Below are 57,671 nucleotides of genomic sequence, written 5' to 3'. Positions count from 1 at the left end.
ATCGTCGTGCAAATCCCTGTAAAGCCAATAATTACACTAATAACTTCAACCCGAGTTACGGCTGTTTTTAAAACGAAAACGCTTAAAATAATACCAATAATAGGACCTGATGCATTCAGTACTGCACTGATCGTCGTATCAAGATATTGCAAGCTAAAACTCATAAAAACCCACGGAATCCCTGCGCTGATTAATGTTGTGATAAGAAGAATGGGTATTTTTTTAAAATCACCCTTTGACTTCTTCCACAAGAAAATGGGGAGTAATGCGAGAGCACCAAACAAGCACCTATAAAAAACAATCGAAACAGGGTGAAAATCGGACAGCAGCAATTTTGTAAAAAAGAATGTTGAGCCCCAAAGAATACTCAATACAAGCAATGCTACAACCGGCATTTTTTCACCCCCTATTCTCGAATAAATTTTTTATTTTACAGTTGTAAGAAAGCCGCTACCGGATTTTACATAAAAAGATCCGGGGCACCGGATCTTTTCTTGTTATACATATTCTGCAGCGATTCGGGCGGTTAAGGTGCGCGGCAGTAGAACAGGCAGCTCACTTCCCTTAATGGCATCCTTTTTGTGATCTTCATTGTATCCCATACAATCCAGAACAATTAACGCGGCACCTTGCTCTTTTAGATTACGGGCTGCACCTTCTACATCACTCTCATGATAAGGTGATGCCACTTCAATACAAAGCTCAAGCCCGCTAGCATCCCATTTTTTCGTTAAGCTATTTCGCTGTTCTTCCAGCGGAACGATTAGTCCAAGCTTTCCTTTATCTAAAATAGCTTGTACAGTTTGGCTCAGTATTTTATCAGGATAAAACAATGGTTTTTTATGTTCAATCGCGGGAAAATCTCCTGTACAAAGCATAATCACTGTAGAAACTTGTTCCTCCAGCTTATTTAGCTCCTCCTGCAATAGCGGCAGAAGCTTTGATTTTCCGATTTTAACTGATTGTCCATTTCTTAACTTTGAAATATACGTACTATCTTGACCTTCTGGCTGTATGGAATGCATTTCATCATCACGGAGCCGGTCAAGTGCTCCAGCTTCCACGATTATCACAGAATCACCGAGAATATGTTGAATAGAAGGCGTGAGATCAGTACGAGGTGATTGTCCAATGGTCAACACACCAATCGATTTTACAGTCATGACTTTGCACTTCCTAAGGTTTGAAGCTGTTTCATCGACCCGTATAGATTCACAAGATGATTGAATTCTGGTTTATCATAAAATTCAAATTGGCCCTGAGTGAATTCTTTCGCCGCTTCAATACAAAAACGAACAGCTTGTGCAACATCCACCTCATGACTAGCGCCGGTCCCGCAGCCAGGAACTGCCGTTTTAGCCGTAATAGCCAATCCTACAACTGGAGCATCTGTTGCAACTGCAGGCTGTAAAATACTATTGATATGATAAACATCATTGCCGTATGGCGTGATATCCTGTGTCGTAACCGCAAACGTGACTGGTAAATCACCTGTTGTCATCTCCATTATACGAAGCAAGTCATCATTGAACTTCAATACGTATCCTTCTTTTACAGTTGGAGAAAGTGCAATTCCACGATGATTTATTACTTTATTTCCTTTAGTTGTATCAATCGAGATAACCGCTTCCATTTCTGGTAATACCTCGTATTGATTCATGGTTAAAATATCAACAGGAGATCCCATGAAATCAACTGGCTCATGAGGCTCTGTTGGTGCGTTAGGACATATATGTGTTGTAATATACACATCTCCAGGTAAACGATCGCCTTTTTCCGTCATATTTGCCAGCTTTAAAGCAATTGTTACTGCAGCCGCGGCACCATCGCCGTCTGACACAAAGCCAATGCGCGAAGGACGAGCACCGAGTCCACCTAAACGACCTACAATACCCAAGGAAGGAGCGCTCCCTCCTGCCAATTTCCCTTCTGATCCTTTAACAATGATTTTTACGAAATCCGTTGATCCACGATCTCCTGATACAGTCTCATAAGAAGCTTCACACTGTGTAAAATCCTTAAATAACGCCGTCACCATTTCTCCATTTGCTGAAGCATCATCTAGCAGTTCCATCACTTCCATCGTATATTTCAATGACATTATTGAAACATCTCCTTAAACAATCTTTTTATTAATAATCGGTTCCACTGACCTTAACAATTTTTCATTAAACATTGTTGAGCTTAATTTAAGGTTTTCCTTCGGTACAGAAATTACAGCAATACTCTGCCCCTCTTGAATTTCTGCACTTACTAAAGGCTGTCCTGTTTTTGCATCGAACGTCATAATGAGATCAGGAAATGTACCCTTGCGCTCTCCATTCATTTCAGCTGTCATATACTCATTCCAAAACGTAAGCTCCAAATCATCAATAATGACCAAACCAACATCAAATCCACCAGTTTGCTTCATTTCAAAAGAGCTTACGATCCCTGAATGAATAACTCGCCCCTCTAAAAACGATGCTACTGCTTCAATTCTTTCAGGTCCTTCTGGTACAGAAAGGAATTCATGCCCCAGTTCAATTGCTTGAGTAATGCCTCCGACTGCGGCATGCTGCTTCACGTACCCCACTGTCACTGGATTCCGGCAAACAGCTACCATTCCGCCAGCTCCAACTGAGATAAAACGAACAGCATCTGATGAGATATCAAGGGAAGCAGATACAATCCCTTCTACTTTTTTAGTTCCTTTTCCACCTGCATATGCCTGCACGGATTGATATCCCTCTACTTCAGATAAATTTAATGCTCCCATGGATCCAGTTGGATGTGCTCTTCCATTACAAGGTGCATCAAGAACCGGTAAGCCTGTAGCTGCTGCTTGCAGCCAGCCATTTATCGTTGTAGAAGCTCCATTTTCATTTGTCATAATCGCTTTAATTTCATGAGGAAACTCTTTTTGCATACGTTGAACTGTTTCAATAAGCTGCTGAGAATCGACATAAAGCTCCTTTGCAGAAGGCGCCCCTACCAAGGATACACAAACAACATAGTCATCATCATTTAATTCATCAATCGAAATGAGAGCAGGAGAATCCCCATTAAATGCTGAATCCGCTTTTTGGAGACCATCGGGAATCCAGCCTCCGCCTCCTCCGCCCAAAATACAACCACCATAAACTGCCTTCTGTCCATCTTCTTTTGTTAACATTTTTTTTGTCATTTAGCTCACCTCGTTATCTTGCTTTCCAAATAGATGTAAAGAAGCTATAAAGAGCATCCCCTGCTATAAATCCTGCCGCAGTTGTCTGCATAGTACCTTCAGCTTCCGGTCCTTTAACCTTTAAGATCGTAATACGAATTAAAATCCCTGCCATTACTGCCCATCCAGCAATTGGATTAATAATTAATAAGCCAGTCGCAAACAAAATTCCCATTTGTCTTTTTGGACCGCCAATTAACTGAATAATGGCACCCGGAATGGACCACAGCAAAAGCATCATTGCTACATTCCCGGATAAGCCTGTTTCAATCGTAGCCGCATACACGTGATTCACCGGTGGCACCAGGTCTTGTGCGAAAAAAGATTCTGCAAAAATAGCTACCATCGCTACGGCCACTCCAAAACCAATTAGACCACTTTTAAATTGCTGACGACGGCCAAATAGTTCTTGAGCACTCGGAGAGCCGCGTCGAATAAGAACACCAGCTTTGAAGTCAAATCCCATGTCGGCAAAAGCAGGACCTGTTGCAGCTGTATATCCTGTTAATAACGCCAGAGCAATAGGAGGGAACCCCATCATGATACCGATCAAAAGGAAAATCAATGTTACCGCAAATGCCGGGAACCAGCCTGAATGCATCGCCGCAATTCCTACAATTACTTCACTTATAAGGGCCGCAGAAGCTGCAAATACAACAAACAACACGATCTGCCATAGTGGCATTTCCGTGATCATTCCACCTAATCCTGCGAGAAGAGCTGCCCCGCCTAAATAAAGAAGGAAACCAAGCCCAAATCCTCTTTTAACTTCGCTTTCTGTTCGGGTATATTCATGGTCCGTCTCAGCAGCATTCTTTTTAGGGCGTGAATTCATAAGAGTAAAAATAAACTGGAATAATGCTACAACCCCTGCCCCGATCATCATTCCATGCGGAATATAGTATGTATTCAGATCTACTCCAAATAACGGAATCGAATATCCTCTTAATAGCAACCCAATTCCAAACATACTTAACGCCCAAATATTACCGATAAAGGCTACGCCGAAAGCCGACATGGAAATTCCAAAATGAGAACCCATCATACCGCCCAAAATACCTAAGCCCAGATATTTAGCCTTTGTACCACCTTGATCTCCTGCTTTTAACGCCTCTGCAGTAGCAATACCGGATGGCCATGTTTCTGTTGAGCTAAACAGTTTAGAATCAAATACTTTATATAATATAAATGCATCAATAAAAAGAGCGATTGCCGCCCCGATTAACATTGGAATGATTAGTTCCGGCATTCCCAATACGAAAGGGAGTCCAATCGGTATAAGCAGACTATTTGCAGCACCAAAAGTCGCAGCAGAAATCGTCGTTTGAACCAAGTTTTGATTGTCTAATGATTTATATCTATAAAACATTTGCATCGGAATGCGTGCAATCAGCATAGCAACTAAAGCACCAATGATTGACGTATTAGGTGTTATGCCAAGCGTGGTAATCAGCTGCATCCCGATAATGGCACCAAAAACCGCAATAAGGATAGAGAATACAATGAATTGAAAATCGAAATTTTTTTGATTCATTGTTTATGCCTTCTTCCTAATCAATTGAGAAGCAATGGCCTGTGCCTCAACTAAATCAACAACAGGTACTGATAACTGCTGCTCAAAATACTCTTTTAATCGGATGGTTGAAAAGCCTGTGCAAGCGAATAAAATCACGTCCGCTCCAGAATCAATTAAACTATTTGCAACATTTAATAATTCTTCCTTTGCACCCTCCTGAAAAAGATCCGTAGCCTTTCTCAGCTTTTCGGAGTAAGCACTTGAATGATAGTAATCTCCTAATTCCTTCACCATCCGTCCTGGAGGCTCATTCGTAATACCGAGGACACCGACATTACTTCCAGCCATACAGGCAAGATGAGCACCGCATACACCTGCCCCAAGTACAGGAATATTGACCGCTGCCCTGCTTTCATCCAATGCAGGGTCTGCAGCACAGCTAATCGTAATGAAGTCCACCTTCAATTCCTCTTCCATCTTTTTTGCAAGTTCTACAATTTTAGGAATCGCTTTTTGTTCAGATTCGTCATCATAAATCCCATTCGGTTGATCTGCTATACAATGCGTGACAGAATCCACTTTTGCATACTCATTCATTTTCTTCCCATGTTCATGCAAAACATTTTCGTCATCTGTTGTTAAAACACGAATAATACCTAGCATAATACCCCTCCTTTTTAAAAATTATAAAAATTTTAATTATTATAATAAATGCATAAAGTGGGAAATGTTTTGTACTACCTTTTTCTCATTTATTACACTTTTCCTCTGCCATGCGATTTTGAGGCATTAAAATAAAAGAAAATAAAAAAAGACGGATCAATTCCGCCTCATACATTTATAACAGCTCTTTCATTTTTAAACAGAAACGTAAAATAAATAGATTCTCTGCATCATCCAGCTCCATATTTAGCAGCTCTTTGATTTTTTGGAGCCGGTACGTCATAGTTCTTCGATGAACAAATAATTTTTCTGACGCACGTGAAACATTACCGTTTTCATTTAAAAATATAACAAGTGTTTCCAAAAGCTGCCCCTCATCGTTCAAAATTGGCGACAGAACCTCTTTAGCATAACTTTCAGCAAATGGATCAGAGCTGATGTTGAAAATAATTTCATAAATACCAAGATGATTATACGCATATAGCCTATTATCAGGACGAACTTTAAAGCCCACCTCCATTATTTTGGTGACCGATTTTATTTTGTCATCAAAGTTAATTAAATCCTTGAAAGGGCTGCTAACAGAAATATGCATATTCCCTAAAAATGAATTCTTTTCTGATTTATTCAAAGCCAGCTCCAGTTGAGATAGCATAAGTTGATTGTTTTTTTCTAAATTTTGTATTAAGACAAAAAAATGCTGATGCTTTTCAAATATCATACTTTGTTCAAAAGGAAGCGGCGAGATAAAATCTTTGATCTTTTTTCGAACTAGATAATTGGTGTCCAATAACGTCGTTGCTCGGATGGTGGTTTCTTGATTATTTTTTACCGTAAAAAATAATAGAGTAAACATCCTGTCATCATGTACGTAATTGGGATATTCTAAAAGTGACTCCAATACTTCCATATCCTCTATTCTTTCCTTTTGAAGATCCAGCTGCTCACTCATTATGGCTTCGGACAGCTTGCGGCTAATAATCTCAACATTTCGAGATTCAATTTTCTGGAATTTAGATTCGTTTTTATATGGCAAATGGATAAATGCAGAAATCAATTTCTTTGAAAAAATCGGTACAATCAGACGATGTCGCTGATCAGAAAATTTCACTCGCTTATAGGGAGTATGCTGCAATTCAGTTCTCCATTTTTTCACAAGCAATTTATAATCAGGATGAACAGGCTTTGACAGTAATAAATCAGAATTTCTCCAGCCATCTGACGAAAATGTATCCGAACAATAAAGCAAGCTTCCTTCACTGCCTTCAATATAGACCTGAGACCCTACTACCTTTGATAAACTTTCAATTGCTTCCGCAACGTTAGCATGCTCTTCATCTATAAACTCATGGAAGGGATTTAAATCGTTCTGTGTTATCTTTTTCTTTTCTTCATAAAGCTGTTCATACAGAGGACTTAACACATTAATGTAAGAAACATTTTTAGAAATTGAGATGATTGGGAAAGAACCTTGTTCTGCAAGTTCAATCATTTCTTTAGGAAGCTGTTCTATAAACCGTCCTAGCTTTATCACCATTCCTGCAGCTTTTTTCTCAATTAATGTTTTTAATATTTCGTATTGCTTATTGAAATCATCCTTAACTGAATAGAAGGTGGTCATCATTAGAATTCCTTCTGTCGCCCAGCTTCCCACCTCCGGAACCTCCATTACTTCGATTGATTTTATTTCCCGTTCAAGTCCATTTATGCCTGCGATGACTGTCGCCGTTGATAGCACTCCAATATTTAAAGCGTCTGCAACCTTCATCCCATAACCCCTCTTCGAAATATTTAGACTATTTTATCATAGAGATAGTACATTTTCATATTGAGTATTAAAATTTTCAATTAGCCTATCTCCCTTTTTACGATCAAAAAGGTTACTATTTTCTGCTGACAAGCAAAAAATAGTAACCTTGCATAAAGGAAAATGAACATATCTAATTTTCGTTTCTCAATAGGTGAATTTATGACAATAAATTCTTTATTGTCAGAATGGTTAGTACCCTTTTCTCAAAAAAGACGGCTCATAATGCCACTCTTTCTTTTCCTCCATCCAATCCACAAAAGCTCTCACACTTTTTTTATCAAAACGGCGCGGCTTTTGGACCATTTTGAAAAAACGTTCCACGTGAAAGCCTTCTAGCTTAACACGTTTAAGAGAACCGAGGTGACATTCCTTTGCGACTGCAAGAGCAGGCAAAATACTGACACCAAGCCCTTCTTCTACAGCATTTTTAATAGCCTGCGTTGTGCCCATCTCAAGGATGCTTTGCTCTTTCAAGCCTCCAACTCGCTCCAGCTCACGCTCCACTTGAAATCGGGTACCAGAGTTAGCCTCCCGGCAGATCAGCACCTCTTTTGCCACATCATCCAGCGTGACGGACTCTCTTTTCACAAAGGGATGGCGAGGGTGCGTTACAAGTGTAAGCTCATCCTTTGCAAACTCATAGATACGATAATCCCCATCTGGCACCTGTCCTTCTACGAGGGCTAGATCAATTTCACGCTGGTTAAGCTGTTCCAGTATGGCTGGTGTATTAAGAATTGAAACGTGTATGGTGATGTCAGGTTCTTTTTTCTTATAGGAACCTAATATCGTTGGCATCAAGTATTCACCAATCGTCAAGGAAGCACCAATAACGAGTGCGCTGGATTCCTTGCCTATTAATTCTTGAACCGCTTCTTGAGACAAATCATATTCATCTACGATATTGCGGGCAAAATCATAGACTGTTTTTCCGGCAGCTGTTAATTCAAGCTTGCCATCCTTTCGCTCAAACAGAAGCGCACCGTACTCATCCTCCATTTGCTTCACCTGCCTCGTGACAGCTGGCTGTGAAATAAAACTCAACCGGGCAGCCTGGCTGACACTGCCGTTTTCCACTACTAAACAAAAGCTTCTCATGTTTTCAATATTCATGGACTCATCCCTTCGTTCCTAGGGTACTTGTTTTCAGCATAGTTAAAAGGCTTTGCACCGTCAATAAAGTTTAATCCAACCTATTTTCTTGGTATAACAAATGGTTATACCCTATGTGATCCTTGCACGCTTTTTGTGCTGCATCTTTTGATATGATTAGAACGAAGGTACCATATCGGAGGAATGACAAATGGAATGGACAATGATTCTCCTTATCATAGTATTAGGAATAGCGGCTGGCGGTATTGGGGTCTTGGTTGGCGCAGGTGGAGGATTTATTTTTGTACCGGCCATTTTATTGCTATTGGATACACCGCCGCACGTTGCAGCAGCAACAGGTATCGTCATTGTTTTTTTCAATGCACTATTTGGGATGTTCGGCTATATGAAACAATCACGTATTGACTATAAAGCAGGCCTTTGGCTATCAATAGGCGCCATACCTGGAAGTATAATCGGCATCAGTATACACAGTATTTTTCAATCAGATTCTTTTTACACTGTATTTGCTACCCTGCTTGTTGGGATCGGCCTCTTCCTTTTTTATAAAAATAGTCCCTTTTCAAAAAAAAGCAGTTCCACAGACTCTCGTGTTAGTGAATTTATCTCGTTATCTACTAAAGGAAAAAAAGGCATCGTCGTATTGCTTGGATTCGGACTAGGTGTAATATCAAGCTTTTTCGGTATTGGCGGCGGCTGGATGCTCGTTCCGATTTTGGTTTATGGATTTCATCTGCGGACTCACCGCGCCACGGCAACCTCCATTTTTGCTCTTGCGATCTATTCTTCTGTAGCCGCCGTGATTCAAACGGCATCAGGAGATGTGGACTGGATGCTAGTGGGAATTGGCGGAGCTGGGGTGCTCGTTGGCTCTCAAATCGGGACGATACTTTCTGCTCGTTTGAATAGCCAAGTCATTGTTCAGGTACTTTCATTAATTTTGATTATCACTGGCGGAAGAATGTTTTGGAACTAAAGGTTATAGATGGATTTGGAGCCTGTCCCAGTTATGTAATGGGAACAGGCTCTTCTATTTTCCCCACTCAACACCTAATTAGAATATCCTCCCAAAATTGTACTATAAAACTAAATTCACTAATCCCTCCGAGTCAATATATTTTGAGACATCAACAATCCTTGGTAACATATAGTTATGCTTTTAGAGGGAATGGGAAAAAGAAAATCCCCGACTATAATTGCCCTTTATTCATATACATTTATATAGAAAGAAGATGAACATATGTCTGCAGACCATGTAAAGCAGTTAAGTGACACGAAATTTTCAGTGCTCGATCTTTCACCTATTATTGTCGGTGCCACTCCTTCCGACGCTTTTAAAAATACGCTTGATTTGGCACAGCATGTTGAAAAAATGGGATATCATCGTTTTTGGCTGGCTGAGCATCATAATATGCCGTTTATTGCAAGCTCGGCTACGTCCGTTGTCATTGGTCATGTTGCTGGCGGCACTTCAACAATCCGTGTAGGATCAGGTGGAATTATGCTGCCTAACCACGCACCTTTAGTTATTGCCGAGCAGTTTGGTACGCTTGAATCACTATACCCTGAACGTATTGATCTTGGCCTCGGCCGTGCTCCTGGAACAGATCAGCGTACTGCGCATGCGCTAAGACGCAACAATAGAAGCGATGGTCAAGATTTCCCTGAGCAATTGGCAGAGCTTCGCGCTTATTTTGATCCTTCATTAGCACCGGGAAGAAACCCTGTACGCGCCGTTCCGGGTGAAGGCTTGAATATTCCTGTTTGGCTTTTAGGTTCAAGCGGCTTCAGCGCCCAGCTTGCAGGACAGCTTGGCTTGCCGTTTTCTTTTGCGAGTCACTTCTCTCCTGATAACACGCTCGGAGCTTTAGATTTATATCGCCGCTCATTCAAGCCATCAAATACGCTCGATAAGCCTTATGCAATGGTTGGGGTCAACATCGTTGCAGCAGAAACGGATGAAGAAGCGGAACGTTTAGCAACGACTTTACAGCAGCAATTCCTTAATTTGGTCCGTAATAATGAAGTGCCATTGCAGCCTCCTGTAGAAAGCATGGACAATTTATGGACCGAGTATGAAAAAGCTGCACTTCGCCAACAATTGGGCTCTTCCATTATTGGAAGCCCTGCAACAGTGAAAGAAAAGCTGCAAAAATTTATAAATGAAACGCAAGCGGATGAAATTATGGTCGTGGGCCAAATTTATGATCATGCGGCACGTCTTCGTTCATTTGAAATTGTAGCGGATATTATGAAAACCAACTAAGGATAAACGAACCGGCATATGCTATCACATGCCGGTTCGTTTTTTTTATAGCTGCACATAAAGAGCATAAAGTCCTTTATATATCCCATTACATAATAGTTATATGCATTCGTTTTAAATCCCTCAAAAAGGGAACTTGTTTAGTAACACCCTAGAAAACAGCTTCTTACGTCTATCCTGTTTGTCAGCCCTTTGAATTCTATGTCTCCTGAGGAGGAAAACATATGAAAAAAATGCGTTTGATTCCCTATCAAGTTGAAGAGATTCAAAATAAGGCCACCCAAAATATCCCGAGAGGCGTCGAAATGATTCAGGCACCAGAAGTCTGGGAGGAATCGAAAAAAGGAACAGGCCACGTCGTCGCAGTAATTGATACCGGCTGCCAGGTTGATCATCCAGACCTGCAGGACCGAATTATTGACGGGAAAAATTTCACGTCAGACTTTGACAATGATGAAAAAAACTACGATGACAATAATGGACACGGCACACATGTGGCCGGTACCATTGCTGCATCAGGCATGCAAAGCAACGGGATAGCCGGAGTAGCACCTGAAGCCGGTTTGTTAATTTTAAAAGTACTGGGCGGGGAAGGCAGTGGTGACTATCAATGGATTACGGATGCGATACATTACGCGATTGACTGGGAAGGTCCAAATGGAGAAAAAGTATGTGCCATTTCCATGTCACTTGGCGGACCTGAAGATGTTCCAGCGCTTCACGAAGCCGTTAAACGAGCAGTAGATGAAGGCATCCCTGTTGTTTGCGCAGCAGGTAATGAGGGAGACGACAGAGCGGATACCGAAGAGCTTGCTTACCCTGGAGCGTATAGCGAGGTTATTCAAGTGGGAGCAATTAATTTTAATCGGAAAATCGCCTCTTTCAGCAACACAAATGATGAGATTGATTTAGTGGCCCCAGGTGTAGATATTTTGTCGTCCTACACAGAAGGCAGATATGCCAGACTTTCCGGCACATCAATGGCCACCCCGCATATTTCAGGGGCCATAGCTTTAATTAAAAATATCGCTGAGTCACAATTCGAACGAGAATTAACCGAAGCGGAAATATATGCACAGCTTGTTAGACGAACGGTACCGCTAGGGTATCCAAAATCTGCGGAAGGAAATGGCCTTCTCGCACTTGGTATGTTGAACCTATACGAACAGCTGTTTAAAATGTTTAATACTTCCCTAGGATCCAATGTTGAGGAAAGCTCTTCTGTAGGCACAAGTAATAACAGATAGTCAGGTTCCGCAGCAAATTCAAGTAAGCCGATGAGCACTGCTTATGCTCATCGGCTTATTTTTTTATTCATTATCAATTAATTCTATTCTCCAGAATCAATTATCCTCCCGAGACATTTTGTTTTCCTTGGCTCATTTTATTTATAGAATCATGATCTCCACGCTGGAAATACTTCTGATAAATAAAAATGGCAGCCATTAATACTGCACCTATTATGGATGATGTGAGTTCCGGAATGACCAGCAAAACACCCGCTACGACCAGGATGCCTCTTAATAGAAAATGAAGCGGCTTCACCCAATAGCCGATCATCCCTGCCCCTACGCCAATCATTCCAATCGTCGAGCCAATCATAATAATTGCTGCTCCAGTCCAATCCGTATCAATCAAAAGCATTTGCGGAGAGAAAACAAAAACATATGGAATGATAAATGCTGCAATTGCCAGGCGTGTAGCTTCAAAGCCTGTTTTTAATGGATCACTTTTTCCAATCCCAGCAGCAGCAAAAGCAGCCAACGCTACCGGAGGCGTAATATCAGCTAATATGCCAAAATAAAATACAAACATATGCGCCGCCAGTAATGGAAATCCTAATTCAACCAATACTGGAGCAGCTATTGTAGAAGTAATAACATAGTTGGCAGTCGTTGGAACACCCATTCCAAGTATTAAACTGGCAACCATCGTCATCAGTAATGTTATAAAAATATCGCCCCCAGCAAGATCGATAAGTCCATTTGCAAACTTCAATCCGATTCCTGTCAGTACGATAACTCCAACAATCATCCCCGCAGCCGCACATGCAATTGCAACACCCAAGGCAGCACGCGCTCCGGTTTCAAGTGCTTCAATAAGCCCTTTTATCGTTAAACGCTTTTCTCCCGGCTGAAGAAAGCCGACTAAAATTGCAATGAAAAGTCCGTATAACGCAGCTCGCATTGGGCTTAACCCGCTGCTTAGAAAATAGATGATAGCAACGATGGGAACGAGCAAGTACAGCCTGGCAACCACATTTTTAATTGATGGAAGCTCTTCTTTCGTTAAACCGCGAAGCCCCAGCCTTTTCGCTTCATAGTGAGTCATAATCCACACACCGACGAAGTATAATATGGCTGGAATGGCTGCCGCCTTTACAATCTCCCAATAGGGAATGCCAGTAAATTCAGCCATAAGAAAGGCTGCCGCTCCCATGACAGGAGGCATAATCTGACCACCAGTTGAAGACGTAGCCTCGACTGCTCCTGCAAACTCCTTTCGATAGCCTAAACGCTTCATTAGAGGGATCGTGAATGCACCCGATGTTACAACATTGGCAACAGAGCTGCCGCTTATCGTTCCTTGCAAAGCACTAGAGAAAATCGTTACCTTTGCAGGTCCGCCGCTTGCGCGCCCGGCAATAACCAGGGCAAGGTCATTGAAATATTCACCAACCCCTGTTCGATCAAGGATTGCCCCAAAAAGGACAAATAAGAAGATAAAGGTTGCAGAAACAGCAAGCGGAGTACCAAAAATTCCTTCGGTTGTAAAATACATATGTGAAAATAGCCGTTCATAGCTTATACCGCCATGTCTTAAGAAAGAGGGAAAATAAGGGCCCAGTATCGCATAAATGAGAAAAACACCAACAATAATGGTAATAGGCTTACCTACAACTCGCCGAGAGCCTTCTAAAACCAATAGAATCGCAAGCGCCCCAACAGTTAAATCGAGAGTAGTAGGATTACCGATTCGCCTTACAAGCTCGTCGAAAAACAACAGCCAATACAATCCGACAAATATTCCGGTTAGCGCAAGGGCTATATCCAGGATTGGTATCTTTGTTTCACCGATTTTCTTTTTTGTATAGGGGAACAAAAGAAAAATCAAGCCCAGCACGAACGCTAAATGGATCGATCGTTGAAGCTGTGAACTTAGTCCCCCTATCATTCCGGTATAAATATGAAATAATGAAAAGGAGACAGCAATAAGTATAATAATTTTATTTGCTATTCCGCTTAAATTTCTCGTGCCTGCTTCCGGATCATACTCAGCAAGTAAATCCTTAAGTTCTTGATGTGTTAGTGTATTTTCTTCTTGCAACTTCTCCTTAGACACTATGTAATAACCTCCTTAAAAAATGCCATGATTTGATTTTCCCTTGTAACAGAAAATCGCAAAGAGGTACCCGGTTTACTTAAGTCCTTTAAAGGAATCATTTTCCCCTTAAATAAAAGAGTATGATTGGCAATAACTTGTCCAATAAACACATCGATAGACGGCACATGCCGATCAATGTTTTCAATGATTACTTTACCGTTTTCCGTTCTCATTGTTTGATCCTGTTGAACATCAAAAGGAAGACCTGCCCCAAATGATTCAAAAATCGTTGAATCAATGACCAGATCGTCTTTGCCAATTCGGATTATTTCATCTACTTCTGTTTTTTCAACAGAATGAATAAATCGAATGGTGAATAAATCCCCCTCTGTTACAGAACGGCTCCATAAGATTTTATTCGTTTCATTTGATGTAATGGTTAGCACCTGAGTTTGCTTTAAATTTGTCAGCAGTAAAACAATTATGACAAATAAAGAAAATAAAAGAAGTTTCCTCATTAGATATATACAAGGGAGCTAAAAAGCTCCCTTGTAAAGGCCCCCTTACTGACTAATTCCTTCTTCATCAAAATACTTTTGTGCACCTGGATGAAGTGGAATAGTCAATCCATCAAGTGCTTTTTCCAATGTGATTTCCTTCGCCTTCTCATGCTTAGAGCCAAGGGTGTCTAAATTATCGTAAATTGCTTTTGTTATGTCATAAACATCATCTTCACTTAAATCGCTGTTAACCGTTAAAGCCGCCAAAACAGCAACCGTTTTTGCATCCTCATCCTGTCCATCGTAAGATCCTGCAGGAACTACTTCATCAATAAAGAATGGATATTTTTCTTTTAGCGCTGCAATGACTTCATCATCTATACTTATAACGCGAACCCCTTTTGTTACAGCAATATCTGATACAGAAGCATTCGGGACTCCAGATGTGACAAACATAGCGTCGATAAGTCCATCTTTAAAACTATCTGCAGAATCGGCATATGATTTTAATTCTTCTTCAATGTCATCATAAGTTAAGCCTGCAGCCTCCAAAATTTGAACACTGTTAGCCTCATTACCACTTCCTGGAGCTCCAACAGAAACCTTCTTGCCCTTTAAATCCTCAACTGATTGAATATCACTATCCGCAGCTACTACAAGCTGGATAATTTCAGGATATAATGTTGAAATACCACTGATTCCCTCTAACTTTTCATCAAAAACCTCTATACCATTTACTGCATAATCTGCAATATCATTCTGTGTAAAAGCAATTTGCACATCACCTTTTGATAAGAGCTGCATATTTTCTACTGACGCCCCTGTTACCTGAGCAGTAGCAGTAATACCCAATTCCTCCTCTAAAATCTGTGCGATTCCACCGCCTATTGGATAATAAACACCACCCGTACCTCCTGTTGCAATCGTGGCAAGATCAAGCCCTGCCTCTGCCTCTGTTTCTGATCCCGATCCTGAACCAGAGTCAGAAGGAGATGAACAGCCCGCAATGACAAGCACAAATAAAGACATTAAAGTAATTAATCCTTTTTTCATATGTACAAAGCCCCCCGTTTACCTATTTTTTATAATTTTCAATCTATTATAATAAAACACGTAAAAGGTTGGTTGTCAATTCAAAAAAATATTTCATTGACTGTGAGGTAGGACTCAAGAGATCTCATTTAGTTCCAAAACAACAATTATTTTAGATGTTATTTTACGTAGGTTAATAGTCCTAAATAATTGATTTTTCTCCTGTGTAGCAGTGAGTAGAACTATCATATTCACCTATGGAAAAAACATGAAATATCGAAGAAAAGTGGTATTATAACACAACTCCTTTAAATTACGCTTCATACTTATAAAGGTTAGTTTTAATTTTTCAAACACTATGATCATAACAATCTCTGTAAAATCCCCTTATATCTCCTCTTATTAGAATATTTGCTGCTAAAACGTAAATTTGCGCAATAAAAAAGCATGCAGAAATTTCTCTGCATACTCTCTCTTTTAAAATACAATTGTCTTATTACCGTCCACGATAATACGGTCCTCAAGATGCCATTTAACGGCACGGGCAAGGACGCTTCGCTCGATAGAGCGGCCGATTTTTTTCAATGCTGCAATATCGTCTCGGTGATCCACTCTCATTATGTCTTGTTCGATAATCGGGCCTTCATCAAGATCGTTGGTTACGTAATGTGATGTTGCACCGATCAGCTTTACACCTCTTTGATAAGCACGGTCATAAGGTCTTGCACCAACAAAAGCCGGCAAGAATGAGTGGTGAATATTGATGATCCGCTTCGGATTAGCTTCTACAAATTTAGGCGTTAAAATTTGCATATAACGAGCCAAAACAATAAGGTCAATTTCATATTCCTGCAGCAATTGAAGCTGCTTAGCCTCTACTTCATTTCGGTTTTCTTTGCTAGCAGGAATGTAATGAAATGGAATTCCTAATCCTTCTACAATCTCTCTTGAATCCTCATGATTACTGATCACGACAGCTAATTCTGTCATTAGATCACCATTTTGCCATTCCCACAGAAGCTCACGAAGACAGTGAAGCTCTTTTGAAACAAAGATAGCGGTCTTCTTCATTTCAGAAGCGAATGTTATTTTCCAATCCATATTGAAGTTTTCAGCAACCGCTTCAAAAGACAGTTTGATTTCTTCCTTTTTGGATTGAAGATCCGGACATTCAAATTCAATTCGAATGAAGAAATCTCCACCTTCCGGATCGGTAGAATACTGGCTGGATTCGATTATATTGGCATTGTACTGGAATAAAAACCTTGATACCGTCGCCACAATGCCCGGCTTATCAGGGCAATTGATTAATAAACAGCCTCTATTTTTTCTATTTTCTTTAAAATCATTAAGCTGGTCCTGAATATATGTACTCATGACAACCTCCCTCTTGATGTTATGGCATATAGATAAAAGTCAATAACCTACATAGTATGCCAAAAAGGAGATTAAATAAAGAATTTTCACTTAGTATTTCTGAATAAATTCAAGCAACAGTACTTATTTTCCTAATTAAAAGACTCCCTTAAGTTAACCTGTTGGTTTCCGCTTCAGGCGCTCCTCGGCGCTAATGCTCCTGTCGGGTCTCCCATTGACTCGCTTATACCGCAGGAGTCTCACGCCTTTCTCTCCCATCAGCATCATGCCAATTTCAACAATCACCTTTAATATATCGCCAAATTAAAAACGAAGAAACTCCGAATAGGTAGTTTCTTCGCTAATCAAATCAATTATGTTGCAGAAGTAGTCATCAAGAGTATGTATCGTCTCCGATGATTCTAAAATGATGATTAACTTCTCACCATACCGTGTGGATCGATTACAAATTTTTTCGATGCCCCGCCATCAAACTCTCGATATCCCGCAGGAGCATCATTAAGAGAAATGACTGTCGCATTTACTGCTTTTGCAATTTGAGCTCTTCCACTCAAAATTGCAGACATTAGATCACGATGGTACTTCATAACTGGGGTTTGTCCCGTTACAAACGTATGAGCTTTTGCCCAGCCTAGGCCAAGACGGATTTTCAGCGTACCTTCCTGAGCATCTGCATCAATTCCACCTGGATCGCCTGTTACGTATAGTCCAGGAATACCCAATCGTCCACCTGCACGTGTAATACCCATAATGGAGTTTAACACTGTAGCTGGAGCTTCTTGGGCACCTTGCCCGTGTGCACTTGCTTCAAATCCCACAGCATCGATTGCACAGTCCACTTCAGGCACACCCAAAATTTGTTCAATTTGCTCTCCAATGTTGGCATGGTCACGCAGGTTAATCGTTTCACAGCCAAAGCTTCTAGCCTGTGCCAAACGCTCTTCAATCAGATCTCCAACGATTACGACAGAAGCACCAAGTAATTGTGCCGAGTGCGCTGCAGCCAATCCTACAGGGCCTGCACCGGCTACATAAACCGTTGATCCCGGTCTAACTCCCGCACTCACAGCTCCATGATAGCCTGTTGGGAAAATATCAGAAAGCATTGTTAAGTCACGAATTTTTTCCATTGCTTGATCTTTGTCAGGGAATTTTAACAGCTGGAAGTCTGCATAAGGAACCATCACATACTCAGATTGTCCTCCAACCCATCCTCCCATGTCTACATATCCATAAGCTGAACCCGGACGATCCGGATTTACGTTTTCACAAATATGTGTATCTCTTTCTTTACAGCTTCTGCATCGTCCACATGCAATGTTAAAGGGAACGGAAACCAAGTCGCCCTTTTTAATAAATTCAACATCGCTGCCAACTTCAATAACTTCTCCAGTGATCTCATGGCCCAGAACCAGCCCGCTTGGTGCCGTTGTTCTTCCTCGTACCATGTGCTGGTCACTGCCACAGATATTCGTGGTCACAACTTTCAGGATAACTCCATGGTTACACTTCCGGCCAACGTTCAAAGGATTAACCCCTGGTCCATCACGAAGAACTAAATCCGGAAAACTAATGTCCTGTACTTCTACTTCACCTGGTTTCGAAAAGATTACTGCGCGGTTACCTGCCAATCAAATCACTCCCCCTGAAGAATAGTTAGCGAACGACTATTGTAAGCGTTGTCATTCCATATTAATTATATCATCTATTCTAAATAGTTCAATAACTATAATTCTATTTTACTAAAATAGTAAATAGCAACCATGTATGACAAAACGTTGAAAAGTCAATCCATAATCAAACTTTTCTCATATGTTTGAAATCTAGTTAATTACATTTTTTTCAATGCAAAACACTTGAAAATTTTAGTGTTTGGGACAACAATAGATAGTGTATACGCTTTCAACTTTACCAATCGAAAGGAAGAAAAATATGAAAAAACTAATCAATCATCCATCAGATGTTGTACTAGAGATGGTACAAGGGATTGTAGCGGCTTATCCAAATGAGGTGGAATTGCTTCCAGACACAACCGTCATTGTGAGAAAGCAGAAGACGAACGGAAAAGTTGGTATTGTAAGCGGTGGCGGAAGCGGTCATGAGCCAGCTCATGCTGGGTATGTCGGGAAGGGTATGTTAGATGCCGCTGTAGCAGGAGAAGCATTCACATCCCCTGGTCCCGATCAAGTTTTAGAAGCCATTAAAGCAGCTGATTCAGGAGCAGGCGTTCTCCTCGTTATTAAAAACTATAGCGGAGACGTAATGAATTTTGAAATGGCGGCTGAGTTAGCAGAAGCAGAAGGAATCACCGTAGAAAAAGTCATTGTAAATGACGACGTAGCGGTTGAAGATAGCACCTATACAACAGGCAGACGAGGAATTGCCGGGACCATTTTTGTACACAAGATTGCGGGTGCCCTCGCCGAAACAGGCGCCTCGTTGCAGGAGGTACATGCAGCAGCAGAAAAAGTTGTGCAGCAGGTTCGCTCCATGGGTATGGCTTTATCACCATGTATTGTTCCCGGAAACGGCAAACCAAGCTTTGTTCTTGGCGACAATGAGATGGAAATGGGGATGGGGATTCATGGAGAGCCCGGATTAGAGCGTGAAGAATTAAAATCAGCGGATGAGGTTGCTGAAAAGCTGCTTCAGCCAATTTTGGAAGAAGGAGTGTTTAAAACAGGCGATCATGTAGCCGTAATGGTAAATGGACTTGGCGCAACACCGCTAATGGAATTATATATTGTAAACAGAAAAATCCAGGAGCTGCTAAAAGAAAAAGGACTTCATATGACAAAAACGTATGTTGGCAATTATATGACTGCTTTTGAAATGGCTGGATGCTCTCTAACATTGCTCCGGTTAGATGATCAGCTATATGAATTATTGCAGGCGCCTTGCGATGCACCAGGATTTTAAAACATGTCTGTTGATTTTCGCTCCAGGCGCACGCTTTCCGCGATGAGGGCGGTGAGCCTCCCAGGTCGCAGACGCACCTGCTTGAGTCTCACCTGTCCCGCTTCAGCCCGCAGGAGTCTCGTGTATCCGTTCCAATCAACGCTGTGCAAAAATCAACAATGAACTTTAATATAGCTAAGCTTAAAAACTACTTGATTAACAAAGAGAATAGAAGGTGCTTACGATGAATCTAACGACACAAGAAACGATTCAATGGATTGAACGAGCTAATAGCGTTTTTCAAGAAAAGAAGGATGAATTAACAGAACTCGATCAAGTAATTGGAGACGGCGACCACGGCATCAATATGGCAAGAGGATTCCAAGCGGCAGCAGAAAAACTGCAAGCTGGTTCATATGCCACGCCAAGCGATGCATTAAAAGATGCAGCCATGACCCTTTTATCCAAAATTGGCGGAGCTTCCGGGCCCCTCTACGGATCCGCTTTTCTAAAGCTTTCCTCCTCTACAAAAGGTGCAGAGACCATCTCATTCGACCAATTCAAAGAGGCGATGAGTGAAGCGACGGACTCACTAAAAATGCGCGGGAAAGCGGAAGAATCAGATAAAACGATGATCGATGTCTGGGGACCTTTTACAGCGTATCTGCAAGTTCAATCCGATGTACAGCCAGATGAATGGATTGAAAAGCTGGCGGATGCAAAGGAAAAAACCAAAGATATGCAGGCAAACAAAGGCCGTGCAGCGTATTATAAGGAAAAATCCGTCGGGCATATGGATGCTGGAGCTGCTTCAACTTACTATCTATTCGCTGCATTAGCCGAGATTTTAAAGGAGCGTGGCGAATAAATGAGCGCAGTAGGAATTGTCCTTATTTCCCACAGTGATAAAATTGCCGAAGGGCTTTACGAGCTGCTACGTCAAGTAGAACAGAACGTTGCCATTGAATTGGCTGGCGGTACAGATGAGGGAGGCATTGGAACAAGCCTTGACAAAATCCTGCAAGCAATAGAAAAAGCAGATTCCGGCGAAGGCGTCTTACTGTTTTACGATCTAGGATCTGCAAAGATGAACGCTGAGCTTGCGATCGAGTTAGCAGGAAAGGATAACGCCTATCTCGTTGAGGCTCCACTGATAGAAGGTGCTTATATAGGCACGGTTGAAGCAGGTATCGGGAAACGGCTGCACGATATCATAGAAGGAATTCAAAAGCAGTTCACTGTAATAAATGAATAATTGAAATAGACAAAAAGACACATCTTCTAGAGATATGTCTTTTTGTCTTATGGCAAGCACCTGTCCCCTATTAGGCAGGCACTTCACTTCTATTGAAAAGCTCTGAATCATTATTAATCGAATAGACTTGCAACAAGGCTGACAAGAATGCCAACGATCGCAAAGTCAGAATCACCAAAAGTTGTATTTTCAAATCCTAATGTTCCTAAAAGGGGCAGCAAAATAGCTGGAAGGAAACTGATTAAGATCCCATTGGCAACTGCTCCAAGGATTGCTCCGCGCCTTCCACCAGTCGCATTTCCAAACACGCCTGCTGCTGCACCAGTAAAGAAGTGCGGCACCAGTCCGGGAACAATGATTTTTAAACCGAATAATGGGAGTAAAAACATAGAAATAATTCCTGCTAAAAAGCTGGCCAAGAACCCGATAATGACAGCGTTTGGTGCAAATGGAAAGACTGTTGGACAATCTAATGCAGGCTTGGCATTTGGTACCAGCTTATCTGCAATTCCTTTAAATGCTGGAACAATTTCTGAAATCAGCATTCTTACACCTGCAAGGACAATGTAAACACCTGCAGCAAACGTAATCGCTTGAATGAGTGAAAATACAATGAAGTTAGAACCAGCAGAAAGCTCACTCTCGATATAAGATTGACCTGCAAATAAAGCCACAACAATAAAGATGATTGTCATGGTAAGAGATACAGCTACTGAAGTGTCACGCAAAAAACCAAGCTGTTTAGGAACTTTAATTTGTTCCGTTGTTTTTTCTTTATTTCCGAAATATTTGCCTATCGTTCCTGCAACAAAATAACCGACAGAACCAAAGTGACCAATTGCAAAATCATCACTTCCTGTAATTTGACGCACATAAGGCTGCACCAAAGCAGGGAATAAAACCATACAAAGTCCAAGTAAAATGGAGCCTACAACTACGAGCATAAAACCATCTAATCCGCCAACAGAAAGAGTTGCTGCTAAGAGACACGCCATAAATAAGGTGTGGTGACCTGTTAAAAAAATATACTTAAATTTTGTAATTCGAGCAAAAATAATGTTTGCAATCATTCCAAAAACCATAATCATGGCTGTTTCTGTGCCAAATGCATCTTGAGCCACTGCCACAATCGCTTCATTATTCGGAATTACGCCATCAATGGAAAATGCATGATCAAACATCCTCCCGAAGATTGTTAAAGCCCCGATGATTACTCCTGCTCCAGCTCCGATGATGACAAAGCCCATGATTGTTTTTAATGTACCCGATATGATTGAGGATGCATCCTTTTTCTGAAGTAAAAGACCAATAAGAGCAAATAATCCAACTAATATTGCAGGCGTTGCAAGAATGTCATTCATTAGAATATCCAACACTAAAACCGACCCCCTTTTCCTATTGAACTTTATTTGGTAAGCAAATTAAAGGTAACCATCAATTTTTAATTTAATCTCCTCGATGTTCATCATGTTTTCTAATCCGACAATTGTTCGAACGCCATCGTCTAAATTCTCCAAAAGATCCTGTGCAACGACAAAAATATCTGCTTCTGCTGTACGCGCTGTTGTAAGATCTGTATGATCTACCTCTGCTTCTTTGCCCAGCTGATCTAACGCTTTTTTGACATTAAGCTCCATAATAAAGCTTGATCCTAAGCCATTACCGCAAACCACCATTATTTTTTTCATGTTGATTCCTCCTCAGAAAATTTTATTAAAATGGAATTCACTTCATTCATATCTGTAGAACTTTTTAATTTCTCTATACTTTGTTCATCACTTAGCAGGTAAGTCAGCTGTGATAACGCCTTAAGGTGCGTTGTTTGATCAACTGCGGACAAAACAAATAATAATTGAACATTTTTTTCTTTAGGAAAAAGGACTGGCTTTTCAAGTCTTAAATAACTCATTCCAATCTCAACTGCACCGTCTTCTGGTCTTGCATGCGGAACCGCTACACCAGGCATAAGAACAATGTAAGGACCAAATTCATTCACGTTATCAATCATGGCATTTATATACGATTCTTTTATTTTGTTTGCTTTAAGCAGCGGCTGAGCAGCGAGCTGAATTGCTTCTTCCCATGTATGGACCTCGTCATGAAAAGATATTGAGTCCTTTGTTATAAGTTCATTCAGCATTGGCTGATACTCCCTCCTTGCATCATTTTTTTCTTTTGGCCATATTAGTTGCTCAAGCTCTTGATGAAGCTGTTTTTCTTCATGCACTGTTGAGAATTTCTTTACAATATCGACAATTCCCTTCAGTGTAAATTCATGCCCAATTCCTCTATTCATCCCCGTCCTCACTTGATGCAAAAGGGCATTGCGTTCTGATTGCTGCGGGAAAGGATCCACTAGATAAAACATTTTTTCTGTAAGTATGGGAACAGTAGAAAAAATGATATCTACAAACGGCTCATGTTTTTTTAAATCCCGTATCGCGATGGGCGGAAGAAAAAAGAGATCCGGAAACATTTTCTGCAGCGTACCATGAAGCATCTGTGAAACGCTTGTTCCGCTTGGACAAATGACAATTGCTTGTTTTCTATTTTCAAAATCACTGCCCTGGCTCTGCAAACTGCTTCCAAAATAAATTGTCCAATAAATTTTCTCTTCGTCCGGGATGTCAGTACCCAGCCATTTCTCAAATGATTGTATGGCACGACTTGTAAGAACATGAAGAGCATGTTTATCACTTTCGACAATATGAACTAAATCATTGAATACAGGGACTCCATGCTTAATACGATACACCGCTGGTTTGACATGCAAATAAAGCTTCTCTAAAAGAACTTCTCGATTTTGAAACTTTATGCAGCTTAGACGTTCAAATTCTTCTACAACTTTTCTGATCTCTTCTTTCATCTCTGAATCATTTGGTTCTAAATTAGATGCTTCTAAAAGATTGGCACTTTCAAGAGATAACATAACAATAGGCCAAGCTGCTTTTCGATTAGGCACAAGAATTTTCATTGCATCAATTAATACTCTATTTTGAGTAGACGCAGGTGGTAAAATGGGTTGTTCATCATGCAAAAAGCTTTTTTCTACCATTTGTTCCAGCAGGTTACTGAACACCGATAGCAATAGCAATTGATCATCTGTAAAACGTTTTCCGATCAAGCGTTCCACTTTTTTCACTTTTTCTAAATCATCTTCAATCGCAGGCAGAGGGTTCACACATATCTCTTGCAGAAGCTCCCGATATGATGATAATTTCAGTACCTGTCGCACTACTCTATAAAGGAACTTGTGAATCGCAAATGAGTCCCCTGAAAAACAGTAACCTTTTATTCGAGAATAAATAAATTCTACATTGGCGTGAGCTGCCACTTTTTTAAAGCTTTTTAAGTCTTGAATAGCCGTGTTTCGTGATACCCTAAGCAGACCTTGATAATGTAATAGAGACAGTTCTTCATTAGAGATGGCTGTATAAAGAGCAATGATGAGAATTCGTTCATTTTCATTCCATATCACTTGGCTGGGAGTCAACTTTTTCACAGCCTGTATAATTGGTACACGATCAGAGATAATCAGCCGCTGTTTTTCGTATCGAACAGGATCAATATTTTCAGATTCCAGCCAAACATTTATACGGTCAAGCTCATAATGAATGACTCTTTAGGAATACTGCAGTGTCTGTTCAAGTCCGTCTATTGTTAAATTGCTGGAGTATATCAGTCGATTGAGAATCGTTCGTCCTCGTTCTGTTAGATACATATTCGCTCCTCCCCTTGCTTTCTATTCTACTCTCTTTATTGTTATTTTTGTAACCGGTTTCAATCCAGTTATTGTTGGTCTTCTGTTCACAAATTGGATTTAATAAATATCTTTTACAAAATAATGCTGTTGATTAAGTATTTCATTCTGGCAAAATGCTATTTTTTCCACTAGGCTTAATCGTATGTATTGAAAATACCATACATATTTAAATTTTCTAATATTTTCCGATATTAATGACAACTACTTAAAATGAATTTCAATTTCGGCAGTCTATTAGTTCAAAAAAAGAATGGAGTCCATTACATGTTTACATACACATTTTTTAAAAACACAAGAAGAATCATTTATATTGTGTTAGCAATCGCTTTTATATTAGATGCAAAAGACGAAAGCATACTCAGACTCAATCTTGTCCCTGAAGGAATTGATGAAGTTTATAACAATGGACTCTTACTTTTTTTAGGACTGCTTATTTTTATGATTTTTGTTATCGAAAGAATAATGGAACGAATCGTAAAAGCAAATGAAGCAAGCTACCTTCATTTGCTTGATTTTTCTCCTGACCCTATTTGGGTTCACCAAAACAAGGAGATCATTTTTATCAACGGATCAGGTGTAAAGGTACTTGGAGCAGCACACCGGGAAGAATTAATAGGTAGAAATATTATGGATTTATTATCACCTGCTGACCATAACCATGCAAAAAACAATATTAATAAAGCGATGCTGACAAATGATGCCTTGTTTACGGCAGAATGTCAGATGATTTCACTAACAGGAGAACAATTAACAGTAGAATTGCGATTTAAACAGATTTATTTTAAGGGAAAAAAAGCGATCATGACGATTGTTAGAGATATTACCCAAAGGAATGAATTAGAACAAATCATGTATCAAATGGCGTATCAGGATGAATTAACCAGCCTCCCCAACAGAAGAGCGTTTATTAACGATTTAGATTCAGTTATGATTTCTGCTAATAAAAAGAATTCCATGTTTGCCATCCTATTTATTGATATGGATCGTTTCAAAACAATTAATGATACATTAGGGCATAAAGCTGGGGATTTATTATTACAGTTATTCACAAAACGTTTAAGAGAATTTGCAAATTCCGCTGAATATGACTTCAACACTTATCGATTGAGCGGGGATGAATTCACTATTTTGATACCTAATGTTAAAAAAGATGAAGATGTACTCCATACAGCCGGCCGTATCTTTGAACACTTTAAAAAGCCAGTTGAGATCGAAAACCGCGATATTTATATATCTCTTAGTATCGGTATTTCCATTTATCCCGTTCATGGACTGAATATCGACACCCTGCTAAAGCGGGCAGATATGGCTATGTACTCCGCTAAAAATCAAGGCAATAACGCCATCATTTATAATGACCTCATGGAGGAAAGGCTTTAAGACAGATTAGCGATTGAAACTGAAATGCTGATTGCAATTGAGCACAACAAATTTGAGTTGGTCTAGCAGCCAAAAATAAACAGCCTGACAAATCAGATCAGTGGTGTTGAAGCTCTCATTCGCTGGAACAATAAAAATCTTGGTTTCATTCCATTTTCAAAATTCATGCCTATTGCAGAAGAAACAGGGAACATTATTCTAATCGGAAAATCGGTGCTGGAAACAGCCTGCAAGGAAGTGAAAAAGCGGGAAATAGAAGAGGATATTTCTCTTCAAGTGTCTGTAAACATATCTCCCCGGCAATTAGAACAAGACAGCTTCGTAGACGTCGTTTCAACGATATTCAACGAAAAAAATCTGGATCCTGGGTTATTGGAATTAGAAATAACAGAGGGAGCAATGATGCATGAAGTAGATAAGAGTATTCAAATTCTATTCAAGCTTAGAAAACTAGGCATATCTATTTCAATCGATGATTTTGGGACGGGGGTTTCTTCCTTGAATTACATTAGCCAATTACCCGTAGATATGTTGAAAATTGATCAGTCCTTTGTGTAAAACCTTCACAATAGAGAAAGCCAATCCATCATAACTGCTATTATCTCAATGGCTAAAAGCATCAACCTTAGTGTAATAGCCGAAGGGGCAGAAACGGAAGAACAAGCACAGCACTTACAAAAAAATGGCTGCGATCAAATGCAAGGTTATCTGTTTAGCATACGTCTTTCGGCAAATCAATTAATTAATTTCGTTAAGGATAATGATCCTGTTCAAGATAAATCTAACGAATACAGCAATATGAAATAAGCCATTCATTGCCTTCCTAGGAAAAGTGAAGTGTACTACTAATAATGTAAACCACAAAAATGGCCTGGTCACAAGACCAGGCCATTTTTTAAAAGTTATGCTTTTTGGAATTGTTCCGTTTCCGTTGAACCTGACAGCGCGGTTGTCGAGGAAGTTCCGCCAGTGATAACCATGGATACTTCGTCAAAGTAGCCGGTACCTACTTCGCGCTGATGGCGTGTTGCTGTGTAGCCATTTTCTTCAGATGCAAATTCGGCCTCTTGAAGCTCAGAATACGCGGCCATCCCTCTTTCTTTATAGCCGCGAGCCAGTTCAAACATGCCATGATTCAATGCGTGGAAGCCAGCAAGTGTAACGAACTGGAATTTGTAGCCCATCTCGCCAAGCTGATTTTGGAAGGAGGCGATCGTTTCTTGATCGAGTTTTTTCTTCCAGTTAAAGGACGGAGAGCAGTTATAGGCCAAAAGCTTTCCAGGGAATTTTTCATGAATCGCTTCTGCAAAACGTCTTGCTTCATCAATATTCGGTTCCGATGTTTCACACCAGATCATATCCGCATATGGGGCGTATGCAAGTCCCCGTGCAATGGCCTGGTCAAGCCCATCGTTTGTGCGGAAGAAGCCTTCAGCCGTTCTCTCTCCAGTAATGAAAGGCTGATCGTATGGGTCAACATCACTCGTGATCAAATCCGCTGCGTTCGCGTCCGTCCTAGCAATAATAATCGTTGGTACACCCATTACATCAGCAGCAAGTCGTGCTGAGATTAGATTTTTCACTGCAGTCTGTGTTGGCAGCAATACCTTCCCGCCAAGATGGCCGCATTTTTTCTCCGAGGAAAGCTGATCTTCTAAATGAACCCCCCCTGCCCCTGCTTCAATCATTGATTTTGTCAGTTCAAATACATTTAAATTCCCGCCAAAACCCGCTTCCATATCCGCTACGATAGGAGCATACCAATATGTATCTCCTTTACCCTCCGCTTGCTGAATTTGATCTGCTCTTTGAAGGGTTTGATTAATTCGTTTTACTACCTGCGGTACGCTATTAGCAGGATATAGACTCTGGTCAGGATACATATTTCCTGATAGATTGGCATCAGCTGCTACTTGCCAGCCGCTAAGATAAATAGCTTTTAGACCCGCTTTAACTTGCTGCATTGCTTGGTTGCCAGTTAACGCGCCGAGTGCATTTACATAATCATCCGTATTTACAAGCTCCCAAAGTCTTTCAGATCCCATGCGAGCCAGTGTTTGCTCTATGACAACAGAGCCTCTAAGCCTAATTACATCCTCTGCACTGTATGGGCGTTCAACCCCATTCCAACGATCTGCTTTCCAGCTTTCTGCTAGTTGCTGCGCTTGCTCTTGACGATTTGTCATATTCATCTCTCCCTTGTTTTTATTTATCCCATCACCCATTGGCTGCTATAGAGAACCACTCCCCTGTTATATACTAATAAATTAAATTTATGTTGTTGTATAACAGAAGGGACAAAAAAATTAATCGATATCCGCACAACACTCAAGAGCTTCTTTAAAAGTTGAATGATCAACCCCGCATGCACGGCACATATTCGTTGCATCAGACTCATTTTTCTTGCGGAAAACAACCACGTTTGATACTTCCTCAGTAATAATTTCCAATGATCCGGTTTCAGTAGAAGTTAAGGTCATCGCTTCATCACCATAAACAAAAAGCGTTCCCGACAGCTCCTGGCTCGTTTTCCCTGAAATTACATTTTGCACAATCCATTTTTCAATCAATTCCTTGCCCGTTGTTTGATGTGTTTGCATGTCTACCAGCTCCCATTTGTTTGATAACACTAATATATAACAGTGTTTTGTTTTATGCAACTGTTATAAAACAGTTGCATATATATAAATAACCCTGTAAATCTTCTTATTTCTCTCTATATCTCTCGTTTTCTAATTATTATAAAATTTCAAATTGTTTTCTTGCTTTAAAAATGGCTTTGTTAAATGTGTCTGTTTATTTCCGCTCCAATCAACGCTGTGCAAAATCAACAATGAACTTTAACAAAGCATTAAAATTAAAACAGTTTGACTGCAATGCGTACCAAAAAGCTTGTCACACAAAAAAGAGGCTGCCCCCAAATTGGGACAGCCCCTGCAATTTTAACGTTTTTCCACTAATGCTTTCTCCTTAAATTCCTGACGGCGGCGGTGAAGAATTGGCTCTGTGTAGCCATTCGGCTGCTTTCTTCCTTCAAAAACAAGCTCGCAGGCAGCTTGAAAAGCAATCGAGCTCTCATAGTCGGAAGCCATCGGATGATAGTTCGGATCACCGGCATTTTGCTCGTCAACAACCTTCGCCATTCGTTTCATGGTCGAAAGAACCTGCTCCTCCGTACAAATCCCATGATGCAGCCAGTTTGCCAGATGCTGACTTGAAATCCGAAGCGTTGCACGATCCTCCATCAGCCCGACGTTATGGATATCAGGCACCTTCGAGCACCCGATGCCATGCTCGACCCAGCGCACAACATAACCTAGTATCCCTTGTGCGTTATTATCAAGCTCCTGTTGGATTTCTTGTTCAGACCACCGCCCTTCCGCTAACGGTAATGTGAGAATCTCCTGCTTGCGGTCTTGAATACTTGAGCGAAGCTGTTCCTGTATTTCTGTTACATTTTCCTGATGATAATGAATGGCATGAAGGGTTGCAGCAGTCGGCGAAGGAACCCAGGCCGTATTTCCGCCGGCTTTAAGATGATTCACCTTTTGCTCCAGCATATCTTTCATCCGGTCAGGCATCGCCCACATCCCTTTTCCGATTTGGGCGCGCCCCGGCAAGCCGCTCTTTAATCCGGTATCCACATTTGATTTTTCGTATGCCTGAAGCCAAACAGAAGCTTTCATTTCATCCTTTCGAATCACTGCTCCCGCTTCTATAGACGTATGAATTTCATCTCCTGTACGATCCAGGAAACCAGTATTAATAAACACAATCCGTTCCTTTACTTCACGAATACAGTTTGCCAGATTCAGTGATGTTCTGCGCTCCTCATCCATGACACCGATCTTCAATGTGCTGCGCTGCAGCCCAAGGATATCCTCCACCCGGTTAAATAGCTCATTTGCAAAAGCAACCTCTTCAGAACCATGCATTTTCGGTTTAACAATGTAAACGGATCCTTTTTCTGAGTTGCGAAGACCGCTTCTTCCAAGCAGCTCATGCTTTGCAAGTAAACCTGTAATGACTGTATCCAACATTCCTTCCGGCACTTCTTGACCATCATGATCCAATACCATATTGGAGGTCATTAGGTGACCTACATTCCGCACCAAAAGCAATGAGCGACCGCGAAGACTGATTTCTTCACCTGTATTCGCGTTATAGGTCCGATCACCATTCAGTTTTCGTTCAAGCACCTTATCTCCCTTTTTGAACGTTGCAGATAATGATCCATTCATTAAACCCAGCCAATTTCGATATACAAGCACCTTATCCTCTGCATCGACCGCTGTTACAGAGTCTTCACAGTCCATAATTGTTGTAAGGGCCGATTCAATTAGCAGATCCTTCACACCTGCTGCATCCGTTTTTCCAATAGGATGCTCATGGTCAATTTGAATCTCCACATGGAGACCATGATGCTTTAGCAAAATGGCCGAAGGAAGTTCTTTTTCACCCTGAAACCCAATAAAAGCGTTCTGATCCTGTAAAGATGTCTTCTCTTCATCCTGGTAAACAATCAATCTGTCATCCTCGACAGCATACTTCGTTGCGTCTGCATGAGAACCGGCTGCCAAAGGAGCAATTTCATCTAAAAAAGAGCGGCCAAAGTCCACAACCTTTTGTCCCCTGATAGGATTATAGGCAGCCGTACGTTCCGCTCCATCCTCTTCACTTATGGCATCTGTACCATAGAGCGCATCATACAGACTGCCCCATCTTGCATTGGCGGCATTAATGGCATACCGCGCATTGTTGACCGGAACAACAAGCTGCGGGCCAGCCTGTACAGTTATTTCATCATCAGCATTCGCAGTAGAAATCGTAAACGGTTCACCTTCAGGCTCCCAATAGCCGATTTCTTTCAAATAATCATGATAAGCCTCCTGATTATTTTTCCAATCATGCTGCTTATGCCAATCATCGAGCTGCTGCTGAATGTGATCACGCTTTTCTAACAGCTCTCTATTTCGCGGGGTGAGATCTTGTATAAGCGAACTGACTCCCTGCCAAAAATCCTCACTGGAGACTTCACTCCCGGGTAATGCTTCTCTTTCCAAAAAATGATACAGCTCTTCTGCAATTTGCATTCCTTTTACCTTCGTATAACGCGCCATACTTTATCTCCTCCTCATTACTGTTATATATCAGTTAGTAACATTTATCTGTATTGTATAACAAAAGAGTGAAGTTTAAAAGAGAATTCAGGAAGTCATCATACTTTTTTTGCATGATCTTCCACAAAACAAAAAACCCCACCTTTGATAAACGTTCATCAAAGGCAGGGATTTATTTACTTGCTTTTAGCTTTAGCACATTAATTTCAGGAGGGTTAAATACACGGAAGTTCAAATATGGCAGTGCTCCGCTGCTGCCAAGACCTGTACTCACATATTGCTTGGTCCCTTTATACTCCCATAGCCCTTTCACTCTGTCTCTTGGCGGAAACAAACCGCTTCTTTCATACCACGGCTCCGGAACAAAAACGACTCCCAAAAACGGCAGTCGAATCTGACCACCATGATAGTGGCCTGCTAAGATCAAATCGTACGCTCGAAATGTTAAAACTGCGCTGCTTGTTATATGGTCAATCCTTGCATCCACTACCGGATAATGATTAAGAGCGATTACCACATCTGAAGCCTGCAGATCATCCAAAACCGCCATCTCTTTCATCAATTGATTGCGACGATCTTCATATTGAGGAAGCGAAATATAAGTCGGCTGGACAACTCCCTGAATGTTGCGAGGCTCTGTAGTGTAAGTCCATAAAGATAATTCAAATTCTGTGAAATGGAGAGCAGATTCACCTGCCTCAATCGAATGAACAGACTCTAATAGCTTAACTCCCCTCTCCTCCATGCCTGCAATAAACTCATCCTTAACAAGTGTTCCTTGAGAATTCAGTTTATAGCTCTCCGGGTCAGCATTCCCTGGGATATACAAAGCGTTCTCTTTATTAGTAATCCCTTCAACGAATGAATAAAAAGCCTCGTAAGCTGTACTTTCGGTGCTGTTTAACATATCACCTGTAAATACGATGGCATCATATTCAATTGAATTCACAGCCTTGATCAAATTCTTTTGGTTTTCTCCAAATTCCTTTTCATGAAGATCACTAATTTGAAGGATTGTAAAGTTTTCAAACTCATCAGGAAGCTGATCGATTTCTACTTCCTGTTCCGCCACAGTTATCCGCTGATTTTCCCATATAACATATATGACTGGCACAACCAATAGAATCACGAGCCAGATTAAGATTTTACCTCCCCGTTTTCTCAAGGGCATTCTCTCCAGTTATAAGAATAGTAAAAAAACACTCACTAATTTGTGAATGTCTTTTGAGGAGCCGCTCCAAGCTGATTACGAACCAAATGACTAAATACACTTTTCTTCTCCGAGGCAAGCTGTGTGAATCCGCCCTTTTGAATGACTTCACCCTGGTCTAACACAATCACCTGGTCAGCATTTCGGATCGTCGACAGGCGGTGAGCGATAACAATGATCGTCGTTTTTCCCTTCAATCGGTCCAATGCTTCCTGTATTCTCGCTTCACTTTCTGTATCCAATGCACTCGTTGCTTCATCTAATACAAGAATCGACGGGTTTCTCAATATGGCCCTAGCTAAAACTAGTCTTTGCCGTTCTCCACCAGAAAGCTTGATTCCCCGGTCTCCAATCAGTGAATCGAGTCCCTTTGGAAGCCTCCCCACAAATTCAGCAGCAGAAGCAAACTCCAGCGCCTCCCACAGCTGTTCCTCACTCGCATCCGGTACAACGAGCATTAGATTTTCCCTTATACTGACATTAAACAAAAAAGGATCCTGCGGAACATAGCTAATCGCATGCCTTAAAGATAAGACATTGTTACGTGTAAGAGGTGTTCCATCAAGCAGAACCTCTCCCTTTTCCGGATGATTCAGCCCCATCAGCAAATCAATAAGCGTACTCTTCCCCGCTCCCGACCGCCCGACAAAAGCGGTCATTTGATTTGCCGGAATGACGATGTTAATATTCTTCAGCGCATAGTTTGCTTCTTTTTGATTGTAGTTAAAATAAACGTTGCGGCATTCAATCTCATTATGAATACGGATCGGTTCTGCCTCTCTGTTTTTTCTTTGTTCAAATTCCTCCGCCTCGCTGCATTCATTTTGCATTGCTTTTACTGCCTTAAATGCCGGCAGAATTGTGGCAATGGACTCTAAAGAAGACTGAATACCCGCTACTCTCGGCCACAGCCTCGAAAAAATAATAACGATCAGCATAAGCTGAGCAGCCTGTGCATTAAACAGCATTACCGCAACAAAAATAAATACAGCAATTAATATAGAGGAAGCCACTTTATAATATAACTGTGACGTTGTTTTCAATTTCATATATTCAACCTGTTCATTCTGCATTCCCTTTGTGATCGAAAGAAACCAATCCATTCTCGATTCTTCCAATGTATTACTCTTAATATCTTTTATCCCGTTTACTTGATCCGTAATTCCAGCAAGGTAGCTCCGGCCTAGTTCATAATTCCGATTCCCCAACGCCAATGACCGCTTAAGAAAATTACGATTTAAATAAACAATCGATACGCCGCAGAGCAGTACAAACGTCGTAATATTGGGTGATAACCAAAAAGCGAGGCCAACTTGGATCACTGTGAAAATCAGAGAAGCTATAAATTGCAAAAAGGAGTTCGTTCCCGCACCGGCTCTCGCTACTTCAGAAGTCATAATATTGATCAGATCCGATTTTCTGTTCTTTATAAAGAACTTCCAGTTCGAATGAAGCATACCGCCATACGTCTCAATACGAAGATGACGTAAAAAACCATTCTGGATGATCGCATTTCGTACCGTAATTTGCCGCTGTAAAAGATTTTGTCCAATAACCAGCAATACATAAATCCCTAAGACGACAGGTAAACCCACCTCAGCAGGAATGCCTGATAGAAAATCGAATAACCCTGCGATCGGCATTCCCCCTGCATCCAGCTCCACAATGCCCGTCATGCTAATCATCGGAATAAGGAGTAAAATTCCAACTCCTTCAAGCAATCCCATGAACGTCATGGCCAAAAGATTAACATACAGAATCTTTCCGGCAAAAGAATGAATTTGCTTTAAAAAGTAAAAAATATCTTTCATCATTTATCCCCCTAGGATAATGCAGGTTTCTTCATCTTTGTTTTTCTCCAAACCCAAAGCATAGGACGTAAAGGAAAGTATAAAAAGTGCAGTTTTTTTGGCAGCGGCAATGTTTCTGCGTCCTCTGGGTATGGATGAAGGAAGCTGATAATAAAATAGAGTTTTTGCTTACCAGTCATTAATGAAAATAAATGACTGGAATGATACCTTGATACCTCTTTAGGAACCGGGTCGTTATGCAGATTGACCATTGTCTCAAGGTAGAAGATCGCCTCTTGGGCTAACTTTAGTGGACGCTGCCCTGTAATAAACGGCCTCATTTTTCTTGTGATTTCTGTGTTTAATAACTGCGATGCTAGAATAATTGCTTGTCCTCCCACATCTGGATTATGGAAGGTTTTAAAAAAAGAATAAACCATGCTCCAGTCTAGTTCCTGCTTAAGCATTTGCTGAATATCTACGAGCCAGCGAATTCTCGACCAGCCGTGGCGCGCACCGTGGGCAACGAGAAAAACAAAAAGATCCTCTTTCCCTAATAAGTAAACGGGAGTGCTTGTAAGTGTAGTTTGTCTTTTTCTCTTCCATAGCTCCTGAAAACTTGGTTCCCTGCCTGGTCCAGGATGCAGTCTCCAATGAATTTCTAATTTTATTCTTTTTTGAGGATGATAATAGGTGACGTGGTGATGCCTCCACCGCCAGTCATTCAGGATCGTTTCGATATAATCATCCTTTTCATAGCCAAGGCCGGCGAGAAGTGCCTCAGCTCTTTCCAGATGCTGAATGGGAATAAGAAAATCTAAATCACTTGAAGTACGAAGGGAAAGGTGCCCATACAGCTCCTTAGCTAAAACCGGTCCTTTTAAAAACAATGTATGGATATCATTTTCTGAAAAGAGCTTACTGACATACTCCATTTCTCCACTTAGATGCAGCATTTGAAAGGTATTTTGTGTGTATCGTCCTTTCAGGTGCTGTTTAACCGAAGAGGGAACAAGCTCTTCATCCAGCATTTTTATTTTCGAGCTGAGCAATGGAAAAACACGATGATGAAGGGCTAATTTCAGAAAAAGCTCCCAGTCAAAATCGCTGTCTATTTCAGGCATGAAATGGTTATTATTGCGCTCTTTTAGCAATTCAAGCATAAATTGTAGTTCCTTCGGTGTATTCGCTATAGTAAGAGTGTTATCCATAGTTTTCTCCTTCAAGCTTTTTATGGCCGATTTCCTTCGCAAATTTAGCCACTACTGTGAACCTTTCCATCCCTTCAGAACCAGATACATAGAAGGAGCCGCTCCGCAGCCAGGCATGTGCTACAAACTCGCCGCTTTTTTCTTTTGCCGTTCCCAAATAAAGCGTGCTTTCAATTTGACGTTTCTCCAGCATTTTCATACCAGCCATCGCTTTAACAAGACACTCACTCTCCCAAAAGGTGTAGCGGCTCATAATACGAATGGCATTCGATATATTTTTTATCTTTTTTATATTGGCTGAATTATGACTGTAGGTGGTCTCAGCCATTTTTTCACCTAATGCTGGTGCTACCTTCGAAAACGACTTCACTTTAAGATAACGAGCCCAGGCTAGATAAAAATATGCCTCTACAAGCAGCCATTTGGTGGTCATATCCATCCTAAAAAACGCTCCAGCTTTATTTAAAATGTTCATTGTTCCCTCCTGGGTCATCTAAAAGGTATTGAAACTATGAATGATCATTATCCTCAACTTGAATTAAGCCCTGATCAATCAATTGATTCAAAAAAGAGATTACTTGTTCCTCGCACTCAGCCGGTGTTACATCATATTGAGACTGTAATACCGTCACTAGCTCCTGAATTGAAATCGGCTCCTTAATCAGCTCCCAAATCTCTCCACCTAACTCACCCAGGTTGTAATACTTCCCGTTTTGAATGCTTAGCATTACTTTTTCTCCATCCATATCACTGACAATATTGCCTTCCATTTGACTGACCACGCTATCGGTTGAAAGATTATTTTTTATCATGAGCTTACTCTCCTTTTTTCGATTGAACTTAACATGACAGCTGATAAATCATCTGCTGTAAAACGTGAGATGGGGCGGCGCAATTGATACATCGCAATTTTATTGATGATTTTTGCAGAGGTACTAAAATGCCATTCCATTAATCCAGACGGTGCAATAAAAAAGTTGCGGTACGTATGGGTAAACAATGTATAAAAACGTTCCATATTTTGAATCGAATGTATTTCCACTTCATCTGCTTCCGTTTTTATAAGCTCGAACACACCTGCCAGTGGCATTGGTTCATCAACAAAATGTGCTTCAACCGGAATAGCGAACTTCGTTTCCCGGTCAATAATGGGACGATATAGATCCGACTCCATGCCAAATTCATTCAGGCTTTCCAGCCATAATTTTTGCTGAGGGTATGCCGGAGTTATGATCGGGATATTCGCTTCAGACAATGTGACAGGAATAACGTCATCACTCAGCAGCTGATACCCTTTACTTAAGAGAGCGGAAGCAAGGGTTGATTTCCCTGCACCAGAAGCCCCGACTATTGCATAGGCTTGTCCATCGATAGCGATCGCACTCCCGTGTAAAGGAAGGATTTTCCTTTGCATTAAAATTGCCCCCATGCATGTGCCAAGGATATACAGGCGGAGCTGATCTTCTTGAGTGTTTTCCATGGGTGAAACCAGGATTTCATTGCCGTTTTGAATTAGAAAGGTTGCTACTTTGGGGATTTGGAACATAGTTAGATTTTCTTCTACATAAAAATACTTATTTGCTTCTGCATGTTCCGCCCATTGTCGTGAGAGGTCTTCTTTTTCCACTGCGATGTCCGAATTACCAGACTCTAAATAGACTTGAATTAATTCTGGCATAAGGATATCACTTGCAACCGTTAGTCCAAATACTTTGTAAATAGTTTTTGATATTCGATCTGCCATCTATCACATTGCCTCCAGTAGCATATTTTTATTTCAGAAATTACCTTTTATGAGCAAATGACCTATACTTTATAAATTAAATATGAGTAAAATGGCAATTAACCAGAGTTTAATTTCACTAATTAAAACGTTCTATATAAAGAACCGAATAAATATAATGAACAGTATTATTTTATTTTCTATGACTTTAGGTAGTAAATATACTCAATAAGCAGTAAAGCTCCTATACTCTTATTGACATATAGGAGCTTTACTATAGAAGTAATAAAGTTAAGGGTTCAAATCATAGCAGATTTGAATAATTGAACAAAATTAATAATTTCGTTTGTTCACTAGTGTCCTTAGTATTAGCTAAAAGTTAATTCTAAAAATGGTGTATGAGCATCGAAATCAGCATCTGTAAATTCTCCTTCACGTCCAAGCATGGTCATCTTCACTTCAAGCACTTCAAGTGTTGGCATCTCCCATTGTTTTTTCATACTATCACCTCCTCTCAAGAAATCTTTCTAATATACCGATGTACGATTAAACTACGCATTAAAATTTTATAATCCGGATCAGTCGCATATTCAGGTCGAGGTCCTTCTTTAACCTTTAATAAAGCTGTTTTGATCACTTGATCATCTATGTAATTTCTCATACGGTCATCCATACTAAGCTGCTCTGCTTCATCAACAAACGCTTCCCAGTGAGGAACCATTCTATGGACCCAATCTACACCCTGTACACCCCGAGTATGCTGGTTTAGTCTAATTGAATCAGGTAATAAATTTTTTGTAGATCTTCTAATCAGAGACCTATCTACCCCATTTTGAATAAACTGTTCTTCTGGAACCGATAAACAAAATCGTACTACCCGTATATCGTTGGTTGGGTCACGTTTCCATAACGAGTAACGTAAAGATAATTTTGTGGAAAGTGTGTTACCTGCATTCCAAGGAAAGATATTCTCAAATAGAGTTCGTCTTTCATCATATATATTAGTTGCAGATAGCCGGCCCGAATAACCAATGCCGTGTTGTTTTAGCTTTTCGAAAACCCTAGTGTGCTCAGCAAATTCTGAGTTAATTAGCCTAGGAAGTTGATACGGCTTCCCTTTTGGGAGTATTTGTCCAATAGGCGGGAATCCTATTCTTGCAATTACTGGCAAACGGCGTAATCTAGGTCCTCCTACTTTTCTGCTATATTGATTTAATTCTTGCAAGAGGCGCACCCACTTTAGCTTCTTAAGAAGTATGGCGTAATAGTCTAGCGCAGAACCCCATGAAATGGTGAAATTCCCTCGATCACCGTTTAATAATACTCCTACTCCTTCTTCAGAAGACTTCTCAAACATTCCTTTTAACCAAAACGAACTCTCAAAGAATTTATAAGGCATCTCCATAATGTCTAGTAAACTTTCAATATCTGAGTAAGAATTCTTTCCTTCAAAATCTATGTAGTGATCACTAATTCCTCCTACATATTCAACCGTTTTTTTAATATATGGTCTCTCATTAGCTATTAAGCGTTTATGTGTAAAATCCTTAAAATCCTTTGTTGGAATATAACTAAAAGTATGCAAGCTTTTTTTTCCCTCTCGCATAGCTTTTGCAGCAAAGCCAACAACAGCACCTGAATCCAATCCGCCACTCAATTGAGCACCTACATTGCGGTGAGTACGCAATTTTGATGTAACCGCTTTTTGAAAAACTTCTTGAAATGCTTCTACATACTCCTCATTTGATTTTAGTTTTAACGAGTCGCCTGAATACAATCTGCCGTACCTAGTTAGCTTTACTTTCTCTCCTTCTACGGAAATACTATGAGAAGGCGGTATTTGATCAATATTTTTGTAAGGTGTTGATAAGGCATCCACTGTATCAATTGATCCAGAAATCGCTAAATATTCCGCAAGCCATTGTTCATTTAGTTGTTTTTTCACAAAAGGGAGTGCCAGTAACGGCTCTATCGTTGTGCAAAAGCGAAATTGAGACTGATTCCAGTAATAATATAGCGTTCGATAACCTGAGATATCTCTAGCACCGAAAAGTTTTTGTTTTTTCTCGTCCCAAATCATATAAGCAAAATCACCAATTAAATACTTTGGTGAATCTTCTCCCCATTTGTCATAAGCAAGCAAGATTAACTGACTGTCAGGCATCTGCTTTCTTCGCCTGTGATCCACCTGCAATAGGTCAAATAATTCTTTACGATTATCGATGATGGCATCAGCAGTAATGACTAGCTGTCTCTCATAATCATAATAAGGAAGTTGCTCCCCAATCTGTTCCAGTGTGATCCATTGAGCATGGCAGCCAAGGAATATATGATCTTTATGCCATACCTGAACATCATCAGCAGGGAATTTCTGTAACGATTCCATAACCCTGCTAATATGTTCAATCGGTACAGGTTCTTTATTAGAATGATAGATGCCAGCGATTGCACTCATGATACCCTCTCCGATTCGCAGTTATGTAATTCTCATTATTGTTCTTAAATAAGAACAATAACTGTATAAAAACTCAACTTATTCATTAATATTCAAGTAAGTTTAATTCCTTTATTTTTTAAATAGTGTTTAAACCTAAGAATCTTTCGTTCTATATAAAGAACAATAAGGTATTTTCATAATTAACGCAATAGCTATTTTACATTTATTATTAGAAAATTTTTGGCGACATTAATCTACAAAATATTAAACAGTGAATAATGTTTAAACTATTGACTATTGAGCTGTATTCTACTTTCTAAGGATTTATCTGAATCCCCCAATACAGACTACTAGGTAATTTAATGAAATTGTTTAACCTGACTTTTGAACAGAGATACGGCTCCTCTCCATTCCCAATAATGTCTTTTTGTCTATTATTTTCAAGATTGGATTATAAATAGAATTAATCAAAAATGATGAAATAAGACATAGAATGACAAGCCATACAAAAATTAAAGGTGGATATTTAATTGCGAAAACAAGTTCACGAAATAGCAAACTATAAAAAAACATATGAGTTAGCCATATGTTTGTTGAATGATCACCTAAAAAGTTAAATGTTTTTTGTATAAACATCCTTTTATTCATTAGACTAAACAGGCATATAAATCCAATTGCTGTAAAAGGTGCGATGATCATTGATTCATAGAAGGCGTGAAGAATAAATAAAGCTAGTATTCCAAAAGCACAAAGTGAATTTTTATAGTTTATGCCATAGAACTTGTTATAAAGCCAGGAATAGATTTTCTCCTTTGCAAAAATAAATCCAACTATAAATGCAAGCTGTGATGTACCTACTAGCACCGCAGCATTTACTAACATATTAATTGCCAAGCTATCGCCAAAATCGATCACAAACTTAATTCGTTGTATATAACTAACTAAATAAATCATTCCTGAAACGATTAATAAGCCTATAGAATTATATTTTTTAACAATGTTAATTAATACAGGTGTTAAGAGGATCAAAATAACATACGTCTGTAAATACCACCAGGCCCCATTATACGAGTTAGATAATAAAAAGAAATTAAGCAAAAAATTGCTTAAACCGCCTGAAAAAACTTCAGGCTTGCCTATAAGAAAAGCTAAACCAAGAAACATAAATAGGATGATCCAAAAATTTATTAAAAGTTTAAGAATACGGATGAAATTTTTCTTTTTTATTGATAAGGCATTTTTCATTCCTAAACTCATATAAAGACCATAGCCACTCGCAAATAAATACATCGGTACACATGCATCACCAAATAACCCTATGTAATATACAAAAGGCACTTCACCAATCATTGGAAACGTCTCATATAAACCATTTATTTCTTTTCTGGCAAATAAATGAAGCAATAACATAAATGAAATAGCTACCCCTTGAAGCATTTTTATGTCTTTTTTCGAAAACTCCATGGTTTCCCCCTGTACTTATTTATTTTTCATGATCTAATCCTTTCGTCAGAAACCAGGCTTAGTATTTTTTCATACAGTCTCACGGTCTAACATAAAAAAGTATCTCAACTATAAGTTGAGATACTTTTTTATGTTCAAGAATTTTCACATCGACATAGATTATATTTTGGCATTTTCCAATATACTTACCATTGTTTCTTTATTCGGATAGTCTAACTGATTAAATTTTGCGATAGCACTTCCAACGTCATAGAAGACTCTTATAATTGATGACTGGACAGTTTCTTCATCGATATTAAGAAGCAAATATGATGATTGAGTAAGACCGTCAAAAGGTAAACCAATACTTCCTGTGTTAATCACACACTTCCCGTTAATATATCGAATATAAGGTTTATGAATATGCCCATATACATATATATCAGCATCTGAATTAACCATTAATTTATCTTCAATTACAGTATCCTCTTCAAATGGCAGCACGACATCAAATAAACTAGCTGGCGTCGCATGAAATGCATGTATCTTAATTCGTCCATACTCTAAATTTAGTTCCTGCGGAAGATTTTGAAGGTAGTTAATATTCTCTTCATTAAGTTGAGATAAAGTCCAATCTCTTTCTTTATTCATCATCTCAAGAGCCTGGTTTGGCACTTCACCTTCTTCAACCCCTCGAACTACCCACTCATCTGCATTTCCTTTAATTACTTCTGTATTTAAAGACTGAACTAACTCAAGTGCGCGTTTAGGTTCTGGACCTCTGTAGCAGATATCTCCAAGGACAAAGATCTGATCTACGTTCCTTTTTTTGAGATCTTTGAGAACAGATTCTAATGCAATTGCGTTTCCGTGAATGTCTGAAATAAATGCAAGTTTCATAGATAAAATCCCTCATTACATAATTTAATTAATTCATGTTTTTTATCATAATCCCTTAATCTATTATATAATTTTTCAATTGCTAATAACAATTCAATATATTCCTTGTCTCTCAGCTTATATTCTCCGGCGGATAATTGCATCATTAATATTTTCAAATTTTGACCATTAATATATGGATATTCATAACCACCATCTCTAGAGATTTTCACTATTCTAGAAATGTGCTCACCTAACAATTCCATATTAGATGCAGATGCTAAGATATCATAATACTGTTGATAATTTATTTTATTTTTTATATTACGATAAAATCTATAGCTATTAGCGTTGTCTCTCCTAATAATTTTTATTATTGTTTTTGTATCTTTTTTTAAAAATATTTCGAATATTCAATTTTTTATTTCTTTATCAAATACTACTTTTTTATATCCTCTTATTCTGGTTAAATATGAATAATAAAGTTTATTATAAATTCTCCAATGCTCAAACCGATATTTATTTCTTAATGTGACAATATTGTTCCACATTGATCTCAAAATATAATATTTAAAAATTTGCCTACGTAATACCATCTTTATCCTATCTAAGAAACTCCCCTTCTATTCGTTGGTGGGAAACAAATATAAATTTAGCTAATATTATTTTATCTAACGGGAATCGTATCAGGTTCAGGTGATATGAAGTCCTCGGAATTTCTAGAGTAACAGTCGTCTAACTTGTTCAACTGCATTGGAATAAGCTTACCTTCTATTGATCACCGTCAAGGCCGGTAGAATCAAGGAAAAATTTATTTACCTTTACCCATAGGCAGTAACCGATAGTTTACATCAATGTATACTAATACTTATTTACCCGTATTTTATTTTTAATATTTACTATTTTCTTCAAAAAGTAAACTAAAAAATAATTTTCTAATTTCAATAAATCAATGTATCTTCTATTATATCCATCCAAGCTAGCATTTTTTAAAGCCTTTTTAAATTCATAACTTTTTAATATACCTGTATTAAATCTAATTTTTTCTATAAAAGAGAGGTTAGACTCCTTGCTAAATGTATTTTCAAGTGTACTATTTAGCATACCAAAATACGAATTGTAAAATGCACTTTTTTTACAATCTATATCTGTACCAAATCTTAGCATACTGCTGTATAACTCCTCATATAACCTGATGTATATATTAATAAGATTTTTATAGTATTTGTTATCGAGACTTTCTCTGTCTCTTCTAATGTAATTATACAAAGGTTCATTTATAATTAAAATTTCATTATTAACTTTTTTTAAATAGTCAAGGTTAAATAATAAGTCTTCACCTAAACTTAATTTTCTATCAAAGTTAATGTTATTTTCTTTAATTATTCTTGATAAATAAATTTTGTTACAGGGTGTATTTAACAAATATTTTTCATAAAGAGAGTAAAAATCTTTTTTTCTTATTCTTTCACAATTTCCATAAATATAACTTTTGATTGTAGTTTTATTTTCTCTTCCTAACTTTTCTCGATGAACTGAATATCCACTCAATACTAATGAATCTTTATGTTTTATTGCATTATTATACATTTTTTCACACCAATTAGGTTCTGCATAATCATCAGCATCAGAAAACATAATATATTTGCTCTTACTAGTCATAATCCCTACGTTTCTTGCTACACTGACTCCTTCATTTTTTTGATGAATAACTTTTATTCTATTATCCTTTTTAGCGTATTCATCACAAATTTCTCCGCTCTTATCCGGCGATCCATCATTAATTAGGATAATTTCAATAGGTTTAAAAGTTTGGTTTATTATAGAATTTATGCATTTTGATAAAAATTGCTCACTTTTGTACACTGGTACAATAATGCTTATTTCTGGCAACCCCATAGCAGATCCTCCTCTTATAACCCAAATTAATACGTATAACGAAATTGTTAATAGGATGGGTAACTACCCTAGGATTATTCCGTCCAATATTTTATGAATATTAATAGTTTCATTCATTGTTAAATAATAGATTTTTTATATTTTTTATCGGTTGTTACAAGCCTGCCTTGGTGTATTTTAAAGACTATATCGCAATTTTCAATTGTACTTAACCTATGAGCGATAATAATTAGAGTCTTTTCTCCCTTTAATCCGTCAATGGCTTTCATAATTTCCTTTTCTGTTTCATTATCTAATGCTGATGTTGCTTCATCCATAAATAGTATTTCTGGATTATGATATAATGCTCTCGCAATCCCTATACGTTGACGTTGACCACCAGAAAGCCTTACTCCTCGTTCACCGACTTCTGTATCTAATTGATCAGGGAGCGATTCAACAAATTCCTTTAATTGAGCCTGATCCAAAGCTTTCCATACTGTTTGATCATCAATCTGTCCTCTTTCAACTCCAAAAGCTACATTACTGCGTATTGTATCGTCACATAAAAAAATGGATTGTGGAATATATCCTATTTTCTGTTGCCATAGTCTTTTTTGATCAAGCAGATTTTTTCCATCAATAGAAATCGTCCCTTTTTCGGGGTGCAGTAATCCTAGAATGATATCAACTAAAGTAGATTTCCCGGCACCTGACTCCCCAATAAACGCAACAGCCTGTCCAATTGGAATGGTTAATGATATGTCCTTTACTGAATAACTCTCTTGGTTTGGATACTTAAAAGATACTTCATGTAGCTTAATTGAATTAACAAATGATTTTTTCTCCATGCTTACTTCTTTTGGTTTAAAAGGTATTGGGGTACTAATTGAATTTTCATCTTTATTCATAAATAAATCTTCGTAAACAATGGATAGTGCAGGTTGGCTATAGCGTATGGTTGTAATTAGAGCGACAACACGAGTGATTGAAGGCATTAATCGAAAAGCTGCCATTGCAAAAAGTGCCATTGTAGAAATAAGCTGATCCGTATTTGTACCTTGAAGTACAATAATTAGCATGGTAATAAGTACAATAGAAACTAATAGTGTTTCAATAAAGAGCCTAGGAACTTGTTCAAGCATCTTCATATAACGACTATTATTTGCACTAATTTGACGTTGACGTAGATATGAATTAACAAAAAAACTTTCCTTACCAGACACTTTTACTTCTTTGCTCGCACCTAATCCTTGGTTCACCCATTTAATTAAAGTACCGCTGATTTTTTGTTGCTCTACTCCTAAGCTTTTAATTTTCTTTCGGAATACTCTAAAAAACAAAGAAACACTTCCAGCCATTAATACTGCGGCTGTTAAAGTTGCTACAGGTTCAGTCACTAGCAATAATGCTAAAATACAAGTAATGATAAGTATTTCTGTAAATAACTGAAATCCTGACATGACAATACCTTGAAACACCCTAGAAACTTCACTATTTACATTTCGCAGCAATTCAGCCGTATTACGTTGAAGATGAAATGTATAGGGTTTTTGTAAATATTCCTTAAAAAGGCTTCCAGATAATTTAACTTGTTGATTTAAAATAACTCGAATTTGTGCATAGTTAAAAAGAAGCAAATATAGATTCTTCAGAATAAATACTGACAGTAAAACAATTACCGCAAATATTATAAAAACAGTAGTTGATTCAAATTGAAATAACTCATATATATATGATAAGGTTGCTTGCTCATGAATAATATTCGGATTTGTTAAGATCCCCACAAACGGGACAATCATTCCTATTCCAATAGTTTCAAATAATGCAGCAATAACCATCATAAAAAATAGTACTAACAACTTTTTCTTTTCTCTTTTACTGAAGAGCATTAGTAACTTCTTTATTGTCTCTTTCAATTAATTCACACCTTTTTTGTATTAGTGTTTTGTATAAGATTCATAATTTATTTTCATGCGTAATTGATACATTAAAACTCCTAGCCATGGACACCAGGCCAAAATCTGTGCAAATAACTTATGCCTTACTGATAAACTGTTATTTCTTAGGATTACTTTATTACTATTTCTTATGAGTTTACTAACCCTTAATATGTGGTTTGAATTTTTCACAATATTTTTTTCACAAACAATATCTACAATCATATTTCTCAAGCTTGAAAAATATATTGCATTTAACCTTTCACACATGTCTGGATAGTTTTTCTTCATGAAACTGTACGTTTCATAATAGTTAGGAACGATATCAAATCTTTTTTCAGAAAAATTGCTTCGAGTAATACTATTTTCTCGATGTTCATACATATATAAAGGGGCATTTATGAACACTATTTTATTTGCTAGATTAAAAAGGCGATACATAACCGCCGCATCTTCGTATACTCTTCCTTTAGGAAATTCAATATTTTTAAATAGTTTTTTCTTATATATTTTATTGCATGCTGAAAATCCAGATAAAGTTCCTTTATAGAGACTGTGAATTGCTTTTTGTGAGTCATATATCTCTATTTTGTTAGAAGCTCGATTTTTTTGTTTTTTATTTTTACCCACGTTTTTTATTAAGCATGTACTTATGTCTGAATTTAGTTGAATGCATAAATTGTATAATACCTCGTACATCGATAAATCCACCCAATCGTCACTATCTACAAAACCAACATATTCACCTTTAGCTATTGTAAGACCTGTATTTCTTGCATCTGAAAGTCCTCCATTCTTTTTATGAATGACCACAATTCTAGAATCTTTCTGAGCGAAAATATCACAGATTTCCTTACAAGTATCAGTGGATCCATCATTTACAAGAATAACTTCAATATCTTGAATTGATTGGTGTAATAAGGAATCTATACATCTTGGTAAATAGTGTTCTACATTATAAACTGGAACGATAATACTTATCTTAGGCACATTTCGTTCCTCCTCTTGAGCTATAATTCATATTTAACAGGAAAAATATTATTTTAAATAACATCTAAGAATTTATTAATTTCTCTAGTTGAGATGTAGGGTTGTTTTGATAAATTTTGTTTAAATTTAACCCTTAAATTATTATCTATTATTAATTTGTCCACCCCGTTAAATATTTCATTTTCATTTATGTCTACAATTAGTCCATTTTCGCCGTCTAATATTTGTTCTCTTGCTCCATTAACATCTGTTGTGACTATTGGTTTTTTTAGGAATTTTGCTTCTAGAAGCGTGATACAATATCCTTCATATCTAGAGGGTTGAACGTATATATCACACTGGTCCATATACGTGTATGGATTCGGATCCGAACCCAGCAAGATAAATTCTTTCTCAAGATTATGCGCTGCTATTAAATTTTCGTATTCTTTTCGATAACTTCCTTCACCCAAGCAATACCATTTAACTTTATGTCCTTTTTTTATCAATCTATTCAGTACTTGTATTGCTAAATCCTGACCTTTTTCAGCCGCTAATCTCCCTACAGTTAGAATTCTTAAACCATTAAATTGATCAATAAACCCTTTTCCTTTTTGAGATTTGCTATGAATTTCGTTTGGAGAAACTATATTTAAAAGAACATCCGTTTTCTCTTTTATTGTAGGCACTTGGCTAATTAACTTCTTTTTTGCTTCTTCTGATACCACGTATATGTTATCGAATCTATCGTAAAGTTTAGCTGCAAAACCTTTATCAAATCCGATCTTAGTAACATCAAAATGAATCCACTGAATTTTCTTTTTAGCTTTGATCTTATGAATAACAAAATAGCTTATGAAGTCCATTGGACCTGCATAAGCTACGGCAACGTCATATTCATTTTTGAAGTCAGGAATATTTCTTAAAAGATAGTTATAAAAGATCGCTCTGTTTTTAGTCAGTTTGGATGTTAAGTGTACAATGGATAAAGTTAAGCTTTTTAATATATTCCCTTTCCTTAGAAGCTTTAACGCCATTGCTTTAGGCGGTTTGTTTAATAACTCTTTTATTTGTTTGTATCCTTCTACATATTCCAGGTGAACTTCCTCTGGTATTGAATTTAAAAAACCACCGTACTTTTCAAGCATCAGTATCGTGATTTCATATTTATCTTTCGGAATCTCTGCGATCATATTAAGTAAAGCTTTTTCCGTGCCGCCTACGTTCATGTTAATGATCATAAATACGATTTTTTTCTTCATAGGCACTGCCTGCTTTCATCCAATTAATTGATAAAACTTTTCCACTTCTTCTACATTTCCCTTTTTTTCAGTACTTAAATACTTAATAATACTTTCCCGCAGTTCATTTTCATTAATGAGCTTCATGATTCCGTCGCTAACAGCTGAAGCATTCATATCTACAACAAGTCCATTCTTTCCATCGATCATTTGATTATATACGGCATCGAACCTGGTTGTAACGACAGGTATATTAAGCATTCTGGCTTCCGCAATGGCTAAACCGAAGCCTTCAAATTTCGAGGTTTGAACATAAATGTCAGCACCTTTAATGAAAGGATACGGATTAGGACGAACGCCTAATAAGATAAAATTTTCCTGTAAATCATTTTCTTTAATGTACTTTTCTATTTCTTCTTTTAAAGGCCCTTTCCCTAATACATACCACTTAAAATTAAGACCTGCTGCTTTTAACTTTTTACACGCTTCCAGCGCAACGTCATATCCTTTTTGGCGGGCCAGCCGCCCGATCGTCAAGATTCGGATACCGTCAAACTGATCTTCATAGGCACTACCTAGGTCTGCCATTTTTAAAATAAAATCAGGGTTGTTAATATCGTAAATTACTTTTACCTTCTTTGAATAATTAGGAAAAGTTTCTAAAAATACTTCTTTTGTAGATTCAGATACAGCAACTATTTTATTATATTTATCGTAGTATTTTTTTTGAAATACCTTATCTTTTTTCTCAAGCCTGTAACTGACATTGACCCAGGCAAATTTCCTTTTGGCCTTCACCTTTTCTGCCACATAAAAAGTTGGGACACCTTGCGCGTAGCTGATGGCAATATCATAGTTTTTAGGATTTTCTTCAATAACACTTGATACACTTTCCCAGTAGATCCTTGCTTTTTGAGAATTGCTGTATTTCTTTCGGCGTATATTTGCTGAGTATTTTATTCTTGCTGCAAGCATTCTGTAATTCATTGTTACCATTACTTTTTTTAACCCTGAATTTAAAAACTGAGTATATTTTAAAGGCGGTAATATATTTACTTCTTTAGGAACCAGTTCTTCAAGTAATGATCCATGTGCAAATAGCATCAAATCAACTGAGTACTTATTGTAATCCAGTAAAGTGAGCAATGTAACCAAACTCTTTTCTGCACCTGCACAATCTAATGAATCTATTGCAATTAAAAGGGATTTTTTCATAATGTAAATTCACCTCACCTTTCAAAATGCTTATTATCAAAATACAATTAATTAATTTTTTCAAGAAACAAATCCAGTTTCTCAAATTGTTTTTCTGCCTCTAGTAGGATGTTTTTATTTTTTATTTTATGATGCTTAGAAGCAGCAACCGCATTTTTAATATCAAGACCATCCAAATCCTTTATATAGTTAGAATTACCTTCCATATCCAAGTCTTTTAATACGTTGTACGTTTTGTCGCTATAAATAATTGGGAATACGCCTTGATCATTTAATAACGCTAATATTACTGAATGAAATCTCGTTCCTACAATAATTTCACAAGAATAAAATTCATCTAAGAATTTATCAATATTCCCTTGATAATTTATTATTTTTACATTATCTATATTCCTATCACTTATTTTATCTGCGATTATCTTTATAGCTTCTAAATCTCCCTCATTTTCACAAAAAGAAAATAATTTGATCTCATACCCTTGATCTACATATTCTTGTATTAAATGAACGATTTTTTTATTATAGTGAGCTTTATACTCTTTCAAACCTTCCCTTTTTTCAATGTCAATGATTGAAAAACCAGCGCATTTTTCCTTTTTCTTATTTCTTTTATCATTTAAGCTAAATACAATATCAGGCGCTAAACGAACATTATCTAAATCCTTAAAAAGATTATATGAATATAAATCCCTAAAGCAAATATCATCGTATTTTTTAAATAAGGAATGATATTTTTCCACAAAGATATCATCTTTGTAAGGTCCAAAATTAGCACCCAACACAAATGTTTTTTTATTCATTCTTCTAAAATGATTAACTAGATAGTCTCTCTCATTTAATTTCATTTTCCATGCTGGACTTTGCATAAAAATAGACCCGCCAATATTTATTAGCGAATCGTATTTTTTATATTTTAAAAACAAATCATTTATTTTAAAAAACAAATTATATCTTTTCGATCCGAATGAAATATCTCTATAGGTATAAATGATGTTTACATTTTTATAATCTTTAAATATATGTTTATAATTTCGATTAGCTGTTAAAAGATCCCACTGGACATTTGTATATCGGTCAAACAAAATTTTTAAGAATAAATCATCCCCGATATTCTTAGCATAATAGGCACAAACTAGAATTTTTTTCTCCATATATGTTACACCTCAAAAATTAATTAAATACCAAACTGCGAATTCTACCCTTTATAGCCTTTAATTCCCCTCTCAATTTTAACTTTGCAGGTATATTGTATTTTTTCTTATCATTTCTTCGTAAATTTCTTTCACAAAGATATCTGTTTTACGGTTCGCAAAAATATCCGCTATAAATTGTGATTTCACTTTAAAATATTCATCCATATTAAAAATCGTTTTATATTTTTCTAATTCGCCTATTATTTCTAGCGTTAATAAAGTTCTTAAACATTTAAAGCATTTACCACAATTAAATCCGTCTTTTACACAAACATTTAAATATCGTTGAACTAATGCATATTTTGAAATCATATGAGTTTTTTCAACTCTAGTAAGTGAAGAGCATGAAGAGAAGAAACTTATAGTCTCGGTCGATAACATATTTAGAGTAAAAGTATCATAATAACCTATATTTTGATCTAATTTAAAATTTTGAAGATGTACTGCTGATGAGTAATAATATACTCTAAACAACTTCTGAAGGGCTAAAACAGCCGAAATTGATCTAAGTGTATGAGTACTTTGGAAATTCATATTTAAAATTTCACTAATATTACTGTCTAAAATCAACAAATTGAAGTCTAATTCTTCTGCACACTTTTTTACAGTTGTAAGTCGTTTATTAAAGAGTTTTATGGCTTTTTCTCCACCATTTGAGCCATGTGAACCAACATTAAAGAAAGTTAGGAGACTAATTTTGTATTCTTCAGGACAATGATCATCCATATGGTCATAGATTGTACTGAATGAATCAATTCCACAAGAAAGTCCCGTACCTATCTCATTTTCGTTCTTCAAGGGTGAAGATATAAGGTTAGAACAATGAATGTTAATTTTTCTATATCCAAAAGACTCAGCTAATATAGGAATTAAATATTTATTCAGTGTATAGTAAAGCCTGTTTGATAAATAATAATTTACCTTTATATCATAGCCTTCTTTTAACGCTAACGGCAATAAGCCAACTAAAAACGCATCAGCTCTTTCTACTGTTAAATAGTCTTGGTAAGGTTCATTCACCTCATACCATAAATTATCTATGTGATCGCGAATTTTAAATTGGCATTGGAGCCTTGCTTTAGTACCTGATATAGTAAATTCAGGTTTTTCAATAATTATCATGTCATCCCTCCACCTCTTCTTGGCTGCGTATAATCGTTCAATATGCTTTTAATAAATATTTCTTTGAATTATTAGCCAGATAGAATATTCTTGTATTGAAATTTATCAGAGTGATTAAAACTTTATACTTTCTCGATATCGTGTAGTTTTTGATAATTTTTCTATAATGTTTTCTAATATATTTCTGAATAAAGTTTAAGAATTTCGTTTTTTCTTGTTTACCTTCAACTTGATCAAATACATAATATATATTGTCCACACACCCATATGTAAATGAAGCTATAACCTCAGTTACAAGTTGAGGGTACTCTTGACTCATAAAAGATATGATTTCATCCCACCCCAAAAACGCATCCAGCCTTTTTTCTGAAAACCGAGAAGTTAAAATACTCTCTTTTCTTTTAATATAGATATATCCTATATATTCTTTATAGACAGCTTTATTTGAGTTGGAAAATAGCTTATACGTAGTCGAAAGATCTTCATGTATTCGTCCTTCTGGAAACTGGATACTTTCAAAGCATTTTTTATTAAATAGTTTGTTACATAAAGAGAATCTGTATAAAACGCCTTTGAAAAGCTCTCTCATGGCTTCTGTGTGATTTAGTTCTTTAATAAATTCTGCTTCTACTTTATTGATTAACTTCCCATCAATTTCCCTGCCTAATTTACATATAGAAATATCGCTTGCTGTTTCCACGCACAATCTATACAGTTCCTGATACATGTTGGCGTCAATGCGATCGTCTCCATCAACGAATCCAATATAGTTACCCTGAGCTGCCTTCATCCCAACATTTCTGGAAGAACTCACCCCGCCATATTCTTTATGAACTACCTTTATTCGCGGGTCCTTTCGTGCATACTCATCACAAATTCCCCCGCTCTTATCCGTTGATCCGTCATTCACAACAATCACTTCAAAATTTGTAAAGGTTTGTGCAAGGATGCTGTCTAAGCATTGGCTGAGGTATGGCTCTACATTATAAACGGGTACAATGATGCTTATTTCTGGCTTCATAGGTTCACCATTTCTTTCGTTTATAGTTTGATCTTCTGCTTAACAAGCGTCGACGAAACACCCTTCGTATAAGGAAAATAAACAATATCCACCCCAACTTGATTGAACTTCGCTTCTACTTCCTCAAACAGGAGGTTGCCTTTCCAATCGTCACCCACGAACATGACGTTAAATTGGAGCTGTTCCCAGGCTGCGAATTTATCTCTGCTTGTTTGAGGGACCACTTTATCTACATATTTGATTCCTTCTACAATTTCCATTCTGTCGTTGTGCGAGATCACAGGCTGCTTATTTTTGTATCCCAATACCAGCTCATCCGTACTAACACCCACAATCAAAAATTCACATTGTTCCTTTGCCTGCTTCAAAATATTCAGATGGCCTACATGAAATAAATCAAAAACACCCGTTGTGTATCCCAGCTTATACTGCTTCATTCATTTCACTCCTTGTCTCATTAAAGCAAACGCTGTTTATCCGATTCAGTAGATGTTCACATGCATGGCCATTTTCAAAGGACCCAACATGCGTCAAGAACGCTGTTAGCCGCTCCTTATATTCCTCTTCATTGAACTCGTCAATTTTTTTCAGCAGCTCTTGATTGTTTGCTGCACTAATAAACGGAAGCTCCATTAGGTCAAAATATAGTTTTCGTTCCTGGCTAATGTATTCCTTTACATCAGGTACATACAGGAAGCAGGGCCGCTTCGTAATGGCAAAATCAAACATAAGGGATGAATAATCAGATATTAATACATCTGCAATCATCAGCAGCTCTTGAATGTCGTCATAGCTCGTTACATCCATGACGTTTTCACCGTAGATTAATTGACTGGACTTTGAGATAAGATGCGGATGCAACTTGACTAATACAACCCATTCTCCTTTAAATTTAGCTTCTAAATCCCGAGATATATTTTTATAATCTAAGTCATATATTTCTAAATTATTATTTTTTCGAAATGTCGGAGCATATAAGACGATCTTCTTTTCGGGAGAAATTTTGAGCCTGTGATAAACTTCATTTTTTCCTCCCCTATCACCTTGGAAAAGCACATCGTTTCGAGGCGTACCATGCTCAAAAATTTCACCGTTATACCAGAAGGATCTCTTAAAGATCTCTGTACTATATTGACAACCTGATAGCAGCAAATCACATTTTACGGAATCCTTTTTTGCCATTTGTACATAGTGAGGCGGCAATGCTTCTTCAGCATCCTTTTCAATCTGCTTTAAACGTAATGAGCTGTGCCATGTTTGAATATAATACTGATTTTTTCTTTTTTTATACAAATCGGTTGTTCGAAAGTTTGTAATGATCACCTTGGCTGTACACAGCTCATAAAAATACCTTAAAGACATGGTCTTGATCCTTTTAATGCCATTTATCTGCTGTTTAGTTTCCGGCTCATTAAAGGCCCACACCACATCGAATTGACCATCAGGATCATGCTTGAGAATATAGTCCGTAATATACTTTGGACTGCAGCCATATTGACTTCCGTAGTAGCTAAAGAAGAAAATTTTATTTTTTTGAATAGGTAAACAGTTAAAAATATAGATAATGACTAATGATAGTAGCTTTTTAATCCTGCTCCCCGCCTTTTTTAAGATTTCACCTGCTCCAGTCCGGCCGGCTTTGAGATGAATTTCGCTAACCTTAATCCTTTTTTTAAGACCAGAAAAAGTACATTTAAGGAAGGGTGTATAGAGAAAAGCTGTAATTGGCGCTTCAATTGCCTGTCACCTAGAACGGCTCTCTCAAGACTTTTGTAATGATGTTGAATGTAATGCTGTATTTCCTTTCTAAATACGCCATCCTTATCCTTCTTTCTGTTTTGCAATAACAGGTTATAGTGGATCAGGCTCATCTTTAGAATGGCCTTATAGGATTCATCGGTCAGATCTTGATAATATGCTTCAATAAAACGATGTCTTTCTTTTAGTCCCTTGATGATGTCCAGGTTTTTCGGTGTATAGTTTGCCACAATGCTGTCGCTTCGCTGTGTGTAGTGGTATAGCGGCTGGTGCAGCAGCACATATGTATCTACCCGGTGCATGACCTTATGGGCCCAAAACACATCTTCGAAAAGAACACCTTTTTCAAAAGAAATATCTCGGATCATAACAGTTTTGAACAGCTTTCCCCAAGCAAAATTCTTCACATTTTCGTTTTTAACCAGTTCATACATTAACCGTTTGTTATTCAATATGACGGGTGCAGCATTTTTCAAATATGTGCGGTGATCAAAGAGCAATTTATCCTCGTAGGCATAATAAAAAGCCGATTGCACGGCATCCGCTTTGAATTTGTGGCTGCTATTCACCATTTCCTCGATCATGTTTTTTTCTATCCAATCATCACTATCAACAAATACCGTGAATTCGCCTGTTGCATGCTTCATTCCAACGTTTCTGGCGTCCGATAATCCCCCGTTTTCTTTATGAATCACCTTTACCCGAGGGTCGAATCTTTCATATTGATCAGCAATTAGACCGCAGCTGTCAGGTGACCCGTCGTTTACGAGAATCACTTCTATATTTGTGTAGGTTTGATTAAGAATACTGTCCACACATTTTTGAATATATTTTTCCACCTTATAGATCGGAACAACCACGCTTACTTTTTCTGTTTGGTACATTGATTGCCCCTCCTAAACGATCCTGTATAATTTCTCAAGCTCTTCGTGATTCTGAAAATTGGTATTTTCACAGTTAGCTGTCAGTTTTTTTCTAAACGCTGCGTCCTCGTACAGCCTTTCAATTCCATCGGCAATCCCTTCAACAGATAACTCACAGATTGATCCATCAATCCCATCATGGACCTGGCTTTTTGCGGTTGGATAATTGGTGATTAGAACAGGCTTGGAAAGTATCTGCGCTTCCCCAACCGTCACAGCCTTTCCTTCGTATCGCGAGGGCTGGACATATAGATCTGCTTCCTTCATATATGGATAAGGGTTCATTTTTTTTCCTAAAAGAATAAAATGGTCCTCTAATCCATTTTTTATAATTAATTCAATTAGCATCTCTTCATCACCGCCATAGCCGACTACATACCAGGCAATGTCATCGCACCCTCTGTCTTTAAGGAGCTTTAACGCTTTAACCGCATGATCGATTCCTTTTGCGTGAGATAATCTCGCCACTGTGATGATTTTAAACCTGGGGTCTTCCAGCATTGGGTTATCCACTTTTTCCTCCGCCAGCATTTTGACAAAATCAGGGGAGGTAATATTTTCGACCACTATAACCTTCTTTTCAAGTGCTGGATATTTCTGAATGAACGCTTTTTTGCACTCCTCTGACACGGCCATAATATAATTGAATCGCTCCCACATTTGAAGATCCATCTTTACATCTGTATCTACCGTTGAAAAATCCGTATGGATCCATGCGATTTTCGTTTTTGCTTCGACCTTTTCTGCGACAAAATAATGCGGCCATAAATAACTAATGGCGACATCATATTCCCTCTCGAGCTTTGGCAGAAAAGGCAATGAATACTTCCACATATATTGCATTTGCCTATAGCCATTCTCAGAGGAGCGGTGAGATGCCGCTTTATACCTTGCTAAGAGTCGCGCTAGCCCTATCGCTATTTTTCCTGATTTGATGGTTTGGCCAATCGACATTCGAAAGGTTTTATAGAAAGATGATTCCTCTAGTAAAGTCGGATGGGAAGGAAGAAGGTTCATGAAATCACCCGTATGGCTATACAGCATGAGATCAACAGTATAATTTTTGTAATCAAAGTTATTTAACATACTGATTAAGCTTCTTTCCACTCCTCCCACTTCCATATCAAAGGAAACTACTAAAATTTTTTTCATAGTACCTCCTATGGTCGTGAAACAATTTTTCTTATTCTGGCTAAATTGTTTCCACCGATAATTTTAGAAGTTAATAACCTTACATTGCTTTTTAATCTTGCAGTTGTCGGTAACCAGCTTTTATAAAAGTGATGCATAGTATACGTATCTTCAGTAAGAAATTTCCTACAATTTATATAGTCATAAGGTGAGAAATAAGTTTGAGGATAAAAAACACCGATGCCAATGATGTTTTGATATTGCCCATTTTTTTTGAGTCCTATTTTTTCTAACATATTAGTTACAATGGCTACATTTGTTAACTGATCAAAGTTATTATCACCAAGAATAAAATGTTTGTCTTGATAGTAATCTAATAATCTTTTTATGAATTTATTTCCTTTTTCTGCCCCAATCGTACTCGTTGCGATGAAGTTTTCTTGTTCAAATCCCCAAAAGGATTCATTGTGTAATAAATCATTAAAGGGCTTAAAAACTTCTACATCCGTGTCTAAATATATTCCTCCATAATGATACAAAGCATGTACCCTTACATAATCACTTACGAATGCGAACTTTTTTGATGTGTATGCTTCCTTTACAAAAAGATTCGAATTTATATCGAAACTTTTTTCATTCCATTCAATAAATTTATACTCTGATAGTTGTTCTTTCCAACTTTTTATACATCTTTTTACGATATCTGGCTTTTCGTTTCTCCCAAACCAACAATAATGAATAAGTTTTGGAATTTTATCATGTTCCATTTTTCATCCCTCTCCTTACTGCCTACACATTATTTTTCCCTTCACAGTTTCTGTTTTGCCATTTAATAAACTCCAGGACGGTTTTATAATCCTTTAGCTGTTCTTTTTCAATTCCGGACTCTTGCAGCTCTCTGGCGAACTCAACCCATGCGCTTTCCGGCTGCATTGTTGAATCGGACGTTATTTCAAGCAATGTATGAAGTTCAACATCCAGCACCGTTGCAATTTTTTCCATTACTAAAATGGAAGGATTTTGTTTTAAGTTTCGTTCGATATTGCTTAAATAAGATTTGGAGATATTTGCTCGATCGGCGAGCTCTGATAAAGTAAGTCCTCTTTTTTTTCGGATTTTATGGATTTTTCTCCCTATCATTCATCTATACCTCTTATTTTCTGATATCATCCTATTCCTTCCTTATCGATGACTCCGCTAAATGCACCTTTAAGACAGTGAATGACTCTCGTTTGTTCGTCTTCTGTCATGTTTGATCCAGATGGAAGACAAATTCCTGTATGAAATAGCTGTTCCGCTATATGCTCATTTTTGCCATGAGGATAATAGGCGGCTTCCATAAAAAGGGGCTGCAAATGAAGCGGC

General features: G+C 38.1%; 52 protein-coding genes and 1 pseudogene (2 of these 53 only partly in view). 8 read left to right on the top strand and 45 right to left on the bottom strand.

The genetic code is table 11. The features are described 5' to 3' along the window. The 8 genes from KP78_RS04155 to KP78_RS04120 form a co-directional block, all read right to left on the bottom strand. A protein-coding gene (locus tag KP78_RS04155) for a DMT family transporter (RefSeq protein WP_041086558.1) crosses the window boundary here: on the bottom strand, nt 1-395 show its 5' portion. The gene continues 478 nt to the left of window position 1, outside the view; the window shows 395 of its 873 coding nt (coding positions 1-395); its start codon is at nt 393-395; its stop codon lies off the left edge, out of view. A 102-nt stretch (nt 396-497) separates the two neighbouring features. Next, a complete protein-coding gene (locus tag KP78_RS04150; protein WP_041086556.1) occupies nt 498-1,163 on the bottom strand; it encodes an AroM family protein in 666 nt (221 codons plus the stop codon). Beyond that, a complete protein-coding gene (locus KP78_RS04145; RefSeq protein ID WP_041086555.1) occupies nt 1,160-2,101 on the bottom strand; it encodes a DUF1177 domain-containing protein in 942 nt (313 codons plus the stop codon). The genes KP78_RS04150 and KP78_RS04145 overlap by 4 nt, the downstream gene beginning before the upstream one ends. A 15-nt stretch (nt 2,102-2,116) precedes the next feature. Continuing rightward, a complete protein-coding gene (locus KP78_RS04140) occupies nt 2,117-3,166 on the bottom strand; it encodes a DUF917 domain-containing protein (RefSeq protein WP_041086553.1) in 1,050 nt (349 codons plus the stop codon). Between the two features lie 13 nt (nt 3,167-3,179). After that, on the bottom strand, nt 3,180-4,739 hold the full coding sequence (locus KP78_RS04135) for an OPT/YSL family transporter (RefSeq protein ID WP_041086551.1): 1,560 nt from the start codon (nt 4,737-4,739) through the stop codon (nt 3,180-3,182). A 3-nt stretch (nt 4,740-4,742) separates the two neighbouring features. After that, nucleotides 4,743-5,384: an aspartate/glutamate racemase family protein gene (locus KP78_RS04130; protein ID WP_041086550.1), complete on the bottom strand. Its 642-nt coding sequence runs from the start codon at nt 5,382-5,384 to the stop codon at nt 4,743-4,745. 175 nt (nt 5,385-5,559) lie between these two features. Then, the gene (locus KP78_RS04125) at nt 5,560-7,152 is read right to left on the bottom strand and encodes a PucR family transcriptional regulator (protein ID WP_041086548.1); all 1,593 of its coding nucleotides are present in this window, start codon (nt 7,150-7,152) and stop codon (nt 5,560-5,562) included. A gap of 231 nt (nt 7,153-7,383) precedes the next feature. Further along, nucleotides 7,384-8,307 carry a LysR family transcriptional regulator gene (locus tag KP78_RS04120; RefSeq protein WP_052474545.1) on the bottom strand — a complete coding sequence of 308 codons (924 nt, stop codon included), beginning with the start codon at nt 8,305-8,307 and terminating at the stop codon, nt 7,384-7,386. A gap of 190 nt (nt 8,308-8,497) precedes the next feature. On the opposite strand from KP78_RS04120, the gene KP78_RS04115 reads away from it, so the two are divergent. The 3 genes from KP78_RS04115 to KP78_RS04105 all read left to right on the top strand — a co-directional run bounded on the left by KP78_RS04115 (nt 8,498) and on the right by KP78_RS04105 (nt 11,820). Then, nucleotides 8,498-9,283: a sulfite exporter TauE/SafE family protein gene (locus KP78_RS04115; protein WP_041086546.1), complete on the top strand. Its 786-nt coding sequence runs from the start codon at nt 8,498-8,500 to the stop codon at nt 9,281-9,283. 264 nt (nt 9,284-9,547) lie between these two features. Next, nucleotides 9,548-10,573: an LLM class flavin-dependent oxidoreductase gene (locus KP78_RS04110; protein WP_041086544.1), complete on the top strand. Its 1,026-nt coding sequence runs from the start codon at nt 9,548-9,550 to the stop codon at nt 10,571-10,573. Between the two features lie 224 nt (nt 10,574-10,797). Continuing rightward, nucleotides 10,798-11,820: a S8 family peptidase gene (locus KP78_RS04105; protein ID WP_041086542.1), complete on the top strand. Its 1,023-nt coding sequence runs from the start codon at nt 10,798-10,800 to the stop codon at nt 11,818-11,820. A 100-nt stretch (nt 11,821-11,920) separates the two neighbouring features. Here the strand turns inward: KP78_RS04105 and KP78_RS04100 are convergent, their stop codons facing one another. The 5 genes from KP78_RS04100 to fdhA all read right to left on the bottom strand — a co-directional run bounded on the left by KP78_RS04100 (nt 11,921) and on the right by fdhA (nt 18,437). Beyond that, nucleotides 11,921-13,915 carry a TRAP transporter permease gene (locus KP78_RS04100; RefSeq protein WP_235420831.1) on the bottom strand — a complete coding sequence of 665 codons (1,995 nt, stop codon included), beginning with the start codon at nt 13,913-13,915 and terminating at the stop codon, nt 11,921-11,923. After that, on the bottom strand, nt 13,915-14,415 hold the full coding sequence (locus KP78_RS04095) for a DUF1850 domain-containing protein (RefSeq protein WP_041086540.1): 501 nt from the start codon (nt 14,413-14,415) through the stop codon (nt 13,915-13,917). Before KP78_RS04095 ends, KP78_RS04100 begins: the two co-directional genes overlap by 1 nt. Nucleotides 14,416-14,460: 45 nt before the next feature. Continuing rightward, on the bottom strand, nt 14,461-15,450 hold the full coding sequence (locus tag KP78_RS04090; RefSeq protein WP_041086538.1) for a TAXI family TRAP transporter solute-binding subunit: 990 nt from the start codon (nt 15,448-15,450) through the stop codon (nt 14,461-14,463). A gap of 456 nt (nt 15,451-15,906) precedes the next feature. Beyond that, nucleotides 15,907-16,806, bottom strand: coding sequence for a formyltetrahydrofolate deformylase (purU, locus tag KP78_RS04085; RefSeq protein WP_041086536.1), 900 nt, complete (start codon nt 16,804-16,806; stop codon nt 15,907-15,909). Nucleotides 16,807-17,219: 413 nt separating this feature from the next. Next, entirely contained in the window at nt 17,220-18,437 is a 1,218-nt protein-coding gene (gene fdhA / locus KP78_RS04080; protein WP_041086534.1) for a formaldehyde dehydrogenase, glutathione-independent, read from the bottom strand. Between the two features lie 301 nt (nt 18,438-18,738). Here fdhA and dhaK point away from each other — a divergent pair, with 301 nt between their 5' ends. From dhaK to dhaM, 3 genes are all read left to right on the top strand, one after another. Then, the gene (dhaK, locus tag KP78_RS04075) at nt 18,739-19,725 is read left to right on the top strand and encodes a dihydroxyacetone kinase subunit DhaK (protein WP_041086533.1); all 987 of its coding nucleotides are present in this window, start codon (nt 18,739-18,741) and stop codon (nt 19,723-19,725) included. A 223-nt stretch (nt 19,726-19,948) separates the two neighbouring features. Continuing rightward, nucleotides 19,949-20,572 (top strand): dihydroxyacetone kinase subunit DhaL, encoded by a 624-nt coding sequence (gene dhaL / locus KP78_RS04070; RefSeq protein ID WP_041086531.1) that lies wholly within the window; start codon nt 19,949-19,951, stop codon nt 20,570-20,572. After that, nucleotides 20,573-20,959 carry a dihydroxyacetone kinase phosphoryl donor subunit DhaM gene (gene dhaM / locus KP78_RS04065; RefSeq protein ID WP_041086529.1) on the top strand — a complete coding sequence of 129 codons (387 nt, stop codon included), beginning with the start codon at nt 20,573-20,575 and terminating at the stop codon, nt 20,957-20,959. It abuts the gene before it with no gap. Between the two features lie 113 nt (nt 20,960-21,072). Here dhaM and KP78_RS04060 read toward each other — a convergent pair whose 3' ends face one another. Genes KP78_RS04060 through KP78_RS04050 form a run of 3 tightly spaced genes read right to left on the bottom strand, consistent with a single transcriptional unit; the run spans nt 21,073 to nt 24,461 of the window. Beyond that, nucleotides 21,073-22,335 carry a PTS ascorbate transporter subunit IIC gene (locus KP78_RS04060; protein ID WP_041086527.1) on the bottom strand — a complete coding sequence of 421 codons (1,263 nt, stop codon included), beginning with the start codon at nt 22,333-22,335 and terminating at the stop codon, nt 21,073-21,075. A 45-nt stretch (nt 22,336-22,380) separates the two neighbouring features. Next, a complete protein-coding gene (locus KP78_RS04055) occupies nt 22,381-22,647 on the bottom strand; it encodes a PTS sugar transporter subunit IIB (protein ID WP_041086525.1) in 267 nt (88 codons plus the stop codon). Continuing rightward, nucleotides 22,644-24,461 carry a BglG family transcription antiterminator gene (locus KP78_RS04050; RefSeq protein WP_157841439.1) on the bottom strand — a complete coding sequence of 606 codons (1,818 nt, stop codon included), beginning with the start codon at nt 24,459-24,461 and terminating at the stop codon, nt 22,644-22,646. The genes KP78_RS04055 and KP78_RS04050 overlap by 4 nt, the downstream gene beginning before the upstream one ends. A gap of 525 nt (nt 24,462-24,986) precedes the next feature. Here KP78_RS04050 and KP78_RS18480 point away from each other — a divergent pair. Together KP78_RS18480 and KP78_RS20525 are read left to right on the top strand one after the other, a co-directional pair. Continuing rightward, nucleotides 24,987-26,102, top strand: coding sequence for a sensor domain-containing diguanylate cyclase (locus tag KP78_RS18480; RefSeq protein ID WP_052474543.1), 1,116 nt, complete (start codon nt 24,987-24,989; stop codon nt 26,100-26,102). A gap of 75 nt (nt 26,103-26,177) precedes the next feature. Further along, nucleotides 26,178-26,909: pseudogene (locus KP78_RS20525) on the top strand (putative bifunctional diguanylate cyclase/phosphodiesterase). Between the two features lie 95 nt (nt 26,910-27,004). Here KP78_RS20525 and aceA read toward each other — a convergent pair. From aceA to KP78_RS03905, 29 genes are all read right to left on the bottom strand, one after another. Beyond that, nucleotides 27,005-28,288: an isocitrate lyase gene (aceA, locus tag KP78_RS04040; protein WP_041086521.1), complete on the bottom strand. Its 1,284-nt coding sequence runs from the start codon at nt 28,286-28,288 to the stop codon at nt 27,005-27,007. A 120-nt stretch (nt 28,289-28,408) separates the two neighbouring features. Continuing rightward, entirely contained in the window at nt 28,409-28,702 is a 294-nt protein-coding gene (locus KP78_RS04035) for a hypothetical protein (RefSeq protein WP_041086520.1), read from the bottom strand. Between the two features lie 342 nt (nt 28,703-29,044). Further along, nucleotides 29,045-31,222 carry a malate synthase G gene (locus KP78_RS04030; RefSeq protein ID WP_041086518.1) on the bottom strand — a complete coding sequence of 726 codons (2,178 nt, stop codon included), beginning with the start codon at nt 31,220-31,222 and terminating at the stop codon, nt 29,045-29,047. A 172-nt stretch (nt 31,223-31,394) separates the two neighbouring features. Beyond that, nucleotides 31,395-32,387, bottom strand: coding sequence for a metallophosphoesterase (locus KP78_RS04025; RefSeq protein WP_041086516.1), 993 nt, complete (start codon nt 32,385-32,387; stop codon nt 31,395-31,397). A 41-nt stretch (nt 32,388-32,428) separates the two neighbouring features. Further along, nucleotides 32,429-34,243 carry an ABC transporter ATP-binding protein gene (locus tag KP78_RS04020; protein ID WP_041086515.1) on the bottom strand — a complete coding sequence of 605 codons (1,815 nt, stop codon included), beginning with the start codon at nt 34,241-34,243 and terminating at the stop codon, nt 32,429-32,431. 11 nt (nt 34,244-34,254) lie between these two features. Next, nucleotides 34,255-35,433, bottom strand: coding sequence for a nucleotidyltransferase domain-containing protein (locus KP78_RS04015; RefSeq protein ID WP_041086514.1), 1,179 nt, complete (start codon nt 35,431-35,433; stop codon nt 34,255-34,257). Further along, a complete protein-coding gene (locus KP78_RS04010; protein WP_041086512.1) occupies nt 35,426-35,908 on the bottom strand; it encodes a lasso peptide biosynthesis B2 protein in 483 nt (160 codons plus the stop codon). The genes KP78_RS04015 and KP78_RS04010 overlap by 8 nt, the downstream gene beginning before the upstream one ends. A 34-nt stretch (nt 35,909-35,942) precedes the next feature. Next, nucleotides 35,943-36,245, bottom strand: a complete 303-nt coding sequence (locus tag KP78_RS04005) for a lasso peptide biosynthesis PqqD family chaperone (RefSeq protein ID WP_041086510.1) — start codon at nt 36,243-36,245, stop codon at nt 35,943-35,945. Next, on the bottom strand, nt 36,242-37,177 hold the full coding sequence (locus tag KP78_RS04000) for a phosphoenolpyruvate carboxykinase (ATP) (protein ID WP_041086508.1): 936 nt from the start codon (nt 37,175-37,177) through the stop codon (nt 36,242-36,244). The genes KP78_RS04005 and KP78_RS04000 overlap by 4 nt, the downstream gene beginning before the upstream one ends. A gap of 347 nt (nt 37,178-37,524) precedes the next feature. After that, nucleotides 37,525-37,656 (bottom strand): paeninodin family lasso peptide, encoded by a 132-nt coding sequence (locus tag KP78_RS19535; RefSeq protein ID WP_106388528.1) that lies wholly within the window; start codon nt 37,654-37,656, stop codon nt 37,525-37,527. A gap of 14 nt (nt 37,657-37,670) precedes the next feature. Next, nucleotides 37,671-39,611: a lasso peptide isopeptide bond-forming cyclase gene (locus KP78_RS03995; protein ID WP_041086506.1), complete on the bottom strand. Its 1,941-nt coding sequence runs from the start codon at nt 39,609-39,611 to the stop codon at nt 37,671-37,673. Between the two features lie 354 nt (nt 39,612-39,965). After that, on the bottom strand, nt 39,966-41,057 hold the full coding sequence (locus tag KP78_RS03990) for an acyltransferase family protein (protein WP_041086504.1): 1,092 nt from the start codon (nt 41,055-41,057) through the stop codon (nt 39,966-39,968). 159 nt (nt 41,058-41,216) lie between these two features. Further along, complete coding sequence (locus tag KP78_RS03985) at nt 41,217-41,936, bottom strand: metallophosphoesterase family protein (protein WP_041086502.1); 720 nt, start codon at nt 41,934-41,936, stop codon at nt 41,217-41,219. Then, the gene (locus KP78_RS20520) at nt 41,933-42,181 is read right to left on the bottom strand and encodes a hypothetical protein (RefSeq protein WP_157841438.1); all 249 of its coding nucleotides are present in this window, start codon (nt 42,179-42,181) and stop codon (nt 41,933-41,935) included. The genes KP78_RS03985 and KP78_RS20520 overlap by 4 nt, the downstream gene beginning before the upstream one ends. 595 nt (nt 42,182-42,776) lie before the next feature. Next, nucleotides 42,777-43,814 (bottom strand): glycosyltransferase family 2 protein, encoded by a 1,038-nt coding sequence (locus KP78_RS18465; protein WP_052474537.1) that lies wholly within the window; start codon nt 43,812-43,814, stop codon nt 42,777-42,779. Nucleotides 43,815-43,933: 119 nt separating this feature from the next. Further along, nucleotides 43,934-45,712, bottom strand: a complete 1,779-nt coding sequence (locus KP78_RS03970; RefSeq protein ID WP_052474534.1) for an ABC transporter ATP-binding protein — start codon at nt 45,710-45,712, stop codon at nt 43,934-43,936. A 21-nt stretch (nt 45,713-45,733) separates the two neighbouring features. Further along, nucleotides 45,734-46,723, bottom strand: a complete 990-nt coding sequence (locus tag KP78_RS03965; RefSeq protein ID WP_041086498.1) for a glycosyltransferase family 2 protein — start codon at nt 46,721-46,723, stop codon at nt 45,734-45,736. Nucleotides 46,724-46,776: 53 nt separating this feature from the next. After that, nucleotides 46,777-47,964 (bottom strand): glycosyltransferase, encoded by a 1,188-nt coding sequence (locus KP78_RS03960; RefSeq protein WP_041086496.1) that lies wholly within the window; start codon nt 47,962-47,964, stop codon nt 46,777-46,779. A gap of 15 nt (nt 47,965-47,979) precedes the next feature. Continuing rightward, entirely contained in the window at nt 47,980-49,158 is a 1,179-nt protein-coding gene (locus tag KP78_RS03955) for a glycosyltransferase (RefSeq protein WP_041086495.1), read from the bottom strand. Nucleotides 49,159-49,205: 47 nt separating this feature from the next. Then, the gene (locus KP78_RS03950; RefSeq protein ID WP_041086493.1) at nt 49,206-50,309 is read right to left on the bottom strand and encodes a polysaccharide pyruvyl transferase family protein; all 1,104 of its coding nucleotides are present in this window, start codon (nt 50,307-50,309) and stop codon (nt 49,206-49,208) included. 78 nt (nt 50,310-50,387) lie between these two features. After that, nucleotides 50,388-51,473: a hypothetical protein gene (locus KP78_RS03945; RefSeq protein WP_041086491.1), complete on the bottom strand. Its 1,086-nt coding sequence runs from the start codon at nt 51,471-51,473 to the stop codon at nt 50,388-50,390. Nucleotides 51,474-51,510: 37 nt separating this feature from the next. Further along, on the bottom strand, nt 51,511-52,494 hold the full coding sequence (locus tag KP78_RS03940) for a glycosyltransferase family 2 protein (protein ID WP_041086489.1): 984 nt from the start codon (nt 52,492-52,494) through the stop codon (nt 51,511-51,513). A gap of 20 nt (nt 52,495-52,514) precedes the next feature. Beyond that, nucleotides 52,515-52,931, bottom strand: a complete 417-nt coding sequence (locus KP78_RS03935; protein WP_041086487.1) for an FAD synthase family protein — start codon at nt 52,929-52,931, stop codon at nt 52,515-52,517. Continuing rightward, the gene (locus tag KP78_RS03930; RefSeq protein ID WP_268747507.1) at nt 52,918-54,051 is read right to left on the bottom strand and encodes a CDP-glycerol glycerophosphotransferase family protein; all 1,134 of its coding nucleotides are present in this window, start codon (nt 54,049-54,051) and stop codon (nt 52,918-52,920) included. Before KP78_RS03930 ends, KP78_RS03935 begins: the two co-directional genes overlap by 14 nt. A 50-nt stretch (nt 54,052-54,101) precedes the next feature. Continuing rightward, complete coding sequence (locus KP78_RS03925; protein WP_052474532.1) at nt 54,102-55,136, bottom strand: glycosyltransferase family 2 protein; 1,035 nt, start codon at nt 55,134-55,136, stop codon at nt 54,102-54,104. 12 nt (nt 55,137-55,148) lie between these two features. After that, nucleotides 55,149-56,327 (bottom strand): glycosyltransferase, encoded by a 1,179-nt coding sequence (locus tag KP78_RS03920; RefSeq protein ID WP_041086483.1) that lies wholly within the window; start codon nt 56,325-56,327, stop codon nt 55,149-55,151. A gap of 8 nt (nt 56,328-56,335) precedes the next feature. Next, on the bottom strand, nt 56,336-57,073 hold the full coding sequence (locus KP78_RS03915; RefSeq protein ID WP_041086482.1) for a glycosyltransferase family 32 protein: 738 nt from the start codon (nt 57,071-57,073) through the stop codon (nt 56,336-56,338). A gap of 22 nt (nt 57,074-57,095) precedes the next feature. After that, nucleotides 57,096-57,446 (bottom strand): helix-turn-helix domain-containing protein, encoded by a 351-nt coding sequence (locus KP78_RS03910; protein WP_041086480.1) that lies wholly within the window; start codon nt 57,444-57,446, stop codon nt 57,096-57,098. Between the two features lie 26 nt (nt 57,447-57,472). Beyond that, a protein-coding gene (locus tag KP78_RS03905) for a DegT/DnrJ/EryC1/StrS family aminotransferase (protein ID WP_041086478.1) crosses the window boundary here: on the bottom strand, nt 57,473-57,671 show its end. Its footprint extends 968 nt past the window's final position; the window shows 199 of its 1,167 coding nt (coding positions 969-1,167); its start codon lies off the right edge, out of view — the gene reads right to left on this strand; it ends in the stop codon at nt 57,473-57,475.

Source organism: Jeotgalibacillus soli (assembly GCF_000829435.1).
GTDB classification, from domain to species: Bacteria; Bacillota; Bacilli; order Bacillales; family Jeotgalibacillaceae; genus Jeotgalibacillus; species Jeotgalibacillus soli.
The sequence above is the reverse complement of the archived record's forward strand: the minus strand, read 5'-3'. Positions and strand labels throughout refer to the sequence as shown.

What these genes read in the sequence shown, in the direction of transcription:
- KP78_RS04150 (WP_041086556.1), bottom strand. Translation starts at nt 1,163, where the DNA reads ATGACTGTAAAATCGATTGGTGTGTTGACCATTGGACAATCACCTCGT.
- KP78_RS04145 (WP_041086555.1), bottom strand. Translation starts at nt 2,101, where the DNA reads ATGTCATTGAAATATACGATGGAAGTGATGGAACTGCTAGATGATGCT.
- KP78_RS04140 (WP_041086553.1), bottom strand. Translation starts at nt 3,166, where the DNA reads ATGACAAAAAAAATGTTAACAAAAGAAGATGGACAGAAGGCAGTTTAT.
- KP78_RS04135 (WP_041086551.1), bottom strand. Translation starts at nt 4,739, where the DNA reads ATGAATCAAAAAAATTTCGATTTTCAATTCATTGTATTCTCTATCCTT.
- KP78_RS04130 (WP_041086550.1), bottom strand. Translation starts at nt 5,384, where the DNA reads ATGCTAGGTATTATTCGTGTTTTAACAACAGATGACGAAAATGTTTTG.
- KP78_RS04125 (WP_041086548.1), bottom strand. Translation starts at nt 7,152, where the DNA reads ATGAAGGTTGCAGACGCTTTAAATATTGGAGTGCTATCAACGGCGACA.
- KP78_RS04120 (WP_052474545.1), bottom strand. Translation starts at nt 8,307, where the DNA reads ATGAATATTGAAAACATGAGAAGCTTTTGTTTAGTAGTGGAAAACGGC.
- KP78_RS04115 (WP_041086546.1), top strand. Translation starts at nt 8,498, where the DNA reads ATGGAATGGACAATGATTCTCCTTATCATAGTATTAGGAATAGCGGCT.
- KP78_RS04110 (WP_041086544.1), top strand. Translation starts at nt 9,548, where the DNA reads ATGTCTGCAGACCATGTAAAGCAGTTAAGTGACACGAAATTTTCAGTG.
- KP78_RS04105 (WP_041086542.1), top strand. Translation starts at nt 10,798, where the DNA reads ATGAAAAAAATGCGTTTGATTCCCTATCAAGTTGAAGAGATTCAAAAT.
- KP78_RS04095 (WP_041086540.1), bottom strand. Translation starts at nt 14,415, where the DNA reads ATGAGGAAACTTCTTTTATTTTCTTTATTTGTCATAATTGTTTTACTG.
- KP78_RS04090 (WP_041086538.1), bottom strand. Translation starts at nt 15,450, where the DNA reads ATGAAAAAAGGATTAATTACTTTAATGTCTTTATTTGTGCTTGTCATT.
- purU (WP_041086536.1), bottom strand. Translation starts at nt 16,806, where the DNA reads ATGAGTACATATATTCAGGACCAGCTTAATGATTTTAAAGAAAATAGA.
- dhaK (WP_041086533.1), top strand. Translation starts at nt 18,739, where the DNA reads ATGAAAAAACTAATCAATCATCCATCAGATGTTGTACTAGAGATGGTA.
- dhaL (WP_041086531.1), top strand. Translation starts at nt 19,949, where the DNA reads ATGAATCTAACGACACAAGAAACGATTCAATGGATTGAACGAGCTAAT.
- dhaM (WP_041086529.1), top strand. Translation starts at nt 20,573, where the DNA reads ATGAGCGCAGTAGGAATTGTCCTTATTTCCCACAGTGATAAAATTGCC.
- KP78_RS04055 (WP_041086525.1), bottom strand. Translation starts at nt 22,647, where the DNA reads ATGAAAAAAATAATGGTGGTTTGCGGTAATGGCTTAGGATCAAGCTTT.
- KP78_RS18480 (WP_052474543.1), top strand. Translation starts at nt 24,987, where the DNA reads ATGTTTACATACACATTTTTTAAAAACACAAGAAGAATCATTTATATT.
- aceA (WP_041086521.1), bottom strand. Translation starts at nt 28,288, where the DNA reads ATGACAAATCGTCAAGAGCAAGCGCAGCAACTAGCAGAAAGCTGGAAA.
- KP78_RS04035 (WP_041086520.1), bottom strand. Translation starts at nt 28,702, where the DNA reads ATGCAAACACATCAAACAACGGGCAAGGAATTGATTGAAAAATGGATT.
- KP78_RS04030 (WP_041086518.1), bottom strand. Translation starts at nt 31,222, where the DNA reads ATGGCGCGTTATACGAAGGTAAAAGGAATGCAAATTGCAGAAGAGCTG.
- KP78_RS04020 (WP_041086515.1), bottom strand. Translation starts at nt 34,243, where the DNA reads ATGAAAGATATTTTTTACTTTTTAAAGCAAATTCATTCTTTTGCCGGA.
- KP78_RS04015 (WP_041086514.1), bottom strand. Translation starts at nt 35,433, where the DNA reads ATGGATAACACTCTTACTATAGCGAATACACCGAAGGAACTACAATTT.
- KP78_RS04010 (WP_041086512.1), bottom strand. Translation starts at nt 35,908, where the DNA reads ATGAACATTTTAAATAAAGCTGGAGCGTTTTTTAGGATGGATATGACC.
- KP78_RS04005 (WP_041086510.1), bottom strand. Translation starts at nt 36,245, where the DNA reads ATGATAAAAAATAATCTTTCAACCGATAGCGTGGTCAGTCAAATGGAA.
- KP78_RS04000 (WP_041086508.1), bottom strand. Translation starts at nt 37,177, where the DNA reads ATGGCAGATCGAATATCAAAAACTATTTACAAAGTATTTGGACTAACG.
- KP78_RS19535 (WP_106388528.1), bottom strand. Translation starts at nt 37,656, where the DNA reads ATGAAAAAACAATGGGAGATGCCAACACTTGAAGTGCTTGAAGTGAAG.
- KP78_RS03995 (WP_041086506.1), bottom strand. Translation starts at nt 39,611, where the DNA reads ATGAGTGCAATCGCTGGCATCTATCATTCTAATAAAGAACCTGTACCG.
- KP78_RS03990 (WP_041086504.1), bottom strand. Translation starts at nt 41,057, where the DNA reads ATGGAGTTTTCGAAAAAAGACATAAAAATGCTTCAAGGGGTAGCTATT.
- KP78_RS03985 (WP_041086502.1), bottom strand. Translation starts at nt 41,936, where the DNA reads ATGAAACTTGCATTTATTTCAGACATTCACGGAAACGCAATTGCATTA.
- KP78_RS20520 (WP_157841438.1), bottom strand. Translation starts at nt 42,181, where the DNA reads ATGGAATTGTTAGGTGAGCACATTTCTAGAATAGTGAAAATCTCTAGA.
- KP78_RS18465 (WP_052474537.1), bottom strand. Translation starts at nt 43,814, where the DNA reads ATGGGGTTGCCAGAAATAAGCATTATTGTACCAGTGTACAAAAGTGAG.
- KP78_RS03960 (WP_041086496.1), bottom strand. Translation starts at nt 47,964, where the DNA reads ATGAAGAAAAAAATCGTATTTATGATCATTAACATGAACGTAGGCGGC.
- KP78_RS03955 (WP_041086495.1), bottom strand. Translation starts at nt 49,158, where the DNA reads ATGAAAAAATCCCTTTTAATTGCAATAGATTCATTAGATTGTGCAGGT.
- KP78_RS03950 (WP_041086493.1), bottom strand. Translation starts at nt 50,309, where the DNA reads ATGGAGAAAAAAATTCTAGTTTGTGCCTATTATGCTAAGAATATCGGG.
- KP78_RS03945 (WP_041086491.1), bottom strand. Translation starts at nt 51,473, where the DNA reads ATGATAATTATTGAAAAACCTGAATTTACTATATCAGGTACTAAAGCA.
- KP78_RS03940 (WP_041086489.1), bottom strand. Translation starts at nt 52,494, where the DNA reads ATGAAGCCAGAAATAAGCATCATTGTACCCGTTTATAATGTAGAGCCA.
- KP78_RS03935 (WP_041086487.1), bottom strand. Translation starts at nt 52,931, where the DNA reads ATGAAGCAGTATAAGCTGGGATACACAACGGGTGTTTTTGATTTATTT.
- KP78_RS03925 (WP_052474532.1), bottom strand. Translation starts at nt 55,136, where the DNA reads ATGTACCAAACAGAAAAAGTAAGCGTGGTTGTTCCGATCTATAAGGTG.
- KP78_RS03920 (WP_041086483.1), bottom strand. Translation starts at nt 56,327, where the DNA reads ATGAAAAAAATTTTAGTAGTTTCCTTTGATATGGAAGTGGGAGGAGTG.
- KP78_RS03915 (WP_041086482.1), bottom strand. Translation starts at nt 57,073, where the DNA reads ATGGAACATGATAAAATTCCAAAACTTATTCATTATTGTTGGTTTGGG.
- KP78_RS03910 (WP_041086480.1), bottom strand. Translation starts at nt 57,446, where the DNA reads ATGATAGGGAGAAAAATCCATAAAATCCGAAAAAAAAGAGGACTTACT.